Consider the following 52,970-nt stretch of genomic DNA (forward strand, 5'->3'; position numbering starts at 1 on the left):
TGCGGCGACGCCCTCTGCTCGGTTGACGGGCACTCGATTTCGGTGCACATCTGTACACTGAACTAGTGTGCCGCGTAGAGGCCATCGAGTTCAACCGGCAGTTCATGTGACCCACACGACATCTCTCGAATGGAACGAATGTGAACGAATGTATGCTCATCGACGTGAGCGAGCAGGCAGCAACCAGAGGTGAGCGCAAGGAACGCACCCGCGCGGCACTACTGGACGGCACCCTCGCATTGGCCGCCGACCGCGGCTTCGCCGCCCTGAGCCTGCGTGAGATCGCCCGCTCCGCCGGCATCGTCCCCACCGCGTTCTACCGGCACTTCACCTCACTCGACGAGCTCGGCACCACCCTCGTCGAGGAGGGTGTCCGCCAACTCCGGCTGGCCCTGCGCGAAATGCGCCGCACCCCCGATGCCCGCCTCGCCGATACCGTCCGCTTCGTCTTCGAACAGGTCGACAGCAACACCGACCTGTGGGGCTTCCTGATTCGCGAACGCCGCGGCGGCTCGGCCGCCCTGCGCGGCGCGATCGCCGTCGAAATGCAGCTCATAGTGCGCGAACTCGTGGTGGATCTGTCCCGCGTGCGCAACCTGGACCACTGGTCCCCGGAAGACCTCGAACTCGCCGCCGACCTCATAGTCGCCACAGTCACCGACCGCATCGCCGACTATGTCGTGACAGCACCACGCGAACGTCCGCGCATTGTCGATCGGGTGGTGTTGCATGTGCGCCTCATCGCGCTCGGCATGGCCGCCTGGGATCCGGACGCCGTCTCCTCCCGCTGAGCGCGGGTCAGCGTCCTCGAAGATCTTCCGCCCGCACCGGAATCAGCGCGGCCAGGCCCAGCGCCAGCACCAGGATGATGCCGACAATGCCCGCGCGCTCGGAGCCGAACGCCCATACGAAGAAGCCGAAAAGTATTGGGGCCAAGAATGATACGGCTCGCCCCGTGGTGGCGTAGAGACCGAACATCTGGCCCTCGCGACCTGGTTTGGTGAGCCGCACCAGGAAGGTACGCGCGGAAGACTGTGCGGGGCCGACGAATACGGTCAGCAGCAGCCCGAAGATCCAGAACATGAGCGGGCCGGAGACCACCAGCAGGGCCAGGCCGCACACGATCATCGAGGCCAGCGACACCACAATGACCGGCTTGGGACCGATGCGGTCGTCGAACCGGCCCGCGGTGATAGCGCCCAGCGCCGCAACGACATTCGCGGCGATACCGAAGAGCAGTACATCGGAGTCGGCTATCCCGTAGACACGCACGGCCAGCACCGCGCCGAAGGTGAAGACACCCGCGAGGCCGTCGCGGAAGATGGCGCTGGCGAACAGGAATCCGACCGCGCGGCGATCGTCCCGCCAGAGTTCACGCACATCGCGCCACAGGATCCGGTAGGCGTCGGTGAGTTTGCGGGTATCCGCGCCGGGATCGGCGTCGGTGCGCGGTAATTCGGGGACGAACAGGAACAGCGGGACCGCGAAGGCGGCGAACCAGACCGCCGCGACCAGCGCCACCAGGCGGATATTCAGGCCGTCATCGATGGGCACGCCGAGCAGACCACGGTAATCACCCTTACCGGAGATGAAACCGAAGTACACGATGAGCAGCAGGATGATGCCACCGAAATACCCCATGGCCCAACCGAATCCGGAGACCCGGCCCACCGTCGCGGGCGTCGATACCTGACGCAGCATCGAGTTGTACGGCACGTGGGAGAGCTCGAAGGTGGCCGAGCCGATACCCAGCAGCATCAGCCCGAACCACAGATAGTGGTAGTCCCGGTGCACGAAAAACATTGCCGCCATGAGCATTACCGTGATCGAGGTCAAAACCCCCAGCGACAGTTTGCGTTTCGCTGTCGCATCGAAGAACTGCCCGCTCACCGGCGCGGTCAATGCCACTACCAGCCCCGCCAACCCCAGCGCCCACCCCAGCCAGGCACTCGCCGACACTCCCCCGGGCAGCCCCTCCCCCACCTTGTCGGTCAGATACACCGAGAAGACAAAGGTCAGAATCACCGCATTGAACGCGGCCCCACCCCAATCCCACAGCCCCCAAGCCACAACGGGCCCGCGCCCGGCCGCCGACCCGATCGTCTCCCGCCCGGAAACCTCAGCCATCCGCGCAGCTTAAGCGGAGCGCACCCCCAGCCGGTGGATTCCCGCCGAAGCCGTGCTCAGGCCGGAGGTCTCGGATGCGATTCGGCGAAATGCTCCAGCCAGGGCCGCTCGCGCTCCTCCACACTCATGGCGAGCAGGGCACGCAGCGCGGTCCAGCCGTCCTCGTCCACCGGTGTCATGATCTGGACCCACGCGCCCGCGATGGACGGCAGCGACATGCTGGTCATGACCATCTCCACATCCTTGGTCACCAGGTTGCGAATCGCCCTGGTGCGCCCTACCGGGAATCCCACATCGTTGCGCGCCCACAATTCCGCGAACAATGGACTGTCGGAACACATTTGCTCGATATAGGCCGTCCACACCGGGTCATGCAGGTTCTTGACGTACGCGGCGCGCAGGTAACCGACCATCCGCCCCAGATACTCCCTGTTCGCGGCATACGGATTACAGCACGCGGGCGTGAGGAACACCTTCCGCAGAATGTTCTTGTTCCCGACGAGGAACCCGGGAAACAGCGCGGCATAGGCCGAATTGTGGGCGAGCACGTCGTAGCGCGCGGACAGCACCACGCCGGGCAGCGGATACAGATGATCCAGAATCACCTGTAGTTCCTCCAGCACCGGCTCTGCCACATGCAGCGTGGGAATCGCGGGCACATCGGCCAGCGCGTACAGGTGCGCCCGCTCCGCACCATCCAGACCCAGCGTGCGCGAAATGGCATCCAGCACCTGCACACTCACCTTGATATCGCGGCCCTGCTCCAGCCACGTGTACCAGGTGACCCCCACCCCCGACAGCTGTGCGACCTCCTCGCGCCGCAACCCGGGCGTGCGCCGCCGCGCCCCCACCGGCAGCCCCACCTCCTGCGGGGTGATCCGAGCTCGCCGCGACTTCAAGAACGCCGACAACTCCTCCCGCCGCGTCTTGCGCACCGCTCGCGTATCAGCCGCAACAGGATTCACCCCATGCTCGGGCGCTACAGCAGGAGACTCGGCGGTGAGCAACTCCGCCGCGCGGGACAACCCGCCCCACCGCGCCGCGATATCCGGCCCGAAAGCGATCGATCCGGACGGCTCGAGGCCGGCCGATCGCGCCTGCGGGGTAGCGCGGGCGGCCGGGATCGCACCCCTGCCCAGCGCGTCACCGATGATCGTCGCGGACGCGTCATTCCTGGCTGCGGAGTTCACTTCTCCATACTGGCGGTATTCGCCACCCGTATCCAGGTGGTGGCAGTACCCGTATAAGCAGACTCCTGTTACCGGGCTGCGGTCCGGCGCAGGCTCGATCACATGACACAGAGCCTGACTCAATCCCCGCCGGCGGTGGCGGCTCCGGCGGTGGCCGGGACCGGTCGCCGCTCGCTCGCCATTCTCGCCGTGATCCTGCTCGGGCAGTTCATGGCCGTGATCGATGCCTCCATTGTCAATGTCGCCATTCCCGCCATGCGAACCTCGTTGCACGCGTCCGGTTCCGGGCTGCAGTTGATCGTCTCCGGATATGTGATCGCCTACGCGGTGCTGCTGGTGACCGGTGCCCGGCTCGGCGATCGGTTCGGGCAGCGCACCATGTTCCTGGCCGGGCTCGCGCTGTTTACCATTGCCTCGCTGGCCTGCGGGCTGGCGTGGAATACACCGTCGCTCATAGTCTTCCGCTTCCTACAGGGCATCGGATCGGCGGCCATGATCCCGCAGGTCATGACCTTGATCCAGCGGACCTTCACGGGAACCACACGGGCGCGAGCACTTTCGGCCTACGCCGCCGTCATCTCCGGCGGCATGGTGGTCGGGCAGATTCTCGGCGGGCTCATCGTCAGCGCCGATATTGCCGGAACCTCCTGGCGCGGAGTGTTTCTGGTGAATGTGCCGATCGGACTGGTGCTGCTGGCCGTCGCGCCATCCACTCTGCCGGTCACCGTGCGCACCGAACGCAAGCTGGATCTGGCCGGGCTCGCGGTGCTCACCCCGGCGGTGCTGCTGCTCGTTGTGCCGCTGGTCCTCGGCCATGAGCAGGACTGGCCGGTGTGGACCTGGATCGCATTGGCCTCAGCCGCAGCGGGATTCATCGGATTCGCGCGGGTCGAACGCTGGGTGCACCGGCGCGGCGGAGCACCGCTCTTCGCCGACCAGGTACTGCGCGCACCCGGGCTGATACTCACCGCCGCAACGCTTTTCACGGTCATGTGCACCTTCGGCGGCTGGCTGTTCGTCATGGCCATCCACCTGCAGAGCACTCTCGGGTACACCGCTCTGCACGCCGGACTGTTGTTCCTGCCCATGGGCATCACCTTCGCGCTGGCCAGCCTGAACTGGCAGCGCGTACCGGAACGCTTGCACGCCACCATGATTCCAGCGGGCCTGGTACTGGCCGCCACAACCATGGTGATCATGGGCCTGCTGCTGCGGAACGGCGCGGACTTCGGACCGCTCGAGCTGACCGTCTTCGGCATTATGGGTATCGGATTCGGACTCTCCTTCAGCCCGCTGATGGCCCGCACCACCGCCAAGATCCCGGTCGCGCTGGCCGCCGACGCCAGCGGAATCCTGGTCACCAATGTGCAATTGGGGACCGTCGTCGGCATTGCGAGCTTCGGTTCGGTCTTCCTGACCCTGGCCGGAACCACCACTGTCTCGGCGTCGCACGCGGTCGGTGTCACCGCCATTGTGGAGGGGGTGACGGTGCTGGCAGCCTCCGCGCTGGCCGCCCGCGCCGCTCGGTGAACCGGGTTGCCGAGTCCGCTCGATGAGCCCGCTCGGCAGTGAGATCACCAGGCCTTGTGCGTGAATCGAGGGGCACCCCGCCCGGGGTGCCCCTCCTTCATAATTCCCCTATGCACTGAATTGCATAGTACGTCTAGTCTCAGTTATCCTGGCCGCATGGCCCTCGAACACGCGCTACTGGTGTCGCTGACCGAACGCGCGAGTTCGGGATACGACCTGGCCCGGCGCTTCGACAAATCCATCGGATTCTTCTGGAACGCCACCCACCAGCAGATCTACCGTGTGCTCAAGCGCATGGAAGAACAGAGCTGGGTCACCGCCGAGGCCGTCGCCCAGGAGGGCCGCCCCGATAAGAAGGTTTACACCGTCAGCGACGCGGGCCGCGCGGAACTCACCCGCTGGATCGCCGAACCCAGCGATATCGCCCCCATGCGCAATGAACTCGGCGTGAAACTGCGCGCCGCCTCGCTCGGCGACGTGCCCGCCCTCATCACCGAGGTGCAGCGGCATCGCGACGAGCACGCCCACCGCCTCGACCTGTATCTGACCTTCGAGAAGAAGGACTACCCCGCACCGGATCAGCTCTCCGGCCGCACCCTGCACCAGTACCTCGTGCTGCGCGGTGGCATCCGCGTCGAGGCGGGAATCGTCGACTGGTGCGACGAAGTACTCGACGGACTCCGTAGAGATAACCCCGAAAGCCACCGCGACTCAGCCCGGTCGCAGGCGTCCGACCCGAAAGGCACTCGGCGATGAGCGCTTACCCGCATCTCTTCGAACCCCTGGACCTGGGATTCACCACCCTGCGCAATCGCGTGGTCATGGGTTCCATGCACACCGGTCTCGAGGACCGGGCCTGGCACACCAACCGGCTCGCGGCCTACTTCGCCGAACGCGCCAAAGGCGGTGTGGGCCTTATCATCACCGGCGGTTACGCCCCCAACCGCACCGGCTGGCTGCTGCCGTTCGGCGCGAAGCTCACCAATAAGACCGAGGCGTACCGGCATCGCGCCATCACCAAGGCGGTGCACGCCGAGGGCGGCAAGATTGCACTGCAGATCCTGCACGCGGGCCGCTATTCCTATATGCCCGGCAGTGTTTCGGCGTCCTCGATCAAGGCCCCCATCAATCCGCTGCGCCCGCGCGCACTCTCGGGCAAGGGCGTCGAGCAGACCATCGACGATTACGCCCGCTGCGCCGAACTGGCCAAGTTCGCCGGCTACGACGGCGTCGAAATCATGGGCGGTGAAGGGTATTTCATCAACCAGTTCCTCGCGCCGCGCACCAATAAGCGCAAGGACAAGTGGGGCGGCTCGGCGGAGAACCGCCGCCGCATCGCGAGCGAGATCGTGCGCCGCGTACGCGAGGCCGTCGGCCCCGACTTCATCATCGTATTCCGTTTGTCCATGGCCGATTTCGTGGAGAACGGTCAGACCTGGGACGAGATCGCCGCTGTCGCACAGGATGTGGAGGCCGCCGGAGCGACCCTCATCAATACCGATATCGGCTGGCACGAGGCCCGCGTCCCCACCATCGTGACCTCGGTCCCGCGCGCGGCTTTCGTCGAGTGGACCGCCAAGGTCAAAGACATTGTCAGCATTCCGGTTTGCGCCTCCAATCGCATCAATATGCCCGAGACCGCCGAGGAGATCCTCACCCGCGGCGACTCCGACCTGGTGTCGCTGGCCCGCCCCCTGCTCGCCGATCCCGAGTGGGCGCGTAAGGCGCAAGAGGCCCGCGTCGACGAGATCAACACCTGCATCGCCTGCAACCAGGCGTGCCTGGACCACGCCTTCGGGATGAAAACCGTTTCCTGCCTGCTGAATCCGCGCGCAGCCCACGAAACCGAACTGAAACTGCTCCCCACCCGCCGCACCCGCAAATTCGCCGTCGTAGGCGCGGGCCCCGCCGGCCTCTCCGCCGCGGTGAGCCTGGCTCAGCGCGGCCACCACGTCGACCTCTTCGAATCCGACGACAAGATCGGCGGCCAATTCGACATCGCCCGCCGCATCCCCGGCAAGGAGGAGTTCAGCGAAACCGTCCGCTACTTCACCCGCCAACTCGAAATCACCGGCGTCCGAGTACATCTCAACACCCGCGCCACCGCCGACCAGCTCATCGCCGGCGGCTACGACGAGGTCATCCTCGCCACCGGCGTCAAACCCCGCATCCCCAATATCCCCGGCATCGACCACCCCAAGGTCCTCACCTACGCCGAATTGGTCCGCGAGGGTAAGCCCGTAGGCAAGAAGGTCGCCGTCATCGGCGCGGGCGGCATCGGCTTCGACGTGAGCGAATTCCTCACCGTAGAAGGCCATCCCAGCCTGAAGCTCGACGAGTGGAAGGAAGAATGGGGCGTCTCCGACGACCCGAACACCCGCGGCTTCCGCACCACCCCCAAGCCCTCCCCCGCCGCCCGCGAAGTAGTCCTGTTGCAGCGCAAGGCATCTTCGTTCGGCAAGGACCTGGGCAAAACTTCCGGCTGGGTGCACCGCGCCGCGGTCAAGGCCAAGGGCGTGGAACAGATCGGCGGCGTCAACTACGAACGCATCGACGACAAGGGCCTGCACATCAGCTTCGGCGAAAAGCGCCAACGCCCGACGATCATCGAATGCGACAACGTAATCCTCTGCGCCGGACAAGAATCCGTCCGAGACCTGGAGGAGCCGTTGAAATCGGCAGGCGTCCCAACCCACCTCATCGGCGGCGCCGACCTGGCTTCGGAACTCGATGCGAAGCGAGCCATCAACCAGGGCACCCGCCTGGCAGCGGCGCTGTGATGCCAACCCTCACCCGCCTCGGGCTTCCCGGAACCGAACAAGCTTGGACAGCACTGGGTTTCACCGTCACGGACGGCGTAATCCAAATCGGCCAGGTCACCTGCACCCTGGGCGAAGCGGCCTGGGGCTTCGACGAAACCCACTCCGCCCCGGAGATTCTCGGCGTCCCCTACCTGCCCGCCGATCCCGCCGAAAGCCCCGCGGCACCCAGCACGCCACACCCGAACGGCGTGACGACTATCGACCACGTGGTCTACTGGATGCCAACTCTGGATGAGGGTGCCACGAATCTGACTGCCGTACTTGGCATTCCCCCACGCCGCCGCTTCTTCCCGCGTGGCCCCGAAGGTCCCGAGATGGCCTTCTACCGAGTAGGCGAACCCTTCATCGAGGCAGTCGGCTCCGGCCTGCCACCCTCCCTGGCAGGAGTCGCCTTCCTAACCCCCGACCTGGATGCGGCAGTCGCCGCCGTCAAAGCGGCAGGCGGCCCCATCGGCGACCCCCGCCCCGCAGTCCAAGGCGGCCGCATAGCGCCCGTCTGGCAGGGTCATCTGAAATGGGGCATCGCATTCATGGAACCGAAACCCCGGGGCTGAAGCCCCGAAAAGACAAGAGATACAAAGACAAAAGACTCAAAGACAAAAGCCGCCAGGACAAGAAGAGCGAAGAACAAGACCAAAAGAAACAAGACGAGAAAAAACAGGACAAAAACCCCACCCTCGACCTGGACATGCGATCACCGGGAAATGAGCGTGGTGTCGTGCGGCGTGTCGCACCGTGAGTTCCCGGTGATCGATCGTCCAATACCGAGAGGGTCTGTTTTGGTGTCTTTGTCTTTGGTCTTTGGGCTCGAGAAGGTGACCACGGCCCGTCCTCCGGTCGAGAACGGGACGATCCGGGCATAGTCCGGTAGCTCGAGTCGGGTACGGCAGGCGACGCGCCCAGCGATGCCTGCTTTGCCACGGAAATCGCAGGCACAAAATGCAACCGTCGCCGCATTGGGCGGCCCCGAACCGCGATCCGATCCCAGGGCATACCCGTGATGCCCCAACCGATATGCCGCGTGTGCACCCACGGCGGTGTTTTGTCTTTTTCCCCGCCACAGCTGCACACTCGCCCGCCATACCTGCACACTCGGCGAGCACCCTGCCGACCGGTAGGCAACTCCAACGCGCCGTCGCCGCCGCGACTCACCAACGAGTGGGTAGGGTTTGTGATCGTGAGCTTGCCTGCGCCTACCGCTGATAATCGTGCCGTCGTGACCGGATCCTCTTCGGGGATCGGAGTCGCACTCGCTGAGGAGCTCGCCTCACGCGGGTATTCGCTGATCCTGGTCGCGCGCCGCGAGGATCTACTCAACGAGCTGGCGAAGAAGCTGAGCGACCGGTATGGGATCACGGCCGAGGTGCGGGCCGTGGATCTGTCCAACCGGGAGCAGCGCGCGCCGCTGGCGAAGGAGCTCGCCGAGCGCGATATCGCGATCCTGTGCAATAACGCCGGAGTCGCCACGTTCGGGTCGCTGGCGAAGCTGGATCTGAATTACGAGCGGGACATCATGGAGCTCAATGCCGTCGCCGTGCATGACCTGACGCTCGCGGTGCTGCCGAACATGGTGAAGCGGGGCAGCGGCGGAATCCTCGTGACCGGTTCGGCCGCAGGCAATATGCCGATTCCGAACAATGCCACCTATGCCGCGTCCAAGGCGTTCACCAACACCTGGGCCGAATCGCTGCGCGGGGAGATGAAGGAGCACGGCGTGCATGTCACGCTGCTGGCTCCCGGCCCCGTGCGCACCGACAATCCGGATCAGGACGAGGTCGGCAATAAGATTCCGGAGTTCATCTGGGTCACCGCCGCACACACCGCCAAGATCACCATCGATGCGCTCGCCCGCAATAAGATGCGCGTGGTTCCCGGCCTGATCAGCAAGGGCATGAGCCTGGCCGGGCAGTTCGGCCCGCGGTCCATCACCTCGCTCGTCGCGGGTGCGGCGTACAAGAAGCTCGGTAGCTGACCGCATTCCGTCAAGATCGAGCGCCCAGTCGTAAATGGCGTGTAGCCGGGCATACCCCGGCTACACGATCCGGCGTAGTCCTGAACTCGGCCCCGCATACGGAATAGCGGGGACGGACAACGGAGACATCGTGACGCTGCTCGACATCTTCCCGTCGCTGCGGTCCGGGGGCATGGTTCCGCGCCTCGACCCGTCGGTATGGCCGAGTGAAACGCATTACGACGCCGACGGCCGCATTACCGTCGGCGGAGTCGCACTGGCCGATATCGCCGACCGATACGGCACCCCCACCTATGTTCTCGACGAGACCGAAGTGCGCGCCCGCTGCCAGACGTACCGGCAGCGCTTCCCCGAAGCCGAAATCCTTTACGCGAGTAAGGCACTGCTCACTCGGGCCGTAGCCGAGTGGGTGACAGAGGAGGGTCTCTCCCTCGACGTATGCTCGGCCGGAGAACTCGCCGTCGCCCTGTCGTCCTGGGTGGACCCGCAGCGAATCATGCTGCACGGCAATGGAAAACCTTTCGCAGAGCTGGAGACCGCGATCAATTGCGGAGTGGGCCGCGTGGTCATCGACTCCCTCACCGAGATCACCCTTCTGTCAGCCCTGGCGAGCAAACCACAGCGGGTGCTACTGCGTGTGTGCCCCGACGTCGACGTACCCGGGCATCCGGCGGTGCGCACCGGCGTCGCCGACCAGAAGTTCGGCTTCACCATCGGCAGTCGCGCACTCGACGAAGCCGTGGAACGCACTGTGCGCCAACCCAATCTGAAATTCATCGGCCTGCACTGCCATATCGGTTCACAAATCCACGACGCCTTCCCCTACGGTGAGTCCGTGCGCCGCATGATCGGCGAAATGGCAAGAATTCGTGACGATTACGGCGTCACCCTCACCACTCTCGACCTCGGTGGCGGGCACGCGGTCGCCTACCGCCCCGGCGACGCCGAAATGAATCTGCCCGAACTCGCCGACATCATCGAGGACTCCCTCGACGCCGCATGCGCCCGATATGGCTTCCCGCGCCCCATGATTGCTCTCGAACCCGGCCGCGCCATCGTCGCCCGCGCCGGCATCACCCTCTACCGCGTACTGTCGATCAAGCACGTCGAAGGCGGCCACACCTACGTCACCGTCGACGGCGGCATGAGCGACAACCCGCGCGTAACCCTCTACGGCGCCCGCTACGAAGCCGTAGTGGCCAACCGCCACCCCACCGGCCCGCACATGACCGCCCATATCGCAGGCCGCCACTGCGAAGCCGGTGACATCCTCGCCACCGACATCCGCCTCCCCGCCGACCTACGCCCCGGCGAAGTCCTCGCCATGCCCTGCACCGGGGCCTACCACCACAGCCTGTCCTCGTCCTACAACGGCATCGGCCGCCCGCCGATTATCGCCGTCCGCGACGGCGGCACCCGAGAACTGGTGCGCCGCGAGACAATCGAGGATCTGATGCTCCGCGACATCGGCCGCTGAGAACCGCTCAGCGCTTGCGCGTGCCGAAGATGCTGCGACTGATCTCGCGACCGGCGACCGTGGCGGCCGAGCGCAGGAAGTTCTTGAAAGCGGTGTTGTTGACGATCTTCTCGGCCATGGACTCATCGACGGGTTCCGCTTTCGCGCGACCACGTGCGGGCGCTTGCTCGGGAGCCTCCGCGGCCGCCTTGGCCAGCTTCTCGGTCAGGATCTCGTAGGCCGAGTCGCGGTCGATGGTTTGACCGTACTTGCCGTACAGGGTGGATTGCTGTGCGCGGGAACGTATTCCGTCATCGCCGATGGTGTCCATGAGCGAGCGCGGCGGTTGCATGCGCGCCCATGCAACGGGGGTCGGTGCGCCCTTCTCCGACAGCACCGTGACCACGGCCTCACCGATACCCAGTGAGGTCAAAGCCTTTTCGAGATCATAGGTGGCGGTCTTCGGATAAGTGCGCACCGTCTTCGACAGTGCCGCTTGATCTTCCGGCGTGAAGGCGCGCAGCGCGTGCTGGATACGCGCACCCAGTTGGGAGAGAACGGCATTCGGGATATCCGTCGGCAACTGGGTGCAGAAGAATACGCCGACCCCCTTGGAGCGGATGAGCTTCACCGTCTGTTCGACCTGCTGCAGGAACGCCTTCGACGCTCCCGTGAAGAGCAGATGCGCCTCGTCGAAGATGAAGACCAGCTTCGGCTTCTCCATATCGCCGATCTCGGGCAGCGTCTGGAACAGATCCGCCAGCACCCACATCAGGAAGGTGGAGAACATCTGCGGGCGCGAAGCCTGCGCACCCAGTTCGAACAGCGTGATCACGCCCTGGCCACCGGCCGTGCGCATGAGATCGGCCGGATCCAGCTCCGGCTCACCGAAGAAGGTGTCACCACCGTCGGCCTCGAGATTGATCAGGGCACGCAGGATCACTCCGGCGGTGGTCGCCGAGACGCCGCCGATACCCTTCAATTCCTCCTTGCCCTCCGGGCTGGTGAGGAATTGGATGACCGACCGCAGATCCTTCAGATCCAGCAGCGCGAGGCCGTTCTGGTCGGACCAGTGGAAGATCAGTCCGAGCGTGGATTCCTGAGTCTCGTTGAGCCCCAGCACCTTCGACAGCAGAATCGGCCCGAACGAGGTGATGGTGGCGCGAATCGGCACCCCGATGCCCTCGGTGCCCAGTGACACGAACTCGACCGGGAATCCGCGCGGCGCCCAATCCGGGCAGCCGGTCTCCTGCGCGCGTGCGGTCAACTTGTCATTGGACTGCCCGGGCTGCGCCAAACCGGAGAGGTCACCCTTGATATCGGCCACCACCACCGGCACACCCGCCGCCGACAACTGCTCGGCAATCCCCTGCACCGTCTTGGTCTTACCGGTACCGGTCGCACCCGCGATGAGCCCGTGCCGGTTCATGGTCTTCATCGGAATCCGCACTCGCGCATCGGGATGCACCTTGCCGTCGACGATGACGGTGCCCAGCTCCAGCGCCAATCCCTCGAACGCGTACCCGGCCGCGATCTGTTGCGCCGCAACCTCATCCGGCGCTGCATCGCCACCCACAGCCGAATCGGATTCACTCGCAGTGGTTTTCGCCGCAGCACCGGTTTCAGCGGCGGCGGTGGGTGCCGCATCGCCCTTCGCGGCCTTGTCCGCAGCCTCCTGCTCCGCCGCTTCCTTCTCGGCCGCCTCCGCCGCCGCTACCGCCTCGGCCGCGATCCGCGCGGCCTCCTCCGCGGCCTTGCGTGCCGCCGCTGCCTTCTCCTGCGGGGTGGTCATCGCGCTTCCTCCGTCTGCTCTGCCAACTGCGACTGCTCCGGGAACTGTCCTGCCAACAAGCCGACCGCTTCGTACGCACGCGGATCCGCTGGGAACGATACTGCCCGGTCGGAACGCAAAGCGGCCCCGACGCGGCCGGGCGAAACGGCCGGTTACAACCAAACGTCTACTCTGACCACGGTGACCGATAAGTACGTGGTGTGGATGGATTGCGAGATGACCGGCCTACGCCTGGACAGCGACAAGCTGATCGAGGTAGCCGCACTCGTGACGGACAGTGATCTCAATATTCTCGGCGAGGGCGTGGATATCGTCATTCACGCCGATGACGACGCACTGGCCGCCATGCCGCCGGTCGTCACCGAGATGCACGCCCGCTCCGGGCTCACCGAAGAGGTCCGCCGCTCCACCGTCACCATGGCCGAGGCCGAGCAGCAGATTCTGGAGTACATCAAGCAGTACGTGCCCACCCCGCGCACGGTCCCGCTGGCCGGTAACTCCATTGCCACCGATCGCGGTTTCATCGCCCGCGATATGGCAGCCCTCGACGCACACCTGCACTACCGCATGATCGACGTCAGCTCCATCAAGGAATTGGCGCGCCGCTGGTACCCGCGCATCTACTTCGGCCAGCCGGAGAAGGGCCTCGCGCATCGCGCGCTCGCCGATATCAAGGAGTCCATCCGTGAACTCCAGTACTACCGCCGCACCGCTTTCGTCGCCCCGCCCGGACCCTCGACCGCGGAGATTGCCGCCGCCGCCGCCGAACTGAGCGAAAAACCGACCGGAAATACCGCATAACCAGCCGATTAGGTACTCAGCGGCGGATCGCGATACGATCTACCGCGCCGGAAACACACCGGCAATGGTGACCGTAGTTCAGTTGGTAGAGCACCAGGTTGTGATCCTGGCTGTCGCGGGTTCGAGTCCCGTCGGTCACCCCAACCAAGTCAGGCCCGAGGTTTTACACCTCGGGCCTGACTTGTATTTTGAGCACGACCCCGGGGGAAGTACCTTGCTGTTTTCGCGTCGCCGACTGTTGATCGCATCCGCTGTGGGGGCCGCGGCAAGCATGCTCCGCCTCCCACTCGCGCGGGCCACGGAACCGGCGGTCGTCCGCCCTGCCGATCCCGATTACGCGATGCTGACCCAGCGCGGCTACAACCGCCGCTGGACCGCGCACCCACAGCGCATCCATGTGCCGACCACCACCGAGGAGATTCGCGCCGCCGTCGAAACCTGCGTCCGCGACGGCCTGCGCATCGCGGTGCGGTCGGGTGGGCACGGCTTCGACGACTTCGTCGACAATGACCGGACACAGGCGATCATCGATCTGAATCGGATGGGCGCGGTCCATTGGGACGACACCCACCGCGCCTTCTCCGTGGACGCCGGTACCCCCCTCGGCGCGCTGTACGAGCGACTGAACGGTTTCGGAGTGACGATTCCGGCGGGCATCTGCAAAGGCGTCGGCGCGGGCGGGCATATCGCGGGCGGCGGTTACGGCCCGCTGTCCCGGCAACTCGGGCTCATGGTCGACCATCTGTACGGGGTCGAGGTGATCACCGTCGGTAAGGACGGCGCAGCCACCATCGTGCTCGCCACCAAGGACGGCCCGAATGCCGATCTACTGTGGGCGCACACCGGCGGGGGCGGCGGCAATTTCGGTGTGGTGAGCCGATTCCTGTTGCGCTCGCCCGGCTCCGATGGCAGCGATCCCACACGCGCACTGCCGAAATCGCCCGGCAGCATGTTGAATACGCGGCTCATCCTGCCCATGGCGAACGAGGAGTCGTTCGTTCGCCTGCTCGGCAACTATCTCGCCTTCTTCGAGCAGCACAGCGCGCCGGACGATCGATTCACCGCGCTGTACGCGCCGCTGATGATCAAACCGGGCATTGTGGACTCCGAGATACTGGTGCTGCTCGATGCGGATCGTCCGGACGCGCACGCCATGTTCGACGAATTCGTCACCGCCATCTCCGCGGGCGTCGACCCGGCGCTCGTCCAATTACCGCTGCAGCAGGCGTCATACGCCGATACCGTCGCCAATGTCTACTACGCGGCGGGCATGCCCGGCTTCCGGGTGAAGGCCAAGTCCGCGTACCTGCGCAAGTCGTACACCACCGAGCAGCTGCGAATCCTCTACCGCTACATCGCCGATCCGCGCTTCCTCGGCGAATCACAGTTGGAATTCATGCCTTTCGGCGGTGCGACCAATACCGTGGCCGCCGCTGCCACCGCCGCCCCGGCGCGGGACTCGTTCATGAAGATGCTGATTCACGCCGCCTGGCGGCTGCCCGGCGATGATGAACGATTCGTGACGTGGGCGCGCAAGATGTACCGCGATGTGTACGCCGAAACCGGTGGGGTGCCGGTACCGAACGCGGTCAATGGCGGCAGCTATATCAACTATCCGGATCCGGATCTGGCGGATGCGAGCTGGAATACCTCGGGTGTGCCGTGGCACGAGCTCTACTACGGTGCGAACTATGCGCGACTGTGCGCGGTCAAGGCGCAATGGGATCCGAATAATGTGTTCCAGCACAGTCTTTCGATCGGCTGGGCGCAGGGGTGAATCAGGTCAGCGCCAGCACCCGGCAGGGGCCGCCGGTACCGCCCGCATGCTTGGGCGCGCCCACGATCACGCGCGCACCGGCCGGCGGCAGCTGCGCCAGGTTCGCCAGCATCTCTACCCCGTAGCGGCCCGCGCCGAGAAACGCGGTGTGCGCACCGTAATCCCTGCTCGCGGCCTGATCCAGGCTGAGGGTGTCCACGCCCGCGCCGACGATATCGCGCTGTGCCACCAGGAATTCGGCGGCGGCCGGGGCGAATCCCGGTGCGTGCGTTCGGCCTTCGCCGTCAAGATTCAAGAACGCGCCCGGGGTTGCGAGCCGCCGCTCCCAGCCCGAATACATGGCGACAAAGGCGCGCCTTGGAATCCGCCCATGCGCCACCTCCCACGCCTCGATATCCGAAACAGTCAGTACCGCATCGGAATCCGTGGCAGCCCGCGCCGAAATATCGATGACAACCAGCGGCGCGACCAAATCCGCCGCCGCGATCCGATCGACGGAGACGCCGTTGCGATCCCGATGCAGCGGTGCGTCGATATGCGTCCCCGAGTGCTCCCAGTACGCCAACGCGTTCTGCCCGAACCCACCGTTGTCGTGCCAGGCCACCGGAACCGTCACGAACCCCGGATTCCCCGGCCACACCGGCAATTCCGCCGACAACGTGTGCGTGAGATCCACCACCGCCCCGGAGCCGACCGGAACCTCTTGCGCCACAGCGACTCCCGCACCAGAGGCCACGACTGCTCCGGTAGCGCCGGCGAGAGCTCCCAGCCAGGCGCGACGACTGACTCGCGGCGCCCCGGCCGCCTCATGCGCAACCTGAACGATCCTCGGCGAACACATCAGTCCCACACTCCCCCGAAAAATCCAGACCGGACCGCCGAATCATATGCCCTCCCGCCATCCCGGCATGTTCTCGGCCGGGATCCACACCTCCTGTGCTCCAGCGGGTTTGGTGGATGAAACCCGCCGGATGCCGGTTATGGATCGCAGGCGACATGACTCACATCCCTGAAATAACGGGTGGGGAGCGGATGCACGTTCGACCGCTCAACATACTTGTCCGCGTCGACTTCGATGATCCGTCGGGATTCCAACCGTCGCGCACAGAACACCGGATCGCAATCGCGGTGAATGATCCAGGCTTCCAGCGCCTCAGCAGGATTCATTCCAACGTCATCGTTACGAATATGACAGTCTTCCAATCTCTCCGAACGCGGCCCGTCGAATTCCATTTCCGTCACACCTCCTTCGTCACGACCCGACAAGTTCACTTCGGTGCCGACCACCTGGTTCTCGACCAATGAATGCTGTGATGCACTCTCCATCACGAATGTGAATACGTACTGTGCGGTCTTTCTTTTCGTGCACATAGCACCTCCTATCCCTGATGTCCTCGACTGCACAGAACAGCACAATGGCACCACAGCCGATAATGAGTGCCACCAAAACCCAAGCATCCCAAGACATCTACGCCTCCTAGTGCAATCGGATGAATCCTGGTGGCGGCCTTACCATTCCGTCATCGCCAGGTGCTATGCGTTAAGTAGACACCAAATTTTGTCGGAAAACTGCTCGGATAGAGCAGAACGTGAAATACGGTTGAGTGCATGTAGCGAGCAGTGCACGCGGCGGGACATGCCCGTCACGGGCACTGCTCGGGACGAGCAATTCATCAGATAGCGAGGGTAAGAAAATGACCGGATTGACGGTCTCTCGCATGGATTTCGGCAACTTCATGCGAGAGCTGAGGACACACGCACCCAGACCGTCCGTGCTGGCCGCCGCCACACACATCGGCGTATCCCGGCCCGCGGTCGATCGAATGGAGGATGGCTCTCCGACCAGGCTCGGCGACCTACACATCAACGCCCTGCTCGACTTCTACGAACCCGATGCCGAGACGCGGGCCAAGGCACTGGAATTGTGGAGGGAGGTCAAGGCCGAGGAGAAGACCGCCAAGGGGCAAGCCGCGGCCAGGGGGATATGGAAGGCGTACAAGGATCAGGTTGCGCCCAACACAAGAAAGTTCTTGCGCCTGGAGGGTATTGCCGATCATATGGTTGCCCACCACCCGGTGATCTTCCCGGCGCTCCTTCAGTCAGCCGACTACCGGCGTGCACTCGATCGCGTGAGCGAGTCGGACTTGTCGCCGGTGGATCTCGAACGGCGCATCGAACTCACTATGAAACGACAAGTGCGGCTTGACGATCCGAAGTTCAGGCTCGAGGCGTTCCTCAGTGAGGCGGTTCTCCGCAACTGGGTGGGTGACGGCCCGACGATGCAGAAGCAGTTGGACTGGCTGACCTCCGTTAGTGAGCGCGACAACGTCAACATTCATCTGGTCCCGTTTACGGCCGGGGTGTATCGGGGATTGACCATGCTGGCGTTCGTATGGCTCGGGTTTCCCCGGGGCACGAGCGGGAAGACGCTGCCAACGATGGTCTATGCCGAGGGCGCGATAGGTAGCGTCTTCCATGAGCACGATGAAGAGGTGAACCAATATCGGCAGGCGATCGACGGCCTACGCGCTGTAGCGTTGGGTGAACAAGGCACCAGAGATCTGGTTATGAAAATCGCGAAGGAGTACGCGGCGTGAAGAATCCGGTCAAGGGCGAGTGGTACAAGTCGAGCCGGAGCGGCAAGCAGTCCGATTGCGTGGAGGTCTTCCACAGCGAGGACATGACCAAGGTCCGCGACACGAAGGACAACGGCCGCGGCCCGGTCCTCGAGTTTCCTGCCGACACGTGGACGAAGTTCGTCGACAGCCGGGTCTGGGAGAGCTAGGTCCGGGCGATAGTTGACGGTTTCGAGGCACTTCCAAAGACTTCTGGAAGTCTTCCAGAAGTCTTCTGGAAGACTTACGCAGACCATCGAATTGGTTGCGGCGCAGGCGAAGAGCTCTGGCCCGGCGCTTGCACCAAGGTCAGTTGCCCGCGCTGGCGGAGGGTGAAGCCGAGGGTTTCGTAGAGGCTGATGGCGGTGGTGTTGTGGGCGACCGCGTGCAGGAATGGGGTTTCGCCGCGGGCGCGGATGACCGCGCCGACCGCGCGGACCAGGCGCGAAGCGAGGCCGCGGCCGCGGAATTCGGCATCGGTGCAGACCGCGCTGATCTCGGTCCAGCCGGGCGGGTGCATGCGCTCGCCGGCCATCGCGACCAGGCGGCCGTCCACTCGCAGTCCCAGATAGGTGCCCATCTCGATGGTTCGGGGCGCGAACGGTCCGGGTTCGGTGCGCGCGATCAGCGCCAGCATGTCCGGCACGTCCGCGGCGGTGAGCACCGTCAACTCCGGATCATGTTCGACGCGAAGGCCGGAGCCTTCCATCTGCACCGAGTCGAAGACCTGTAGCTCCGTCCAGCCGGGCGGCAGTTCATGGCCGAACCCGCGCAGCGCGGTACCGCCGCCCGGGCCGAGCAGCGTGGCGAGGTCGGTCCAGTCCTGGTCGTCGAGGACCGCCGGATGCCCGACGAATCGGGCTACTTCGGGGTCGTAGCGGCCGATTCGGCCTACCCAGGAGGCGAATTGGGCATGCGGCCCGCGCAGTGACGCCCGCACGGGGTCGTCGAGTGGATGCGCGGCGGTGTCGACTTCGATGGCTGTCCCGTTGGTGAGCTGCACATCGCCATTCAATTCGCCCCGCCCGCAGGATATTTCCCGGGGCTCGAGCTGATCGCAATTCTTGACTCCGCCGAACCCGCGCAAACCAGGTCGATGCGAACGGCGGCACGATCCTCGCCGGCGCCGCAATCGGCTGCCTGGTCGGCATAGTGATAGGAATCTGGTTCTTCCTGGTCGGTGCGATCGTCGGCTGCGCCATCGGCGCGGCAATCGGCGGCTTCATCGGCGCGGTCGCATCACCACGGGGCTGTAATCACCTGGCCCGGAATGGAATCGGGCCCGCGCAACCCACCCCACTGCGCGGCCCCGATTCCCTCGGCCAACCCGCCGCTCGGCCTTCCGATGATGCCGCCGAGCCGCCGCGCGTTGTGCGAAAATGCGGCATGACCATCAAGATCGATGCGCTCGATGCCACGCTGCTCAAGGCGTTGGCGGCGGATCCGCGAGCACCGATTCTGGAGTTGGCGCAGCGATTGCGGATCGCGCGCAATACGGTGCAGGCGCGGATGAAGCGGCTGGAGTCGTCGGGGGCGGTGCGGGGATATCCACCCTCGGTGGATCTGCAGGCGATCGGGTTCGCGGTGCACGCCTTCCTCGGGGTCGAACTCGATCAGAGCAGGATCGACGGGATTGTCGAGGCGCTGCGCGAATTCCCCAATGTGCTCGAGGTGCACGCGACCACCGGGCGATCGGATCTGCTGGTGCGGATCGCGGCGCAGTCGCAGCAGGATCTACTCGGCATCGTGCAGCGCGTGCACGCCATCCAGGGTGTCCGGCATACCGAAACCATGCTGGCCCTTGCCACCCCGATCGAGTACCGCTCACTCCCCCTGGTCGAGCATCTGACGAACCAGCCGCACCCGGCCTGACACTCCTATTACTCGAGCAGAATGCTGCGCACGCGGAAGTGTTCCAGATCACTTTTGAGCAGTCTGATCAACTTTCCGCCCATCTGTTGACACAGATCACCCCCTGACGGCAGATTCCGCTGCACCGATTGCTAATGCCTTTCGTTTGCAGCTCACGATCTGGGCTGTGGAAAGTGTGGTGACTGACCATGACCAGCGTTGTCTGCCCCTCCTCACAGCAGACCGAACCGGCCGCCCCGTACGACCTCGCCGACCGGTATCGCTCCGGCGCCGGACCGGTCCTGTTGACCGGAGTGCAGGCCATCGCACGGTTACTGGTCGAACAGCATGTGCGCGATATTCGCGCCGGGCGCCGCGTCGCCACCTTCGTCTCCGGATATCAGGGCAGCCCACTGGGCGGTGTCGACAAAATGCTGCTCGGCATGCCGAATGTATTGTCCGAGCACGACATCACCTTCGTTCCCGGTCTCAATGAGGAGCTCGCCGCCACCTCGGTATGGGGCAGTCAGGCCGATCTGCCCGCCGGGCGCGCGACCCATGACGGAGTCATCGGCGTCTGGTACGGCAAGGGCCCCGGCGTGGACCGCGCGACCGATGCCATTCGGCACGCGAATATGTACGGGGTCAATGCCCGCGGCGGAGTACTGCTGCTGGTCGGCGATGATCCGGCCTCGAAATCCTCGACCGTGCCCGCCGTGAGTGAGCGATCCCTGGCCGCCATGGGTGTGCCGGTGCTGTTCCCGCGCAATGCGCAGGAGATCATCACCATGGGCATGGCGGGGGTGGCGTTGTCCCGGGCGTCGGGGTGTGTGGTGGCCATGAAGATCGTCGCCGATGTAGCGGACGGCGCGTGGACGGTGGATGCCTCGATCGCGGATCTTCCGCTGGTCACTCCCGAATTGCTCTGGGAGGGAAAACCTTTCATATACCGGCAGCGGCCTATGGCCGCGCCGACCGACAGCGTGCTCGCCGAAGCCGATCTGTACGGGCCGCGCTGGGCGATGGTCCGCGAATTCGGCGCGCTGAACGATCTCGATGTCATCGAGGTGAATCCGGCCGACGCCAAGATCGGGATCGCCGCCACCGGAACGACCTTCGACGCGGTGCTGCAGGCATTGCTCGACCTCGGGGTCGACGAGACCGTCATGCACCGCGCCGGGATTCGACTATTGCGCATCGGCATGCCGTATCCCGTTGGGGCGCAGCAGGTCACCGAGTTCGCGCGGGGGCTCGAGCAAATCATCGTGGTGGAGGACAAGACCGCATTCATCGAAACCCAGATCCGCGAAATCCTGTACGGCACAGTCGATGCACCGCGCATCCTGGGCAAGCAGGACGGGCGCGGGGCACTGCTCATGCCCGCCGACGGCGAGCTGACGCCGGGGCGATTGCTCGGCCCGCTGCGGCGCGTACTGCGTGATCATGTCGAGCTGAAAAGGGCCGCGCCGCCCGCACTTTCGCTGGAGGTACTCTCCGCCAAGCGGACGCCGTACTTCTGCAGCGGGTGCCCGCACAATCGCTCCACCGCTCTGCCCGAGGGTTCGATCGGCGGTGGTGGCATCGGCTGCCACACTCTGGTGACGCTCTCCGGGCGCAGCGACAGCGCGGTCACCGGGCTCACCCAGATGGGCGGTGAGGGCAGCCAGTGGATCGGGCAGGCGCCGTTCACCGATGTGCCCCATCTGTTCCAGAACATCGGCGACGGAACGTTTTTCCACTCCGGGCAGCTGGCCGTGCAGGCCTGTGTGGCGGCGGGGGTGAACATTACCTACAAGCTGCTCTACAACGAGGTCGTCGCCATGACCGGTGCGCAGGACGCCATCGGCATCCTGTCCGTCGCGCAACTTACGCACAAGCTCAGCACCGAAGGCGTCAAGCAGATCATCATCTGCGCGGATGAGCCCAAACGGCATGACAAGCGGGCGCTGGCAAAGGGCACCGTGCTGTGGCATCGCGACCGGCTGGACGAGGCGCAGCGGACACTGCGCGAAATCAAGGGCGTCACCGTGCTGATCTACGACCAGCACTGTGCGGCCGACGCGCGGCGGCAACGCAAGCGCGGCACCCTGCCGGTGCGCAATACGCGGGTCGTGATCAATGAGGCGGTCTGCGAGGGCTGCGGCGACTGCGGTGTGAAGTCGAATTGCCTCTCCGTACAACCGGTCGAGACCGAGTTCGGGCGCAAGACTCGGATCGATCAGACCTCCTGCAATACCGATTACAGCTGCTTGGACGGCGACTGCCCGTCCTTCGTGACGGTCGAGGTGACACCGGATACCAAGGGCCGCAAGAAGTCCCGCAAGCAGGCCGAACCGCCGGCGGTGGCGGATCCCGGCCTCGGCGCACCGCGAGGTACCCAGAATGTGCTGCTCGCCGGAATCGGCGGCACCGGCATCGTGACGGTCAACCAGGTGCTGGCCACCGCTGCCCTGCGCGCCGGATACGAGGTCGAGAGCCTCGACCAGATCGGCCTGAGTCAGAAGGCCGGGCCGGTTGTCTCGCATCTGCGCTTCTCCACCACCGAACTGGAGCCGTCCAACCGGCTCACCCCGGGCAGCGCGGACTGCATTATCGCCATCGACCTGCTGACCGCAGCCGACCCCAAGAACATCCAGTACGGAAACCCCTCCGGCACAGTCGCGATCGCCTCCACCAGCCGCACACCCACCGGAGACATGGTGTACGACAAGTCGATCGCCTATCCGGAGACCGGATCACTGCTGGATCGCCTTGCCGCGGTGACGGATTCGCTCAACCACTTCGATGCCCTGGCGGCGGCCGAGAAGCTCTTCGGCAATACCGCCGCGGCGAACTTCCTGATGGTCGGCGCGGCCTTCCAGATGGGTGGACTCCGCCTGCCGGCAGCGGCGATCGAAGAGGCCATCGGCATCAATGGTGTTGCGGTCGCGGCGAATATCGCCGCCTTCCGCTGGGGACGCGTGGCCATCGCCGACCCGGCCGCGTTCGCCGCGGCCGTCGAATCGATTGCACCGCAACGCACCCGCGCCACGGTGCCTGCGGAGCTGCTGAGCGGAACCACCTTCGGCGGTGAGGTACGCCGACTGGTCGAACTGCGTGCCGCCGAACTGGTGCAGTACCAGAACACCAAGATCGCCCGGGGCTATATCGATGCGGTCCAATCCGTATGGACCACAGAGCGTTCGGTCACCGAGCGCACCGATTTCAGCAAGGCCGTAGCCCGTGGCCTGCACAAGTTCACCGCCTACAAGGACGAGTACGAGGTGGCCCGCCTACTGGTGGACCCCGCCTTCCTGGCCCAGGTCCGCGAACAGGTCCCCGGTGGCGAAAACCTCACCTACAAACTCCACCCGCCCGTCCTGCGCGCCCTGGGCCGCAAGAAGAAGATCGGCCTCACCCCGAAATCCCATCTGGCCCTGAAACTTCTCGCCAAGGGCAAGGCCCTGCGCGGCACCCGCCTGGACCCCTTCGGCTACGCCCACGTCCGAAAAGTGGAGCGCGAGCTGCTCGCCCACTACACGGCGATGGTGCGACACCTGGCCGCCACCCTGACCCTCGACAACTACGACATCGCTGTACAGGCCGCCGCGCTGCCCGACCTCGTTCGTGGCTACGAGGATGTGAAACTCGCCAACGTCGAGCAGTACTGGTCGGCGGTACACAGCCTCGGCCTCCGGCACAACTGAACTCCGACGAATACAGGCTTCACGCTGCGGTGTGGATCCCGGCCAAGAACATGCCGGGATGACGGGGCGGCAACACATCTCGTCATCCCGGCGAGCAACACATCTCGTCATCCCGGCGAGCAACACATCTCGTCATCCCGGCGCGTTTTTGGCCGGGATCCACACCGGTAACCATGCCGGTCCGGCGAAGAAAAGGCCGCCACAAGCGGCAATCAGAGAGGAATGGATTGTGACTGCAATGCGCACCGAGACAGGCGTTTTCGGCCGCTCGCACGAGGTGAGCTCGCGGGCTCATGAGCAGGTCGTGTTCTGCGAGGATGACAAGAGCGGGTTGAAGGCGATTATCGCGATTCACTCGACCGCCTTGGGTCCCGCGCTCGGTGGCACTCGTTTCTACCCGTATGCCGATGAGTCGGCTGCGCTGCAGGATGTGCTGCGACTGTCGTGGGGCATGACGTACAAGGCCGCCGCGGCCGGAGTCGATCTGGGTGGCGGTAAGGCCGTTATCATCGGCGACCCGGCGACCGCCAAGACCGAGGAGCTGCTCGCGGCGTACGCGCGATTCGTGAATACCCTTGGCGGGCGGTACATCACGGCGGGTGATGTCGGCACCAATACCGACGATCTCGACATCATCGGCAAGCACACACCCTTCGTGACCGGACGCAGCGCGGCCGCGGGCGGTTCCGGTGACAGTGCCCGGCTGACCGCTCTCGGTGTTTTCCACGCCATGCGCGCCGGTGCCGAATCCGTGTGGGGCACAGCCTCACTGGCTGATCGCACGGTGGGTGTGGAAGGCGCGGGCAAGGTGGGTAGTGAGCTCATCGGCATGCTGCTCGCCGATGGCGCGGAGGTGTGCGTCACCGACGTGAATGATGCTGCTCTACAGCGCATTTCCCAGGTCCACCCGTCGGTGCGACTGCTCAGCACCGTATCCACCGCTCCCGTCGACGTGTACGCCCCCTGCGCCCTCGGCGGCACGCTCACCGCGTCCAGCGCCGAGGCCATCGAGGCGAAAGTCGTGTGCGGCGCGGCCAACAACCAGCTCGCGACCCCGGATATCGAGCACGCGCTGAATGAGCGCGGCATAACCTGGGTCCCCGATTTCGTCGCCAATGCCGGCGGCCTCATGCAGGTGGCGGGCGAATTGCGCACCGCCGACCCCGCAGCCATCGAAGCCGATGTAGCGGCCATCTACAACCGTTGCCGCGACATCATAACGGCGGCAAAGGCTTCCGGTATCGGTACGGGCGCGGCGGCGAATCGTTTCGCCGAGCGCCGGCTCGATGCCATCCCGCGGTCGATCTGACCGCGAACGCCCGAGTTTCAAGGAGGAGACCAGAAGTGGCGATCACCAGCGGATTATTCCGCACCAAATCAGTCGAACAGTCGATCCGGGACACCGATGACCCGGATTCCAAGCTACGCAAGGATCTGACGGCCAAGGACCTCACGGTCTTCGGTGTCGCGGTGGTCATCGGCGCGGGCATTTTCACCCTCACCGCGCGAACGGCGGGAACCGTTGCGGGGCCGTCGGTTTCGCTCGCCTTCGTCTTCGCGGCGATCGCGTGCGGTTTGACCGCGCTCTGCTATGCCGAATTCGCCTCGACCGTACCGGTGGCGGGCAGCGCGTACACCTTCGCGTACGCCACCTTCGGCGAGATCATCGCGTGGATCATCGGCTGGGATCTGATTCTGGAGTTCGCGCTCGCGGTCTCGGTGGTGGCCAAGGGGTGGTCGCAGTACCTCGGTGAGGTACTCGGCTCCCGGCCGCCCATCCTCGAATTGGGTTCGATCCACTTCGATTGGGGCGCAGTACTTATCATCGCCGCGGTCGGTCTGCTGCTGGCCACCGGAACCAAACTGTCGTCGCAAGTCTCGGCGGTTGCCGTCGCCATCAAACTGGCCGTGATCGCACTGGTGCTGGTGGTAGGCGCGACCTACTTCAAGGCGTCGAACCTCACGCCCTTCATTCCGCCGGCGCAGCCGTCGGAGCAAGCGGGCGGGGTGCATCAGTCACTGTTCAGCTTCCTCACCGGCTCCGGCGGTACGAGTTTCGGCTGGTACGGCCTGCTGGCCGCCGCCAGCCTGGTGTTCTTCGCCTTCATCGGCTTCGATGTCGTGGCCACCACCGCCGAGGAGGTGAAGAATCCGCAGCGCAATGTGCCGCGCGGCATCTTCGGCTCACTGGCCATTGTGACCGTGCTCTACGTCGCGGTGTCGATCGTGCTGACCGGCATGGTCCCCTACACCGCGCTCTCGAACGGAAATGCCACCCTGGCAACGGCTTTCGCACTGCACGGCGATATGTGGGTGAAGAACATCATCTCCGTCGGCGCGCTGGCCGGCCTGTCCACCGTGGTCATGGTCATGTTCCTGGGCCAGACCCGGGTGCTGTTCGCCATGTCCCGCGACGGCCTGCTCCCCCGCAGCCTCGCCCACACCGGTAAGCACGGCACCCCGGTCCGCCTGACCGTGATCGTCGGCATCGTCTGCGCCCTACTCGCCGGGTTCGTCGACTTCGGCACCCTCGAAGAGATGGTCAATATCGGCACCCTGGTCGCCTTCGTGCTGGTATCGATCGGCGTCCCGATCCTCCGCCGCACCCGCCCCGACCTGAAGCGCGGCTTCCGCGTCCCACTCGTGCCGTTCATCCCGATCCTGGCCGCCCTGTCCTGCTTCTGGCTCATGCTCAATCTCTCCATCGAGACCTGGCTGCGTTTCGTGATCTGGATGGCGGTCGGCGTCATCGTCTACTTCGCCTACAGCCGAAAGCATTCCGTCCTGCGCAAGCAGCCGGCGGTCGCCGAGCAGGAGTCCATACCGGTCCGATAAGCGAACGTCCCCGGGTCCGGTCCATGAGGACCGGACCCTCAGTCTTTCCAATCCGGTCGGTTTTCCAACACATGCGCCAGTACCCGTGAGCTGATTTCGTCAATGCCCAAATCGCTGGTATCGAATGCCGCCACGCCTGATTGCGGGCACAGGAAATCGCTGACTACCGCGTCGGCCGCGTCGCGCGCTGCCGCTTCGGCTTCCCCCTCACCGGCACTGACGCGGCTTGCCCGTGCGGCCGGGTTGGCCACGAGCAGTACCTTCACGTCCGCATTCGGCACGACTACGGTCGTCGCATCACGGCCGTCGATGACAACACCGTTGAACGTCGATACGGCTTGCTCCACGATTTCCCGCTGGCGGGTATTCATCACTTCTCGGACCTCAGGATGCCGAGACACCCGAGACACGGCAGCGGTAATCTCTGCGAGCTCGAGCTGATCGGAAACATCGCGGTCTGCCAGAGAAACTGCGGTGCACCCGTTGTCGAGAGACACCAAGATCGGAAAGCTCTGCGCTGCAATCGCTGTCGCATTGTCAGCATTATCGAGCGTGAGGTGCTCGTCGAGGCACCATAAAGCAAGGGCCCGATACAGAAGTCCAGCATTGAAGTACGGCACCCGAAGTCGCTGCGCCAGGACGGAACACACGGACGATTTTCCTGTTGCGACACCCCCGTCGACCGCGACGACAAGACAGGCCCGGGTAGGCCGTGGTTGAATTTCCACGGGTGAAGTGTAGTTGCATCGAGCGTATACGCTTCAGCCTTCGCCGAGACCCCGACGGCAGGACGCCAACCATGTCGAGTAGCGATGGAGCAGTTATCGTGAATCCGATCGGATCGCAACAGTTGCTGCTACCGCTCGACTGGCCGAATGAATCCGTCCAGTTGGATTCCACAACGCACCGAGACAGTCCAACCAGCCCGGATCCGGCGTGTATCTTCTGCCGCCACTCAGATCCCTCCGTGAACACTGTCGTTCGCCGTCGCGGCACAATGTATGCCCGCTTGGACAACTATCCGGCGAGCAAGGGACATATCGAGATTGTCCCGTTTCGACATATTCTGTCGTTTTTCGATATGACTGAACGCGAAACGCGGGATCTGCACATTTTGGCACAGACGATGCGGGATACGCTGGACGTCAAATACCGCCCAGACGGATTCACTATCGGCGTCAACGACGGGTCAGCCGCAGGACGTACCGTGCCACACCTGCACCTGCACATTATTCCTCGCTGGCATGGCGACGTTCCGGATCCGCGTGGTGGGATTCGGCGGGTATTCTCCGAATGCGACCCGGATTCATGGAGTTAGGGCATTTGCGGTTTGATCGCCATGGCAAGTAACCAATCATTTCGCGATGGTCCGGATATTAGAATGCGTTCGAACCCCGCATTCAATAACCAACCCTGTAGTTCCTGAGTACAGGTGTAGGTGAAGAACCGTCCATCGCCCCGGCGCTCGCTACCATGCCCTTCCTTCATACTCAGACCGATCGGGGCGCCTGGCTGAAGTATCTCGAAACATCGACGCACAACCGCGGGAATCTCATGCCGGTGTAGATGCAGCAGACTGCCACACGCCCATAGGCCACCAATCGAACCATGCGTGAATGGCAGAGCCAGCAGATCGGCATTTACTCCGCGGATTCGTCGCATCGGTCCGGCGGCGCCGAGGCATCGCCGCAGCAAAGCCATGCTCGCGTCGACCGCGATGACCTTGTGCCCCAGTTCTGCAAGGAGCCGAGCGTCTCGACCACCCCCAGAGCCCAGATCGACAACGATCGAATCACTTCGCAAAAACTTGGCGAACATCAGCAAGTCCTGTTCGAGCCCATTGAACAGCTCGAAGGAATCAGTTCGCTCGATGTAGCGAGCTGAATGGGTCTCATACCAGGAGAGGGTGTCTCGATCCATATCACATCTCGTCGAATCCGTGCGCCTGCATTCGAAGTGCCAGTTCATTCAGTAATTCCGGAACGCGGGACGCCGCGAGGGCGGCGTATCCACTCTTGGTGTCGAGGCTCAAGCAACCACGGAAGTTATGGTTACCGTCCCGGATAGGGGAGGCGAAAACCGCGCCCCGATGACGAACCCGCTCGAACTCTTTCCAGGTCAAACCCATCACCGCAGGTTCGCCTTTTGCAGCTCGCTCGGCGTTGAATCCCGCTTCCGTAGTTGCGGCAATTGCCAAAGCTTCGACATTGAAGGCAGCTTCCGCATCGCGATCCCAGCACATACCCACGACTCCCTCGCCACATCGTGGCTCGAACCGACGGAGGACAACATTGCCGCCAAGCCGATAGGTGGCAACGCGCCGGAGTCGCGACTTTCCGAGCGGCCACCATGACCGCTTCACCTGCCAGGCATGCAAGCCGAGATCTTCGAACTCGAACCCGTTGATCACGCGATCCGCCTCCCGGATCATTTTGCCGAATTGGACAAAAACTTCCCGCTCGAGTTGAGTGCGTCGGCTGACCAAGCTGCGCTGCGCCCGGGCAGCGAAAGGACCGAGAGTGAATACCGCCGCAATGACCAGTAGCGCGGGTACAAGGAACGGCAGCCGGTCCGTGATGTCAGTCCACAGTCGCTGGTCAGGAAAGCCTTGGCTCTTCGCGGCCAGCGCGGCGAGTGCCGCAGTCGCGATCCCTTTATCCCAAGCAGCTGCGGCGTTCGATCTCATCCCCAGATACCTGCCAATGTCGTTAGCGCCCAGCAACTTTTATCCGCGCACGGGCGCGAATCTACCCCAGCGCGTTCGGAGACGCTACAATACGACCGGACTGTTTTTTTGGTCAACGTGAAACATTCGTTTCGAATCCGTCAATCCCGGTATCGCGCAACACTTTTCGTGCGCATCGGGTTCGTTCGAGTGTTACCCTTGTCGCGTGCGGCCGACTGGATTGTGTGACAGGTCGGATCTATGCGCGGAATTTTCCGGAACGGCCGAAACCGAGTTCACTCGCACATATTTTCCGATGACCACGCGGTACCTCGCGAAGACCGCCGATAGCGTTGCGGTTGCGGACCTTTCGCCGCTGCTTGTCGGTCACGTCCTGGTTTGTCCACGTTCTCACTATTTCAGTGCAGCCCAAGCGATCTCGGACCCCAAAAGTGACTTCGAGACTTTTTTAGGCAGCTTCCTCCGAAGGTACACACAAATTTTCGGTGCATTCACACTACTCGAGCATGGCTCTACGTCAGCAATGCGGGCCGCCTGTATCAGTCATGCACATCTTCACGTACTACCAATCGCTATTGGACCCGTAATCGGTCGAATGTCCGGCGATGGGCTATCGCTTGCAGTACTGGACAGTTGGCAGAATGTTGCCGATTTGTGTATCGGGAAGTCGCCGTACTATCTTGCCGCAGACGGGGATCGATTCTTTGTCGCCCGGCCGCAGCAGCGCATGATCAGCCAGTATCTCAGGATGGTAGCTGGGGCGAGCATCGCAATTCCGCCCGAGGAATGCGACTGGGCGGTAGTGGTAAGACGCGATATCTTCCATCAGACTATGCAGCGATGGGCGGTTGGGGCCGCCACCGAAGGAGTCATGCTGTGACCGTGCACGCACTGGCCACCGATCCACCCTTGGACGAGCCGTCCAAGATCGCGAAAATTATCGTCCCTGCCACAGGCAGCGAGGAATCGAGCACGATCCTGGCAAACGGCGCAACTGCCGAACTGCTGCTGGGCGTTGTCGCGCAAGACGACTGCGCGGCATTCAGTTTGAGCGGCGATCAAATTCTGGTCGCCGGCAGCGATTACGTCCGGGGACCAAAGTTCAGCCTGTACGAAAAGGGGTTTCTTTCCAACTACGACATCGGCTGGTACCTGGCCGGTGCAAACATCAGCGACGTCGTGGCAATGGGCGCGATCCCACTTGGTGTGCTGTCTGTCGTCCGCTATCCGAAGGATCTTCGGGATGACGACTTCGCCGAATTGATCGAGGGGATTCGCGACGGCGCTCGCGCGGCCGGAGCGCTCAACGTCGGCGGTGACATCGGCAGTGCCGAGCGAATAATCCTGTCCGCCAGTGCATTCGGCATCGTCGAGCCCGGAAACCTGCTCACTCGTACCGCTGCGCGTCCCGGGCAGGTACTTTGCGTCTCCGGACCCACCGGGTTAGCCGGCAGCGCCATGAAACTTGCGAACGACGGCGTGGATGTTTCCGGCGCGGAGTATGCGGCATTGCTGGCAAAGTGGCAGCGAGTCACCCCGAGAACACGACACAGCCGAGCATTTGCATGCAACCCGGCGGTGACCGCCTGCATCGATACGTCCGATGGACTCAAAGGCGCTGTCGAGACGATTGCCCACGCCAGCGAAGTCTCCGTAGTCGTCGACGAAAGCCTGTTGCCTATCGACGAATCAGTTCGACTCGCTGCCGGACACTTGAACTGTGACGTACTGGAACTGGTGTTCGGCGACTCCGTCGATTTCGAATTAGTCGTAACGGTCGACGCGGACGCAATAGACTCCGTATCCTCCGAGTTTGCCCGGTCCTGCCTCCCGCTCTACGTCATAGGCCGTGTGGAATCCGGATCCGGCGCCACTCTCCGCCGAGGCTTGACGACAACCGATATACCCGGCGCGTCCTGGCGCCACACATGATCCTTCACTTGCCGTGAGTACGAGGTGACCGAGGTGCTCAGTGATGTCTCCCGACTCATCGTGCCAGGCCACACCTAGGGTCGCCGAGGACCTGCGCCAACTGCTCCGCGCTCAGGTAGTCGCCGGTGCGCTCGAAGTCGCCGATGGTGTGCGGGGCGCCGTCCGAGATGCCGAGGCGGACGAAATCGTCGCCGGCGACGCTGTGTAGCGCCCAGTTCAGGGCGATGCGGGAGCGGGCGGCGAAGGTGCGGGTGGCGAGCAGGTGGTAGCCGCGGGTTACCAATTGTGCTGGGGCGCCGCGTAATCCGATGCCCATCGGTCGCGCGAGGGCGTCCCAGCCACCCAGGTCGACCACCATGCCGAGGTCGCGGTGCCGATACGGTTTGCGGGGTTTGCCGCGTAGGGTCGCCAGCAGGTTCACTCCGGCCGCGCGGCCTTGACGGCTGGCGTGCTGGGCGGTGGGCGCGCAGGTCTTGCCGGGTTGGGTGGTATCGGGTACGGCGGCGACATCGCCGCAGGCCCAGACATTGTGAAGGCTCGGTACGCGCAGTTCGGTATCGGTGATGATGCGGCCGTGATCGGTTTCCGCACCGAGATGGTCCGCCAGTGGGCTGGAGGTCACGCCCGCGGTCCAGACCACGGTGCGGGTCGGAATCACCTGTCCCGTGGTCAAAGTCAGCGATCGGGCGGTGACCTCGGTCGCGGACGCCCCGGAGATGAATTCGATTCCGCGTTGCGCCATAAGCTTTTTCGCGTCCGCCCCGAGGCGCTCCCCCAGCTCCGGCATCACCCGTTCGCTGCGATTGATCAGATACCAGCGCACCAGGCTCGGATCCAGGCGCGGAAAGTATTGCCGGGCAGCGGCTTGGGTGAGTTTCGCGAGCACGGCCGCGGTCTCGGTGCCCGCATAACCCGATCCCACGGTGACGAAGGTCAGCCGTTCGCGCTGTTCCACCGGATCGTCGGCGATGGCGGCCATATCGAGCTGACGCAGTACGTGATCGCGCAGATAGACGGCCTCCGCGAGCGTCTTCATCCCGAAGCCGTGTTCGGGCAGGCCCGGAATATCGAGAATGCGGGTGATACTCCCCGAGGCCAGCACCAAATGGTCATAGCCCAGGACGTATTCCGCACCCGAGGGCCGCCGCACCACACACTGCCCGCGCGCCGCGTCCGCACCCACCACCGTGCCCGGCATCAATTCGGTGCGATGCAGTACCCGGCGCAGCGAAACCGCCACCGCCTGCGAGGGCAGCACACCGGAGGCAACCTGCGGGAGCAATGGCACGTACAGCTGACCCGCGCCCACCGACCCGACCAGTCGAATACTCGCCTCTCCGGGGCGTAATCGCCGTTCCAGATATCGAGCGCACTCCACACCGGCGAAACCGCCGCCGACAATCACAATCCGCGCGGTAGTCACGTTTACGACCGTAACCCAATGAATCCGCCTGTGGCGACACCGAAGAACAAGTTTGGCAAACTTTCAGCAGCCGCTCAGTCGGTGGCGGATCCCGCCTCCGGCCCGGCGGCGGCGAGGGCCACGACACCGGCGAGGATGGCTCGCAATCCGTGCTCATACTCCGCGTCATTGTCGGCCCGGGCGAAGTCCGCGACCATGCGCGCGGTCCGAGGGTAGCGGCCGGAGTCCACGACCACGCCGAGATGGTCTGCGTCATAAGGGTTTTCGCTGTACTCCACCCCGGTGCGCGCCTGCTCCTCGATGACGAATCCGGTCGTGTAATGCAGCAGGATCGGGAAGACGTGTTCGGCCGAGGTCCGGTCCAGGCCCGCGTCCTCGAGCGTGCGCAGCGTCAATTCCACTGTGCGCCACATGGCTTCATCGCTGATGAAGGTTCCGGCGGCGACCCGCGCGCCATCGCGATAGTGCAGCATGGACCGGCGCAGCCGAGAGGCGAGGTGGATCAGCCAGTCTCGCCAATCCTCTCCCCGCCGAGGCGCTTCCAGCCCGTGCACAGCGGCGACGAAGATGTGCTGCGCCATGACATCGAGCAGTTCGCGCTTGTTCTTGACGTGCCAATACAGCGCGGGCGCTTGCACATTCAGCGCGGCGGCGACCTTGCGCATGGTCAGCCCGTCCAGCCCGGTCTCGTCGAGCAGAGCCAGGGCGGCCTGGGCAATGGCGTTGGTATCGAGCTTCACGACCGGTTTCTCGCTCACGGTTGACACTTTAACAGTGTTCTGGTTTCTTTAACATCATTAAGGGCTTAACGTTGTTAAGGAGAAGGTCATGGCGACCACGGACGTAGTCATCGCAGGTAGCGGCCCCACCGGACTCATGCTCGCCACCGAGCTGCGACTGGCCGGAGTACAGGTAACCCTGGTCGACGGGCTCCCCGCCCGCACCGGTGAATCCCGCGCCGGCGGCATCCACGCCCGCAGCATGGAGATCCTCGATCAGCGCGGGCTGCTGGATCGACTGCTGCCGCAGGGCCGGCAGATGCAGGCCGGGCACTTCGGCGGAGTGTCACTGAACTTCGCCGACTTCGACACCGACCACCCGTACATGCTCGCCATCCTGCAATCGATCATCGAGCGCGAACTCGAAGGCCGCGCAGGCGAATTGGACGTCACCACACAGTGGGACTCCCCCGTCACCGGCTTCCGGCAGGACGGCGCGGGCGTCGAGGTCGAGATCGGCGGCGCCCACCCGCGCACCATCCGGGCGGCATACCTGGTCGGCTGCGATGGCGGCCGCAGCGCGGTCCGCCAGCTCGCCGGCATCGACTTCGTCGGGACCGACGCCACCGTCACCGGCATGATCGCCGATGTCGAACTGGCCGCTCCGCCCGCCGAACTCTTCTTCGCCCGCCGTGCCGCCGCGGGTGACTACTCCGTCGTACAGCTCCAGCCCGGCTGGTACCGCCTGGTCGTCCAGCGCCACGACCTGGTGCTGCCACGCGGCACCGAACTGAGCTTCGAGGACTTCCGCGCCCACTTCACCGAGCTCGCGGGCACCGATTACGGCATGCACAGCCCGCGCTGGGTGACCCACTACGGTGACGCCGCTCGCCAAGCCACCCGGTACCGCGACGGCCGCGTCTTCCTCGCGGGCGATGCCGCGCACATCCACTACCCGGCGGGCGGCCAGGGCCAGAACCTCGGCATCCAGGACGCGGTGAACCTGGGCTGGAAACTCGCCGCCGCGGTACACGGCACCGCACCCGAAACCCTCTTGGACACATACGAATCCGAGCGCCACCCGATCGCCGAGCGCGTGTTGCACAACACCCGCGCCCAGACCGCCCTAATGCGCCCCGGCGCGCATACCGACGCCCTGCGCGATGTGATGAGCGATCTCGTCGACCTCCCCGAGGTCCGGCACCGCCTCGGCCTGATGATCACCGCCCTGGACATCGGCTACGACACCAAATGCGAGCACCCCCTCGCGGGGCGGCGCATGCCCGACACCACCATCACCACCACCCGCGTCTACGAACTCCTGCGCCCCGCTCACCCAATCCTGTTGCTGCTCAACGGAACCCCCGCTCCCACCCTTCCGGAGTGGGCCGCCCACATCGAGATCGTCAGTGCCGAAACCCCGGCCGGCGCCTGGGCCATCCCCGCCGTCGGCCCGATCCCCACCCCCGCCGCCGTACTGATCCGCCCCGACGGCTACGTCGCCTGGGCCACCGACGAACCCGGCACGGAAGGGCTCACCGAAGCCCTCACCACCTGGTTCGGAGCGACCGACTGAGGTTCGGGCTCTAGGCTGGGCATGTGCGCATCATCGACCTGTCGGTCCCGTTGCGGACCGGAATGCCCGTCTATCCCGGCGACCCCGAAGTGAGCATCCACCCGGCGCTGACCGTCGGCGTCGACGAGGTGAATGTGCTGCATGTGCATATGGGGTCGCAGACCGGGACGCATGTGGACGCGCCTTTCCATATCGATGATGGGCTGCCCACGCTGGACGCCCTGCCGCTGGAGCGATTCGTGGGGCCGGCGGTGGTGATCGATGCACGGGGGCTGGGGCCGCGCACGGCCATCGGGCGGGAGTACTTCGAGGGGAAAGTCCGGGCGGGGCAGATCGTGCTGGTCGCCACAGGCTGGTCGGAGCATTGGGGGACGCCGGATTATCTGGCTCACCCGTATCTGGCTCCCGAGGCCGCCGCATACCTCGTCGAGGCCGGGATCAGGACCATCGGGATCGATACCCTGAGTGTGGATCCGACGCCCGCGCAAGACATTCCGTCGCATAGGATCCTGTGCGGCGCGCACGCTGTGATCGCCGAGAACCTCACCGCGCTGGACGAGGTGCTGACCGAACAGCACCTGGGCCATCGCGTGGAGGCCTCCCTACTTCCCCTCAATCTGCCCGGCGCGGACGGAGCACCCGTACGAGCCATCGCTCGCATCGGGTTGTGACGGACACAGCACCGTTTCGGATTATGTGGCGCGGCCCACTTGATCTTCGTAGACTGCATGTCAACACGGGGGAGGCCGGGGCCCCCGATCCGAGCTCGATCAAGGAAGACCTTTACGTGAAGCGTTGCACCGTAACAACTTTGCTGGCCACGGCGGCCATTCTCAGCGCCGCCCCCGCAGTCGCCTCCGCGGAGATCACACTCACCGACACCTCCACCACGACCGATACCGATCCCATGACCGCCTCGGTCACCGGATCCGCCTCCGGTTCGGCCAAGACCGGCAGCTCGGGTGGGCTCGCGACCACCGGATCCACCGGCACCGGATCATTCGGGCTGCCCAATCTCGACAAGATGCTGCTCGGTAACTACACGACACTGTGCGCGGTCACCGGTAGCGCCTCCACCGTGCTGGGCACCGCCGGATTCGGCTGCGACAGTTTGAACGGTAAGGGCAGTCTGGGGCTGCCGACCCTGTAGGACAACCGGGCAAGACCAGCAGATCGAGCAACAAGAAAGGGGCACCGGCTGCGAGCCGGTGCCCCTTCTTCGCGTCTACGGTCAGCGGTTGTCGTCGGCGTTGCCGGCTTTCCACTGTGCCCACGGGATATTCCAGTCACCCAGTCCGTCCGTACCGGGCAGGATGGGGCCCACGGTGTTCTGCACAATCGTGATGTCACCGCGCTTGGAATTCTCGTACACCCAGCGCGCGTCCGCCGGGCTCAGGTTCAGGCAGCCGTGGCTGGTATTGCTGTAACCCTGCTGGCCGACCGACCACGGTGCGGAGTGGAAGAAGATGCCGGAGTAGGAGATTCGCGTCGCCCAATCCACCGGCGTCTTGTAGCCCTGCGGCGAGTTCACCGCCACACCGTAGGTGGAGGAATCCATGATGATCTTCTCGAAGCGGTCACCGACGATATAGACGCCATTGTTGGTGGGACTGGAGTCCTTACCCATCGAGGTCGGCATGGTCTTGACGACCTGACCGTTCTTCTCGACGGTCACCATCTTGGTGTTGTCGTCGGCGGAGAAGATGGTGGCCTCACCGATGGTGAAGTTGGAGGTGATATCCGTATCACCGACCAGGCCATTGCCCAGATCCTTGCCGTACACGTTCACCGCGATATCGACCTTGGTGCCCGGAGCCCAGTAATGCTCGGGCCGCCAACGGACTTCGCGATTGCTCACCCAGTAGAAGGCGCCCTCGACCGCGGGGGTCGTTGTGATTTTGATCGCATTCTGGGCGGCCTTGCGGTCCGGAATGTTCTCGTCGAACTGCACCGCCACCGGCTGGCCGATACCGACCACCTCGTTCTCGGCGGGCAGCAGATACGGATGCGTGCGATTGTTCGGTGAAATTGTGGTGAACGTCATGGTCGAGCTGCTCGCGCCGCCCAGTCCGATGGCATCCACCGACAGCTTGTAGCTGCGCGCGAAGCCCAACTGCTCGGTCAGCTTCCACGACAGGCCGTCCTTGGCGAGCTCACCATCGACCGTCTTGCCCTCCTGATTGGTGAGCGTCACATTGGTCAGCTTGCCGTCCTGCACCTGCAGCACCAGCGGGTCACCGGGCGAAACACCCTTCTGACCATCCTTGATCGGCGACACCAACTTCGGCTTCACCAACTCGCTGAGCGGGTTGGAATCGATTGCGACAGTTGAGGAATCCTTCGACGAATTCCCCGAGGAGCATCCCACCAGCGCCAACGCCAGCACGGACAGAACGGCAACGGATCCCCGCCACTGCTTCATAAACAACCCCACTCCATGTTTCGGTACGTGGCCGGCCCCGAGGGCTTCGACCCCGACCACGCCTGCTCGACCACCACGCCCACGGGGATCGGTCGAGACCACGCCTCGACCATTCTGCCAGGCACCACGGCCCCGTCACACGCCAATACCGCCCGCCCCCGCAGGGCTCGACCGGTTCATCCGTACCAACCCCCAATTCGTTAACACCCATCGGCAAGTTCACCGAAGTCCGAAAAAACCCAGCTCAGAGGGGCGATTTCACATTTCGCGACAGACCCTGTTAATGTTCTTTCCGCACCGCAGAGAGGCCAACACCGACAGGGAGAGGCCAGGACGCAAAGCATGCGCCATTAGCTCAATTGGCAGAGCAGCTGACTCTTAATCAGCGGGTTCGGGGTTCAAGTCCCTGATGGCGCACCAAAAAATGGCCCTGACCAGTAATTGCTGATCAGGGCCATTTTCGTTTCACTCGTTCCTAGGCACGAATCCCCAAAAATATCCCAAGAATTCAGCGGCCTACCGTGTCAGCCGGCCCCGCCGAATCCCGTTGCAGCACGGCTGAGGAATCCGGCGCTTGCGCGGGCGACGCCATGTAATGCCGCTCTGTGATCCCCTCACGGGAGGACCCCAACTGGCGTGCGGCCGTCTTGGAATCCGACGCCTCCGAGATCAGGGTCGCGACCGTTTTGAGGAAGGTGTACTGGGTGACATCGTGATAAAGCGTGCCGCGGGCGTCGCGCCAGGTCCGATTGAAATTGTGCGGATCACACAGCACCCCGCCCCGCCCAGCCTCGGTTTTCGCCCACTCCTGCCGAAATAGGCCGCCCTTCCCGGCCAGCCGCACGACCGTCGCCGACACCGTGAACATCGCTGGTGTCGCGGCGAGGTCGAACTGATCCCACACCGCCGCCGCCGCTTCACCGGGCCGCACGCCAGAACCGAGGTTCAGGTCGGCGACGTCAAGCACGAGCCGGTCCCGTAGCGGGCCGTGCGTGTAGCCAGGTGTCCCTGGGATCGCGTTCCCCGCCAACCACTCCCGATACTGAGACCGCAACCCGTCCAGGCGTTCGCGATCGGTGGTGTGGGGTTACATGTAACCTTGCCAGCCGATCTCTTCACCGAGATAGAGAGGCAGCGAAATCATCGCCGACAACGGCATAGCCAGCAGCGACCACGTCGACTGCGGCCATGTCGGCCGATACAGGCATGTCGGCCGATACAGGCCGAACAGCGCCGCCGGTATCAGTCCCACGAGAGTGATTGCCAGGAAAACTGTGCTCGCCCACAGGCATTGGACTGCCACACGTCGCCGCGTGCGAGGCAGTGCCAGCGATGGGATTGCAGGCAAGTCGCGCCACGGATGACGCCATCGGGTCAGCAGGATCGCTACCGCGGCAGGAACGACCATCATGGCGAACAGGCAGGCCGCCACCAACGGTCCCGCGTGCTGCGAGGGCGCTGCGCGCCGAAATCCCGTCAGCCACAACGGTGTTGCCACCAGCCATGCGCCGAGGTAGGCCGTCGGCCCTGACGCACCCCTGGCCGGAGCCACGCGTTTTCTGCGAATCGAGAGCGAGGGTACAGGTCAGCGGGGTCAGGGCACGCATCGGACCCTGCCCAAGCGCCCGTGTCGAGGGGGTATCGTCGACGACCGACGGGACGTCAAGCGTCACTTGATAACAGATGGTCAAGGATGTCCAGAGCAGCCCTCACAGCGACAAACCGACGCGTCGATGGTCTACGCCTATGCCTGCGCACAGCCCGCACGATGATCAGGCCCGCCAGAGAGACCACGCCGCGTTGTTTCGGTGCTGGCGTGCCCGAGTCTCTTGCGTCGGAGCACGACGAGGTATCGGTGCTCGACGGCTACACCTACCAGGCACTGACCACCGGCACAGTCACGCTGCCGGGCCGGCGCGTGCACGCGGGGGTGTAGTTCCGGCTGCTGCGCTGTGTGCTCGAAGAACTCAACGTTTCCCTCCTGTCCAGTGCCCGTTCGCGCGTCATCCTCGAAACCGTCTGGCAGACAATCGATCTTCCGCGTCGCAGCCACGTCTCGCTCGTCGAACCCTACGAATGCCTGGGGCGTACTCAGGCCTTGGGCTCAGGCATGGTGTGCGGCAGCACGAGATCGAGCACGTGGCGCGGAGCATCGCCACGGATCTGCGCGGCCGCCGTCTCGCCAGTGGTGACGGTACCGATGGACAGGCTCGGTGCAGGGGTACCGGTCAGTGCCGTCAGTGCCATGTACAGGGTTTTGGCGATGCCCAGCACGCCCAGGATGACCGCGACCACGGCCGCCGCCGCATGCCATTGTTGCTGCACTGTGAGCAGCAGGGTTGTTGCCGCGGTGCCGAAGGTGATCGCCTCGCCGAGGACGGTCACGATCGCCTTCTGGTGTTTACCGAGGTTCATGGGTGGTGGCTCCCTTCAGTGTTTGCACGTCGGCGGCGAGGCCGTTGACGGTCGTGATGAGCCCGGCGAGAGCGTCGACGGGCGTGAGGTTGTGGCCTTCGCTGTTGTGGCCGAGCTGCGGCCAGCCCTGACCGTTCGGGCCGCGTAACTGGTCCCAGATGTCCTGCAGTTGCTGGGCTTGCTGTGGTGTCATGTCGTCTCCGATCAATGCGGTGAGTTCGTCGATGTCGCCGCGGAATGCGTTGGCGTCCACGCTCATCCCGGCGACGGACGCTTGATTGCTGAACTGCCAGATGAGCGGCTGCGCGTTGCCGTAGGGTGTCCATCCCTCGCCGGAATCGCCACCGGCAGCGGCATACAGGTCGCAGGCGTCGCCGCTCCCGTCCGGGTACGCCAACGCGACAAGTCCCGGCACCTGCGACAGGTCCGGAGACCCGATCTGTTCCCAATACCATTGCGGCAGATAGGAAAGCACGACGTTCACCCCGGCATCGTTGAAAGCCTGCACCAGTGCCCAGAAGTCGCCGATGGCGCCGCCGCCGCCCTCGAAGTCGATCATCGCGTTCGCGCCGCCGTTGCCGGCCAGCCACGTCCGCACCTGCGCGGCCGGGGCACAGTCGGCCATGGCGTAGTGGTAACCGATGATCGGCAGGTCGATCGCCTGCGCAGATGCCAGGAATCCGAGCCACGTCGGGTCCTGTAGGTAATCGCCCTCGGACACCTTCGCCTCGACCCACGAGAAGCCCTCTGCGGCGATCTCGGAGATGCTGATGCCGGCCTGCCAGTTCGAGATGTCCACCCCGTACAAAGTCATCGAGCTCGACCGCCTATCGCCTTCGCGTTGTTGGCCAGCATCTGAGCCGCCCTTTCTGCTTGTGTGAGTTCGTTACGTCGCAGGGCCCGGCCCATCACGATCACCCCAAGGGCTGGAAACCAGTCAGGTCCCGCGACACGACCTGACCAGTCCCGGAGGCCGGATCAGATGGTGGGTGGGGCGACTCGGGTGTAGGTCGCTGCTGTGCTGGTACCGCCTGGGGTGGTGACGGTGAGGTTGGCCGGTCCGGCAGCTCCCGCGGGGGCGATAGTGACGATCTGGCTGTTGGAGACGACGGTGAACGCTGCGGGTGTGGTGCCGAACAGCACTGTGGTGGTCTGGGCGAGGTTGGTGCCGGTGATGGTGACAGTGTTGCCGGCGGTGACAGGCCCTTGGTTCGGGCTCAGTCCCGTGATGGCCGGTGCCATCAGGTAGGTGTAGGAGACTGCGTTGCTGACCCCGCCCGGGGTGGTGACGGTGATCTGCACGGTGCCTGTTCCGGCGGGGGCTGTGGCGGTGATCTGGGTGGCCGAGACCACGGTGAACGACGCTGTGGTGGTGCCGAAGGTGACCGCGGTGGCAGCGGCGAGGTTCGTGCCGGTCAGGGTGACCGTGTTCCCGCCCGCGAGGGGACCCGAGCCGGGGGCGGCGCCGGTGAGGACGGGGACGTTGAGGTAGAAGTAGCAGCTGGGCAGAGTGCTGGCACCACCCGGGGTGACGACGGTGACGCCGACGGCCCCGGCGCCCCCCACCGGGACCACCACCGTGATCTGGGTGGCCGAAACCACGATGAACGACGCCGCCGTGGTGGTGCCGAAGGTGACCGCGGTGGCGCCGGTGAGATTCGTGCCGGTCAGGGTGACCGTGTTCCCACCTGAGGTGGGTCCTTGATTCGGGCTCACACCGGTCAAGGACGGCACTGCGGCGTAGGTGTAGGAGACTGCGTTGCTGACCCCGCTCGGGGTGGTGACGGTGATCTGCACCGCGCCTGTCCCGGCGGGCGCTGTGGCGGTGATCTGGGTGGCCGAAACCACGGTGAACGACGCTGTGGTGGTGCCGAAGGTGACCGCTGTGGCAGCGGCGAGGTTCGTGCCGGTCAACGTGACCGTCGTGCCGCCGGCTGCCGGTCCCGAATTCGGGCTCACGCCGGTCAAGGACGGAGCCGCGATGTAGGTGTAGGAGACTGCGTTGCTGACCCCGCTCGGGGTGGTGACGGTGATCTGCACCGCGCCTGTCCCGGCGGGCGCTGTGGCGGTGATCTGGGTGGCCGAAACCACGGTGAACGACGCCGTGGCAGTGGTGCCGAAGGTGACCGCTGTGGCAGCGGCGAGGTTCGTGCCGGTCAACGTGACCGTCGTGCCGCCGGCTGCCGGTCCCGAATTCGGGCTCACGCCGGTCAAGGACGGAGCCGCGATGTAGGTATAGGCGACACCGTTGCTGACCCCGCTCGGGGTGGTGACGGTGATCTGCACCGCGCCTGTCCCGGCGGGCGCTGTGGCGGTGATCTGGGTGGCCGAAACCACGGTGAACGACGCCGTGGCAGTGGTGCCGAAGGTGACGGCTGTGGCACCGGCAAGGTTCGTGCCGGTCAGGGTGACCGTGCTTCCGCCCGACACCGGTCCATGGTTCGGGCTCACAGCGGTCAGGGACGGTGTTCCGGAGTAGGTGTAGGCGACACCGTTGCTGACACCCGCCGGGGTGGTGACGGTGACCTGTACCGCACCGGTGCCGGCAGGAGCGATGGCGGTGATCTGAGTGGTGGAGTCGATGGTGAAAGTGGTTGCGGTGCCGCCGAACCGTACCGTTGCCGGTCCGGTGAACCCGGTGCCTGTGATGGTGACGCTGTTACCCCCTGCGGTGGGGCCTGCGGTCGGGGATATGGAAGTGATGGTCGGGGACATGAACAGCTCCTTGGACAGCGGGCCACAACCCGATCTGGTTGGGGGACCGAGTGTTCGGCGCAGGGGGATGGTTATGGGGACGAGCATCCGGCCTCGGGCAGAAAGCAGGTAGCTTGCCTGCCCGAGGCCGGCGGGCGTCATCCGAGGCCGCGTCGGTCCACGGCCCCGGACGACGTCAGATACCCGGCCCGGCGACGTAGGTGAAGGCGCCGGTATCGGTCACACTGCCCCCGCTGGTCGCGACCACGACATCGACAGCGCCAGCGGTCCCCGCCGGGGTGACCGCGGAGATCTCAGTGTTGGAGATGACCGAGAACGGCGCCGTGCCACCATCAACAGTGACCGATTGTGTGGTTGTGAGGTTGGTGCCGGTGATGGTCACCGCGGTACCGCCGGACGTCGGACCAGAAGCCGGGGACACCGCGGTGACGGTGGGCGCATCGACATAGGTGTAGGACAGGCCGTTGTTGGTTCCGCCCGCAGTGGTGACAGTGACACCCACCGGCCCGGCCGCCGTGCCTGCGGGCACGACCACGGTCAATATGTTGTCGCTGACCACGGCCGGGGTCGCAGAGTTGGCGCCGAAGCTCACCGAGGTGGCGGTCGACAGACCGGTTCCGGTGATAGTCACTGTGTTAAGGCCTGCGGTGGCACCGGAGACCGGAGACAGGGAGGCCTTGAACGGTGCCCCGACGTAGAAGAACGACAACGGATTGCTGGTTCCTCCCGCGGTGGTCACGGTCACACCGACCGTGCCCGCCCCCGACGGGGAGGTCACGGTGACCGATGTGGCCGTATTGGCGGTGATCGTGGCCAACTTGGAACCGAAGTGCACCGCGGTAGCGCCGCCGAGATTCGTCCCGGTGATGGTGACGGTGGTCCCGCCTCCGGTTGACCCCTGATTGGGTGAAATAGGCATGATAAAGCCTCCTGCTCGAATGCTCTATCCGGGTGATGACCCCGGATTTCTTTGGCGGCCCGCTGCTTCCATTAACGCCCCCGAACCGGTTGCCCAGCAATGCCTTTGCTGGTCCGCTTTCGTCCGTTTCCAGATCCCGTGCCGGAAGTGGTTGTCGCGCAGGCCGACCGCCGCGGCGCTGCGGTAGAGGTGGGTCTATTCGACGACGGCCCGCAACTCGCGCCGGGCGTGGGCAATTCACACCACAACCGGAAACTCGAGCCGACACCCTACCCGGACGACACAGCTGACCAGTTACGTAAATGGTTGTGGGCCATGGGCTCGGAGTCTTCACCTTCCTCGACACGCGCGGGAATCTGAAACCGAACGAAAACGGACCAGCAAAGGCATTGCTGGGCAGCCGGTTCGGGGTCATCAATGGAATAAGCGAGCCACAACCCAAGTCCGGCAACCAAGTGTCAGCAGCCGCAACGATCGGCACAGGAGTAAAGAGAGATCACCATGCCTACTATCACGTCCCTGTCTCCCACCTCGGGGCCCACGACGGGGGGTACGAGTGTCACGATCACAGGCACCGGGTTCAGCGGTCCGGCGACTGTCCTGTTCGGCGGCACCGCAACCACTTTCACCATCGACTCCACCACTCAGATCACCGCCATCGCTCCTGCCGGCACCGGTCCGGTGCAGGTCACTGTCACCACCCCGGCCGGCGTCAGCAACGGGTTCTCCTATACCTACCTCGCGGTTCCCGCGTTGAGCAGCATCAACCCCGGTCAAGGGTCCACCGCCGGAGGGACGACAGTCACGCTCACCGGGTCGGGCCTGACAGGAGCCACCGCAGTCGATTTCGGTACTGCACCGGCGACATCATTCACAGTCGACTCCGACACGCAGATCACGGCTGTCAGTCCCGCGGGGACGGGGATCGTGTCGGTTGTCGTTACCGGCCCCGGTGGCACCAGCGGCGGAGTCTCGTTCATCTATGTGGCGGTTCCCACGATCACCACCATTTCCCCGACCTCCGGTTCCACCACGGGTGGCAACAGTGTCACGATCAGCGGCACAAGGTTCATTGGTCCGTTGACCGTACAGTTCGGCTCTACCGCAACAACATTCACCATCGACTCGGCGACCCAGATCACGGCGGTAGCCCCTGTCAAGTCGGCCGGTACGGTACAGGTCACCGTGACCGGCTCGGGTGGTACCAGTAACGGCGTGGCGTACACCTACGTCTGACGGCTGACGCTTGCCCCGACAATGGTTTGAGCCCCGATAATGGTTTGAGCTGTGGGCGCTGCCGCGGAGAGATATTGTCAAGTCCCTGATGGCGCACAAGATAATCGCCCTGACAGTCCAACTGTCAGGGCGTTTTTCATTTCACGAGTCCCTCCCCGTGAGCTCAGATTCCGGCATTACGACGAACGATGGCGGTGAACCGGGAATAGCCCGCGGGTCCGATGAACGCGCCACGCCACCCGCCTCGATCGATGTTCGAAACGAGCAGGGCGAGAGCGGCGACCGCATCTCTACGTGCCCCGGTGAGCGGCTTGTCGGTCAGCCGCCAGGTTCGGATCCCGGCACGATGCTGGTGAACGATTTCGAACAGCGTAGCCAGGTCTACGACATCCTTGTCGGCCAACCGATTTCGCCAAGCCAGAGCTTTGAGCACTACCGCGGATTCGACATCCGGTACGGGCACGGTGAATTCGATGGTGCCGCCCGCGAACAGATCCACACCGGCGCTTGCCACGACCGCGTCACCGGCCACGGCCAGATGCAGACCGGGCGCCGAGTCGAACGCACGACCTGCGATCTCGCTGGGACCGGCGCTGCCGTACGTCGCGACGAGGATATCCACGTCAAGCCGTCCGTTGTCGCCGACCTTGGTGTAGCGATTGCCCGATTCGAGTTCATACCCGAAAGCCAGCATCTGCTCGTGGAGCTGCCGTTCGGCGGCGACGAGAGCCTTCTTATCCATACCGGCGTCCGCGTCGGCCGTGCCGCGCAACCGCCAACCTTCCAGCGGATAGATGTGTTGCAGGAGCTGCACCATGTGGCCACCGATGACTCGGTAGCAAGCCTCCGGAAGGTCTGCGGCGGCGGCCGCGAGATCAGCGAGAGCCAAGAAACCGCGATCGGCCGCGTTGGATGTGGAGACCATATGCAGTTGGAACGCGATGATGATCAGACACCGAACCCCCCACCGCTGATCGCGTCGCGCAACCGATCGGCCGCTTCGCCTGCGGTGGGCGCGGTGCTGGTATTAAGCAAGTCCCACAAAGTGATCGCGGCGTCAGCGAGCAGGTGACCACCGGCGGAGCGGGCTCCGAGGGCGGCGGCAACAAGCGCGACAGTGGGATCTTCAGGAACGACAGTGGTCATCGTCGCGTCTCCCGGCTCGGCTGGAGAGAAGCCAGCAACAGTGAAATCAATGATCTCGGGCAAGTACATGCGCACGGTGGCGGGTAACTGCCAGGGCGCGTAGCTGTCTGCGGCGAGATCGCCGGACACCACGGCCTTCAGCTCCAGTTCGTCCAGCAACCGCAAAGCGGTATTCGCCTGTGTCGCAGGATCATCCAGGCCGTACCAGTAACCGACGGTCCCGCCAGGGCCGGGATACTCGCGCATCCAGGACTCGAGTGCGCCATCGAGTGCGATCCAGCCATGCTCGTCACGAGTCACGGTCGACGAAAGCTTTTTCAGGGCAAGGGAAACGGTTTGCTGACTGACGCTGATCGCTGCGGCCAGATCGGACTGTTGCAAGGGGCGGGCAGTCAAGGCCAGCACACGCAATACCGCGCTTCGGCTCCACGCGGGCCTGCCGCTGATGTGACGACGCATCGGTTCTTCAGACCGCAGCAACATCTCTCCGCCTACGATCACCAGTTCGGGATCTTCGGTGACGAGATCGAAACGCCCGGCGATCGCGGCCGCAACGACATCGGGCGTTGCCGAGGGCGCCGCATAGAGCATCCGGGCAACCGCTGCGTCACGGTTTGCCAAACTCCGCGAGAGCCGCTGCCGCACCACCTTCAAATCCACTTGGCTGGCAGAACCACTCGCCGACACCTTCAACACCAGATTCTTCTGTGTTCCAGCCACCACGGTAACCCCAGCTCGCCGCAGCAACGGCAACAACCGCGCAAGCACGTCACGCTCCACCACGGCCATCTGATCCCCTTCCTGAGAAGCAGTGTCAAACAAGCTTACAAGGACTTTCCCAAACATACTTGTTTGACATCGAAACTGTAACATGATATAAGCCGATAAGTATCGCGATTGCGCTGATTGCGGTTTCACCGCCCACCCCTGTTAGCGTTCCTCCGCACCGCAGAGCGGCCGAAGCGAAAGCCCAACCTTCGCGGACAAGCATGCGCCATTAGCTCAATTGGCAGAGCAGCCGACTCTTAATCAGCGGGTTCGGGGCAAGTCCCTGATGGCGCACAAGAAAATGCCCCTGACCATGCAAAACTGGTCAGGGGCATTTTGGTTTCACCTGGTGGATGGGCAAAATCCAAAAGTACTACAAGAATTCAGCACCACCACCGCCTTGGCGTCAGCCAGCCTCGCCGAAACCCGACTCCAGCACAGCCGAAGAGTCCGGTGCCCGCTCGGGCGAGGCGATGTAATGCCGCTCCGTGACCCCCTCCCGGGAGTGCCCCAACTGCTTCGCGGCCGTCTTCGAATCCGATGCCTCGGCGATCAACGTCGCGACCGTCTTCCGGAATGTGTACTGAGTCACATCCTTGTACAGCATGCCTCGGGCGTCCCGCCAGGTCCGGTTGAAGTTGTGCGGATCGCGAAGCACTCCGCCGCGGCCGGGAGGAACGAGCAGAACCTTGTCCTCGACCTCCACGACGCCGCCACCCATTTCACGAAGCGCCTTCACCTCACACATCCCCACCTGTTTCGGGTCGTCGCGCAACCGCTTCAACATGCGGGTCGTGAAGTCGGGGAGCGCGACAATCCGGTACCCCGCATCGGATTTCGCCCACTCCTGCCGAAACAGCCCCTTCGCGGCAAGTCTGACGACGGTCGCCGATACCGTGAACGTCGCCGGTTTCACATCGAGGTCGAACTGATCCCAGGACGCCGCCAGCGCTTCTCCCGGCCGCACTCCAGAGCCGAGAATCAAATCGGCGACGTCGAGCACGAGCCGATCACGCTTCGGACCGAGCGTGTACGCGGGTGTTCCCGGGATCTCGTTCCCGGCCAGCCACTCTCGAAGTTGAGAACGCAAGCCGTCCAAGCGTTCCCGCTCAATAGGCTGCGGCTTGATCTTGCGTCTGCGCAGGCGACAGGTGTCTCGTACGGGATTCTCCGCGAGGGCACCATATCGGACCGCGACCCCCATGATGCCGGTCAAGATGACCTTGTGCAGCCGGGCCTTCGACTTCAGTCCGGCAGCCGCGATCGACTGGATATGTTCGTCGAGCCGACCTGTATCCGCTTCCCACACACGAAGATTGCCGAGAGCGGGACGCAGCTTGATCGCGTCCTTTTTGGCGCGCTTGTCGTCGCTCGCGTCGATCTCCCCCTTGTATCGGTCATACGACTGCTGACCGACGCCTTCGTCACTCTTCACTTCGTCGAGCCACATATCCATCAACAGCGTGAGGCGGGTATCGCGAGTGATTTTGCCGCGCGTGCGGCCCTTGTACTGCCGCTGGCGAGCCGTGAGCTTCCTTCGCAACTCTGCCTTCGCACTGCTCTCTGTCAGCCCGGTGGCCTCCACGAGGCGCCCCTTGCCGTCGTAGTCACGGAACGTGGCCCAAACCCTGACCCGCCCGTCCTTCTGCTCTTTGGCCCCGATGTCGCCGTAGCTGCCGAGCTCAGTTGCTGGCCTTGGCATTTGCGTTACTCCGTCCTTTGGAGGCTATTCATGCTGCTTCCGGCTGCTCCTCGGTGTGCACCATGTGCGCTTCGAGGTACGCGTCCAAATCAGCCACCCGATACATGCACGAGTTGCCCGACGGCTTCGAGTAGCGGGGCCCCTGCCCTTTGGCAGCCCAGTTCGCGAGGGTGCGGGGGTGGACGCCCAGATATCCGCCCGCTTCCTCACGAGTGAGCCACCGCTTGCCAGGCAGATCATCTCCCGCGCCACACTTGCTGCCCCCGGGCTTCACAGCCGCTTTCCCGACTGTTCGGCCGATACGGATCCGGACGCGGCACGATCAACCCTCGATAGGACCCGAATCGTCAAGTCGCTCCCGGCTGAACGGTCTTCGCGAGAATCTGCGCCGCCCTGGGGAGACCATAGGCCCGGTTGCGACCCAGGATCTGTACGGCCGAAGCGCCGATAAGCGGCCCATGCGACTTACACGACGCCCACGCCGAGTGACGGCGGGGATTGTCTATTACCGGGCTCGCGTGAGGGTAGTTGGCTGAGCGTAGGAGTAGGTGCAGAGTCCTGGACATAGCGGCGGCCTTTGGATCGACGGAGGGACGTGCACCCAAGTACTGGCACCCCAGACCCCAAAAATCGCATAACGCCCCCGGAAACTTCGTCGACGTGCGCCTCCCGGACAAGTGGAAGTGCTTGCCGCAGACGAGGCTCTCCCAATCGGAGTCACATCGTCGTATGCCTTTGCGACTTCGGCGTGGTGGTCGCGGATTCCTACTGCTTCCCACCGCTGCCCAGATACCGACAGCTGGGACATGTGAACGGGAAGAAGATTCCTACCCCAGCGTCGCCATTCCAACGCCGGATGCGCTATTGGTGATCGGTTGCGGGGCAACGTAATTCGGTGGCGTACAGCCCGCCTGCATTGCATGCACTACTTTCTCCAATTGCTGTAACGGATAGCTGCTATTAGTCAGTTCGGTACATAAAGCTTGCTCTTATCCAGAAGGCGACTTGCCTCGCCAAGCTCATCCTCCAACCCCTTTCGCTCTGCGGGATCCAATTTTGGCCACCCAAGCCGATTCTTGATGGATTCTATTCTGGACTGCAGACCACGCTGGGAATTTCTTACACGCCGGGTCAGGCGGGTGACAGTCCGCAGATGACGGCGGTGCTGGACGGGATCGAGGTGCCCAAAACCGAGGGTGGGTGGCCGCGGGTGCGGCCGGTGCGGGTTTTGGCCGACAAGGCGTATTCCAGCCGGGGTAACCGGGAATGGTTGCGGCACCGCGGTATCCGGGTGACCATCCCGGTTCCCGCTGATTAGGCCGCACACCGCCGCAACCGAGGCCGCGCCGGTGGCCGTCCACCGGCGTTCGACTCGGTGATCTACCGCGACCGCAACGCGGTCGAACGGGGCATCAACCAGCTCAAACAGCATCGGGCTGTGGCCACTCGCTATGACAAACTCGCCATCCGTTACCTGGCCACCATCCACATCGCCGCGATCAACCAATGGCTACGACACCAGTGAGGGCGGGCCGGTCCACCCGCCCTCACCACTTCGAAACACTCCCTAGGCGTTGGGGTGGCAGTCGAGGTGGGTGCGGGCACGGTCGTAACGCATTGTGGTGTACGCGCTCGCGAGTCCGGCACTACCGGACGGTGCCACTCAGTAGCACCGTATGGCACATCGCGCTACGATTGCTTCATGCCCGCACAGCCTGAGATCACCCAACGCGACCTACGGAATCGGTCGAAGGAGATCATGGATGCCGTCCAGCAGGGACAAGCGTTCACCGTCACCCGGGATGGGCATCAGATCGGAGAGTTGATTCCCTTGCGTCGGCGCAGGAGGTTCGTTTCCCGCGCCGAGTTCGCCGCGATGTCACGCAGCGCACCCGACATCTCGATCGACGCCTTCCGCGCCGATCAGGACGTCACCGCCGATCAGGAGATGGACGATCCGTATGCCCGCTGACCACGAACAGGGCCTGCTCGACACCAACATCATGATCCTGCGCCGATGGATCGATCCGGAGCAGTTGCCGTCGGCTATGGCCATCTGTGCGATCACGCTCGCGGAGCTGTCGGCAGGTCCACATGAGGTGCGCCGCAACGACGAACAATCCGAGTACGACGAGCACATCGAGCGCGCCCGCCGCCTGGACGTGCTCCAACGTGCGGAGAACGAATTCGATCCGATCCCATTCGGCGTGGAAGCCGCGCGGATCTACGGCAGAGTGTGCGCCGGCGTCATCAGTGTCGGGCGCAAGCCGCGCCGCCGCATCGCGGATCTGATGATCGCTGCCGTGGCCATCGCTGAAGATCTGCCGCTGTTCACCACCAACCCGGACGACTTCCGCGGCTTGGATGAACTGCTGACCCTGGTTCCCGTGATACGACCCGACGTACCGAGATCCCGGTAGAGGTTTGCTTGCGGCGAATGAGCGCGCAGACTCGATCCGCCCCGGGATAGCCCCAAACCTTCGGGGTCACTGCGCACATTTCCCGCGCGCAGGCATGCGGGGCGTACCCACCCGACCCCAGAACTTCACACCTCACACCAATTTCTAGAGCACCACCAGCAAATTGACCGGAACTCGCCATCAGCGGGTTCGGGGTTCAAGTCCCTGATGGCGCAAAAACTCAGGTGAGGGCCTTACATAGGCTCTCACCTGAGTCGTTTTCGGGGTTGGCTCGAACAGGGGTGTCGGATGCTGGGTTTATCTATCCGGCGGTCGCCTGGGTTCGGATGATTTGCTCGCGCTCGGCGTAGCGTTCGGCTGTGGTCTCGGAGATCTTGTTCAGGTAGGCGTCGAAGAATTCGAACAATCGTAGGAATTGGGCGAAGGCGCGGTCTACCAATGCGATGCTGCGGGTGCGGGCGGCTTCGTCGAGGACGATTGCCTCCAGGGTTTCCTGGATGGTGTCGCCGATGATCGCGTGATTGGCCTCGATTTCGAGGTGTTCGGCTCCGATGAAACGGAATTCGGCGTCGACGCCCATGCGCTGTACGTAGCTCAGGGCATGCGGCAGGGCGGCGCGGAACGCCGCCTCCATGACCAGCAGGAGGACGATCCGTTCGATGTCTTCCTCGGCGCGATAGATTTCGGAGATCAGCGCGTAGGTGACATCACGGGTGGTCTCGTGGGTCCGGCCGAACAGAGTGCGCACGTCCGGCACCGCGCCGTCGATAGTGCCCAGGTCCTGCAGGAACCACACCTGATGGCCGGCGTCCTCCTTGCGATGCTGCTCGGCAAGGACTTTCAGCTGCGGATCCTCGATGATCTCGGCGGTGAGCCGGACCGCGTCCTGGAAACCCATGACCCAGAAGGTCGCCACCGACATGAACGGCAGAATGGTGGCGAGTGCCTCATCCCGGTCGAAGCGCTCGAAGGCCGGGTGCGCGGTGAGTTCCGCCTCCCGCGCCGTGATGTAGTCCTGCATCGATTTCATTCTCAGTCGCCTTTCGTGGGGTTGATCGGACCGGCCGAGTAGCCCTCGACCGACAGATAAAGCGTCAGATTGTCCGGGTCACCGCTGGCGAGTTTCCTTGCTGCCCAAGCGATCAGGCCGGTCCCGGCGGCCAGGTCGCGACGGGCGATGGCGGCGACCGCGGTGGCGAACTCGGCCGATTGCCCGGCGGGCAGCAGCCGTTGCACCCGGCGCAGCGCGGCGGCGTCGTCGCGGACGTAGCAGCGGATCGGCAGGTACAGCGTCGCCTCGGTGGGGTGGGCCGGAGTCGCCGAGGTGAAGCTCCAACAGACCATCGGCGGGCGCCGGTCGAATCGAATATCCGGCCCCAGCAGGTCCGCGCAGAACCGGGCTGCCCGGCCTGGGACGCACCCCGGCAACGGCGAGGTGAGTGCTTCGACGGTGGGGACATCGGCGAAATCGCCGGTGGTGTAGATCTTGACCCGGGCGTGCTCACCACCATTCAAATCCAGTGCGAATACCGAGAAACCGGTCTCCACACGATCAAGCACGTTGTCGCTCAGCCACTCCCAGCCCTCGGTGAGGCCGAGGCGAGCCATGGCTTCGGCGATCAGCGCCCGACTGTGGCCGGGCCCGGCGGCCGTCGGATCGAAATACACCTTGATCAGTGGCGGGCCGCCCCGCCGTAGCGCCGCCGCCAAACCCATTCCATACATGGCGCTTTCAGCACGCGGTTCGAATACTTCGCGGACCCGCTGCGCCGCGGTCAGGTCGGCAAGCCCGATACCCTGCAGATCCTGCAGGGTCCGCCATCCCGCTACCCAGCTGCTCGAGGGATCGGTAGGCCGGACCGACCCTTGCGGCTGGCAACCGACCCGGACCTCCCGGCGGCCCTCGCCGAAGACCACGGAGTACTCGAAAGGCGAATTGTCATCTGTCACATCCGCTTTCGACGTCGTCGGCGGGGTATCCCCAAACGTGCCGTCCCCCCAGCCGCCGAACAGCGCAGTCACCAGACCCGCCACGTCCGCGCCACTGTCACCGAGCGCCGCGCTGATTCCGTGCAGATCAGTGATCGCCACATCTGCGAATGTTCGTTCAGGCAAAGGTTTTTCATCGATACGGTTGTCCGAGGCCAGGTCAGGGCTGATCATGGATGCTCCATCGCCATCGTGCACGCGTCTCCCCGTACGCGAATTCACCACTGCGACAGTAAATTACGACGACGCTTACCGCAGAGCGCAGACACATGACAGCGGTATTGAGCGTCAAGCATCACACTTCGAAATCATGTTCAGCTCAGTGCCTGTCCGGGTTCTGATCGTTTAGGGAACAGACCGTGCGGGAGGTTGCCGGAAGTGGCCCGATGGAACGGAACCTCCTGGTAGCAACAGGAATTACCACATCCACTGTTGCCCAGAAGGTTCC

The 52,970-nt window shown here is 64.2% G+C and carries 50 protein-coding genes and 3 tRNA genes; 29 read left to right on the forward strand and 24 right to left on the reverse strand.

Translation table 11 applies throughout. The features are described from left to right. Positions 1-152: 152 nt before the first annotated feature. Complete coding sequence (locus tag GFY24_RS17915) at positions 153-791, forward strand: TetR family transcriptional regulator (RefSeq protein ID WP_153806267.1); 639 nt, start codon at positions 153-155, stop codon at positions 789-791. Between the two features lie 7 nt (positions 792-798). On the opposite strand, the gene GFY24_RS17920 is transcribed toward GFY24_RS17915, so the two are convergent. Together GFY24_RS17920 and GFY24_RS17925 are read right to left on the reverse strand one after the other, a co-directional pair. Beyond that, positions 799-2,127 (reverse strand): MFS transporter, encoded by a 1,329-nt coding sequence (locus GFY24_RS17920; RefSeq protein WP_153806156.1) that lies wholly within the window; start codon positions 2,125-2,127, stop codon positions 799-801. 56 nt (positions 2,128-2,183) lie between these two features. Beyond that, positions 2,184-3,317 (reverse strand): helix-turn-helix transcriptional regulator, encoded by a 1,134-nt coding sequence (locus GFY24_RS17925; protein ID WP_309230989.1) that lies wholly within the window; start codon positions 3,315-3,317, stop codon positions 2,184-2,186. A gap of 102 nt (positions 3,318-3,419) precedes the next feature. Here GFY24_RS17925 and GFY24_RS17930 point away from each other — a divergent pair, with 102 nt between their 5' ends. From GFY24_RS17930 to lysA, 6 genes are all read left to right on the forward strand, one after another. After that, positions 3,420-4,847: an MFS transporter gene (locus GFY24_RS17930; protein WP_153806157.1), complete on the forward strand. Its 1,428-nt coding sequence runs from the start codon at positions 3,420-3,422 to the stop codon at positions 4,845-4,847. A gap of 156 nt (positions 4,848-5,003) precedes the next feature. Continuing rightward, positions 5,004-5,603 (forward strand): PadR family transcriptional regulator, encoded by a 600-nt coding sequence (locus tag GFY24_RS17935; RefSeq protein ID WP_153806158.1) that lies wholly within the window; start codon positions 5,004-5,006, stop codon positions 5,601-5,603. Then, positions 5,600-7,627, forward strand: coding sequence for an NADPH-dependent 2,4-dienoyl-CoA reductase (locus GFY24_RS17940; protein WP_153806159.1), 2,028 nt, complete (start codon positions 5,600-5,602; stop codon positions 7,625-7,627). The genes GFY24_RS17935 and GFY24_RS17940 overlap by 4 nt, the downstream gene beginning before the upstream one ends. After that, positions 7,627-8,223 carry a hypothetical protein gene (locus tag GFY24_RS17945; RefSeq protein ID WP_153806160.1) on the forward strand — a complete coding sequence of 199 codons (597 nt, stop codon included), beginning with the start codon at positions 7,627-7,629 and terminating at the stop codon, positions 8,221-8,223. Before GFY24_RS17940 ends, GFY24_RS17945 begins: the two co-directional genes overlap by 1 nt. 623 nt (positions 8,224-8,846) lie before the next feature. Beyond that, positions 8,847-9,641, forward strand: coding sequence for a mycolate reductase (gene cmrA, locus GFY24_RS17950; protein WP_309230990.1), 795 nt, complete (start codon positions 8,847-8,849; stop codon positions 9,639-9,641). A gap of 130 nt (positions 9,642-9,771) precedes the next feature. Further along, positions 9,772-11,118, forward strand: coding sequence for a diaminopimelate decarboxylase (gene lysA / locus GFY24_RS17955; protein WP_309230991.1), 1,347 nt, complete (start codon positions 9,772-9,774; stop codon positions 11,116-11,118). Positions 11,119-11,125: 7 nt separating this feature from the next. On the opposite strand, the gene GFY24_RS17960 is transcribed toward lysA, so the two are convergent. Then, positions 11,126-12,889, reverse strand: a complete 1,764-nt coding sequence (locus GFY24_RS17960) for a helicase HerA-like domain-containing protein (protein ID WP_153806163.1) — start codon at positions 12,887-12,889, stop codon at positions 11,126-11,128. A 180-nt stretch (positions 12,890-13,069) separates the two neighbouring features. Between GFY24_RS17960 and orn the strand changes: the two genes are divergently transcribed. The 3 genes from orn (at position 13,070) to GFY24_RS17975 (ending at position 15,467) form a co-directional block, all read left to right on the forward strand. Next, entirely contained in the window at positions 13,070-13,690 is a 621-nt protein-coding gene (orn, locus tag GFY24_RS17965) for an oligoribonuclease (protein ID WP_309230992.1), read from the forward strand. Between the two features lie 67 nt (positions 13,691-13,757). Beyond that, a tRNA-His gene (locus GFY24_RS17970) sits at positions 13,758-13,833 on the forward strand. A gap of 71 nt (positions 13,834-13,904) precedes the next feature. After that, complete coding sequence (locus tag GFY24_RS17975; protein ID WP_228566394.1) at positions 13,905-15,467, forward strand: FAD-binding oxidoreductase; 1,563 nt, start codon at positions 13,905-13,907, stop codon at positions 15,465-15,467. A 1-nt stretch (position 15,468) separates the two neighbouring features. Here the strand turns inward: GFY24_RS17975 and GFY24_RS17980 are convergent, their stop codons facing one another. Both GFY24_RS17980 and GFY24_RS17985 read right to left on the reverse strand, forming a co-directional pair. Continuing rightward, on the reverse strand, positions 15,469-16,308 hold the full coding sequence (locus GFY24_RS17980) for a cyclase family protein (protein ID WP_153806164.1): 840 nt from the start codon (positions 16,306-16,308) through the stop codon (positions 15,469-15,471). 137 nt (positions 16,309-16,445) lie between these two features. Next, positions 16,446-16,838 (reverse strand): hypothetical protein, encoded by a 393-nt coding sequence (locus GFY24_RS17985; RefSeq protein ID WP_153806165.1) that lies wholly within the window; start codon positions 16,836-16,838, stop codon positions 16,446-16,448. Between the two features lie 323 nt (positions 16,839-17,161). Between GFY24_RS17985 and GFY24_RS17990 the strand changes: the two genes are divergently transcribed. Together GFY24_RS17990 and GFY24_RS17995 are read left to right on the forward strand one after the other, a co-directional pair. Continuing rightward, positions 17,162-18,064, forward strand: coding sequence for a DUF5753 domain-containing protein (locus tag GFY24_RS17990; protein ID WP_153806166.1), 903 nt, complete (start codon positions 17,162-17,164; stop codon positions 18,062-18,064). Then, entirely contained in the window at positions 18,061-18,252 is a 192-nt protein-coding gene (locus tag GFY24_RS17995; RefSeq protein ID WP_309230993.1) for a DUF397 domain-containing protein, read from the forward strand. Before GFY24_RS17990 ends, GFY24_RS17995 begins: the two co-directional genes overlap by 4 nt. Before the next feature lie 74 nt (positions 18,253-18,326). Here GFY24_RS17995 and GFY24_RS18000 read toward each other — a convergent pair whose 3' ends face one another. Beyond that, a complete protein-coding gene (locus tag GFY24_RS18000; RefSeq protein ID WP_309230994.1) occupies positions 18,327-19,085 on the reverse strand; it encodes a GNAT family N-acetyltransferase in 759 nt (252 codons plus the stop codon). 383 nt (positions 19,086-19,468) lie between these two features. Between GFY24_RS18000 and GFY24_RS18005 the strand changes: the two genes are divergently transcribed. The 4 genes from GFY24_RS18005 to GFY24_RS18020 all read left to right on the forward strand — a co-directional run bounded on the left by GFY24_RS18005 (position 19,469) and on the right by GFY24_RS18020 (position 26,454). Further along, positions 19,469-19,954: an Lrp/AsnC family transcriptional regulator gene (locus GFY24_RS18005; protein ID WP_153806271.1), complete on the forward strand. Its 486-nt coding sequence runs from the start codon at positions 19,469-19,471 to the stop codon at positions 19,952-19,954. A gap of 188 nt (positions 19,955-20,142) precedes the next feature. Continuing rightward, positions 20,143-23,619, forward strand: coding sequence for an indolepyruvate ferredoxin oxidoreductase family protein (locus tag GFY24_RS18010; RefSeq protein ID WP_153806168.1), 3,477 nt, complete (start codon positions 20,143-20,145; stop codon positions 23,617-23,619). A gap of 238 nt (positions 23,620-23,857) precedes the next feature. Continuing rightward, positions 23,858-24,928 (forward strand): Glu/Leu/Phe/Val dehydrogenase, encoded by a 1,071-nt coding sequence (locus GFY24_RS18015; protein ID WP_153806169.1) that lies wholly within the window; start codon positions 23,858-23,860, stop codon positions 24,926-24,928. Between the two features lie 35 nt (positions 24,929-24,963). Continuing rightward, positions 24,964-26,454 (forward strand): amino acid permease, encoded by a 1,491-nt coding sequence (locus GFY24_RS18020; protein ID WP_309230995.1) that lies wholly within the window; start codon positions 24,964-24,966, stop codon positions 26,452-26,454. Positions 26,455-26,492: 38 nt separating this feature from the next. On the opposite strand, the gene GFY24_RS18025 is transcribed toward GFY24_RS18020, so the two are convergent. Further along, complete coding sequence (locus GFY24_RS18025) at positions 26,493-27,182, reverse strand: (d)CMP kinase (RefSeq protein WP_153806170.1); 690 nt, start codon at positions 27,180-27,182, stop codon at positions 26,493-26,495. A gap of 71 nt (positions 27,183-27,253) precedes the next feature. On the opposite strand from GFY24_RS18025, the gene GFY24_RS18030 reads away from it, so the two are divergent. Then, positions 27,254-27,772 (forward strand): HIT family protein, encoded by a 519-nt coding sequence (locus GFY24_RS18030; RefSeq protein ID WP_153806171.1) that lies wholly within the window; start codon positions 27,254-27,256, stop codon positions 27,770-27,772. On the opposite strand, the gene GFY24_RS43745 is transcribed toward GFY24_RS18030, so the two are convergent. Together GFY24_RS43745 and GFY24_RS18040 are read right to left on the reverse strand one after the other, a co-directional pair. Continuing rightward, positions 27,769-28,422 carry a class I SAM-dependent methyltransferase gene (locus GFY24_RS43745; protein ID WP_153806172.1) on the reverse strand — a complete coding sequence of 218 codons (654 nt, stop codon included), beginning with the start codon at positions 28,420-28,422 and terminating at the stop codon, positions 27,769-27,771. The genes GFY24_RS18030 and GFY24_RS43745 overlap by 4 nt on opposite strands. Beyond that, positions 28,376-29,140, reverse strand: coding sequence for a hypothetical protein (locus tag GFY24_RS18040; protein WP_153806173.1), 765 nt, complete (start codon positions 29,138-29,140; stop codon positions 28,376-28,378). Before GFY24_RS18040 ends, GFY24_RS43745 begins: the two co-directional genes overlap by 47 nt. Before the next feature lie 876 nt (positions 29,141-30,016). Here GFY24_RS18040 and GFY24_RS18045 point away from each other — a divergent pair. Beyond that, a complete protein-coding gene (locus GFY24_RS18045) occupies positions 30,017-31,072 on the forward strand; it encodes a thiamine-monophosphate kinase (protein WP_194852914.1) in 1,056 nt (351 codons plus the stop codon). Between the two features lie 55 nt (positions 31,073-31,127). Here the strand turns inward: GFY24_RS18045 and GFY24_RS18050 are convergent, their stop codons facing one another. Both GFY24_RS18050 and GFY24_RS18055 read right to left on the reverse strand, forming a co-directional pair. Next, on the reverse strand, positions 31,128-32,495 hold the full coding sequence (locus GFY24_RS18050; RefSeq protein ID WP_309230996.1) for an FAD-dependent oxidoreductase: 1,368 nt from the start codon (positions 32,493-32,495) through the stop codon (positions 31,128-31,130). Positions 32,496-32,569: 74 nt separating this feature from the next. After that, on the reverse strand, positions 32,570-33,253 hold the full coding sequence (locus tag GFY24_RS18055; RefSeq protein ID WP_309230997.1) for a TetR/AcrR family transcriptional regulator C-terminal domain-containing protein: 684 nt from the start codon (positions 33,251-33,253) through the stop codon (positions 32,570-32,572). Between the two features lie 70 nt (positions 33,254-33,323). Here GFY24_RS18055 and GFY24_RS18060 point away from each other — a divergent pair, with 70 nt between their 5' ends. From GFY24_RS18060 to GFY24_RS18070, 3 genes are all read left to right on the forward strand, one after another. Further along, positions 33,324-34,790 (forward strand): FAD-dependent monooxygenase, encoded by a 1,467-nt coding sequence (locus tag GFY24_RS18060; protein WP_153806175.1) that lies wholly within the window; start codon positions 33,324-33,326, stop codon positions 34,788-34,790. 23 nt (positions 34,791-34,813) lie between these two features. Then, on the forward strand, positions 34,814-35,461 hold the full coding sequence (locus GFY24_RS18065; protein WP_309230998.1) for a cyclase family protein: 648 nt from the start codon (positions 34,814-34,816) through the stop codon (positions 35,459-35,461). Positions 35,462-35,577: 116 nt separating this feature from the next. After that, the gene (locus GFY24_RS18070; RefSeq protein WP_153806176.1) at positions 35,578-35,940 is read left to right on the forward strand and encodes a hypothetical protein; all 363 of its coding nucleotides are present in this window, start codon (positions 35,578-35,580) and stop codon (positions 35,938-35,940) included. Positions 35,941-36,021: 81 nt separating this feature from the next. Here GFY24_RS18070 and GFY24_RS18075 read toward each other — a convergent pair whose 3' ends face one another. Next, complete coding sequence (locus tag GFY24_RS18075; RefSeq protein ID WP_153806177.1) at positions 36,022-37,212, reverse strand: Ig-like domain-containing protein; 1,191 nt, start codon at positions 37,210-37,212, stop codon at positions 36,022-36,024. 344 nt (positions 37,213-37,556) lie between these two features. Here GFY24_RS18075 and GFY24_RS18080 point away from each other — a divergent pair. Continuing rightward, positions 37,557-37,632, forward strand: a tRNA-Lys gene (locus GFY24_RS18080). A gap of 88 nt (positions 37,633-37,720) precedes the next feature. Here the strand turns inward: GFY24_RS18080 and GFY24_RS18085 are convergent. The 6 genes from GFY24_RS18085 to GFY24_RS18110 form a co-directional block, all read right to left on the reverse strand. Then, positions 37,721-38,179, reverse strand: a complete 459-nt coding sequence (locus tag GFY24_RS18085) for a hypothetical protein (RefSeq protein ID WP_153806178.1) — start codon at positions 38,177-38,179, stop codon at positions 37,721-37,723. A 120-nt stretch (positions 38,180-38,299) separates the two neighbouring features. Continuing rightward, complete coding sequence (locus tag GFY24_RS18090; RefSeq protein WP_153806179.1) at positions 38,300-38,710, reverse strand: hypothetical protein; 411 nt, start codon at positions 38,708-38,710, stop codon at positions 38,300-38,302. A 593-nt stretch (positions 38,711-39,303) separates the two neighbouring features. Continuing rightward, complete coding sequence (locus GFY24_RS18095) at positions 39,304-39,627, reverse strand: hypothetical protein (protein ID WP_153806180.1); 324 nt, start codon at positions 39,625-39,627, stop codon at positions 39,304-39,306. Further along, positions 39,614-40,426 carry a GH25 family lysozyme gene (locus tag GFY24_RS18100; RefSeq protein WP_194852915.1) on the reverse strand — a complete coding sequence of 271 codons (813 nt, stop codon included), beginning with the start codon at positions 40,424-40,426 and terminating at the stop codon, positions 39,614-39,616. Before GFY24_RS18100 ends, GFY24_RS18095 begins: the two co-directional genes overlap by 14 nt. Positions 40,427-40,605: 179 nt before the next feature. Continuing rightward, complete coding sequence (locus GFY24_RS18105; protein ID WP_153806182.1) at positions 40,606-42,342, reverse strand: S-layer family protein; 1,737 nt, start codon at positions 42,340-42,342, stop codon at positions 40,606-40,608. 175 nt (positions 42,343-42,517) lie between these two features. Then, positions 42,518-43,261 carry an IPT/TIG domain-containing protein gene (locus tag GFY24_RS18110; RefSeq protein WP_153806183.1) on the reverse strand — a complete coding sequence of 248 codons (744 nt, stop codon included), beginning with the start codon at positions 43,259-43,261 and terminating at the stop codon, positions 42,518-42,520. Between the two features lie 99 nt (positions 43,262-43,360). On the opposite strand from GFY24_RS18110, the gene GFY24_RS18115 reads away from it, so the two are divergent. Together GFY24_RS18115 and GFY24_RS18120 are read left to right on the forward strand one after the other, a co-directional pair. Beyond that, on the forward strand, positions 43,361-43,621 hold the full coding sequence (locus GFY24_RS18115) for a hypothetical protein (RefSeq protein WP_153806184.1): 261 nt from the start codon (positions 43,361-43,363) through the stop codon (positions 43,619-43,621). Positions 43,622-43,762: 141 nt separating this feature from the next. Further along, positions 43,763-44,497, forward strand: coding sequence for an IPT/TIG domain-containing protein (locus GFY24_RS18120; protein ID WP_153806185.1), 735 nt, complete (start codon positions 43,763-43,765; stop codon positions 44,495-44,497). 163 nt (positions 44,498-44,660) lie between these two features. Here the strand turns inward: GFY24_RS18120 and GFY24_RS18125 are convergent, their stop codons facing one another. Then, positions 44,661-45,422, reverse strand: a complete 762-nt coding sequence (locus GFY24_RS18125) for a hypothetical protein (protein ID WP_153806186.1) — start codon at positions 45,420-45,422, stop codon at positions 44,661-44,663. A 23-nt stretch (positions 45,423-45,445) separates the two neighbouring features. Then, entirely contained in the window at positions 45,446-46,432 is a 987-nt protein-coding gene (locus GFY24_RS18130; protein ID WP_153806187.1) for a hypothetical protein, read from the reverse strand. Between the two features lie 202 nt (positions 46,433-46,634). Here GFY24_RS18130 and GFY24_RS18135 point away from each other — a divergent pair. Next, positions 46,635-46,705, forward strand: a tRNA-Lys gene (locus tag GFY24_RS18135). Between the two features lie 112 nt (positions 46,706-46,817). Here the strand turns inward: GFY24_RS18135 and GFY24_RS18140 are convergent. Together GFY24_RS18140 and GFY24_RS18145 are read right to left on the reverse strand one after the other, a co-directional pair. After that, positions 46,818-48,113: a tyrosine-type recombinase/integrase gene (locus GFY24_RS18140; protein WP_153806188.1), complete on the reverse strand. Its 1,296-nt coding sequence runs from the start codon at positions 48,111-48,113 to the stop codon at positions 46,818-46,820. A gap of 28 nt (positions 48,114-48,141) precedes the next feature. Further along, complete coding sequence (locus GFY24_RS18145) at positions 48,142-48,387, reverse strand: helix-turn-helix domain-containing protein (RefSeq protein ID WP_309230999.1); 246 nt, start codon at positions 48,385-48,387, stop codon at positions 48,142-48,144. 840 nt (positions 48,388-49,227) lie between these two features. Here GFY24_RS18145 and GFY24_RS43750 point away from each other — a divergent pair. The 4 genes from GFY24_RS43750 to GFY24_RS18165 all read left to right on the forward strand — a co-directional run bounded on the left by GFY24_RS43750 (position 49,228) and on the right by GFY24_RS18165 (position 50,533). Next, the gene (locus GFY24_RS43750; protein ID WP_375336062.1) at positions 49,228-49,431 is read left to right on the forward strand and encodes a transposase; all 204 of its coding nucleotides are present in this window, start codon (positions 49,228-49,230) and stop codon (positions 49,429-49,431) included. 57 nt (positions 49,432-49,488) lie between these two features. Then, entirely contained in the window at positions 49,489-49,638 is a 150-nt protein-coding gene (locus GFY24_RS43755) for a hypothetical protein (protein ID WP_375336057.1), read from the forward strand. A 177-nt stretch (positions 49,639-49,815) separates the two neighbouring features. Continuing rightward, entirely contained in the window at positions 49,816-50,085 is a 270-nt protein-coding gene (locus GFY24_RS18160) for a type II toxin-antitoxin system Phd/YefM family antitoxin (RefSeq protein ID WP_153806189.1), read from the forward strand. Beyond that, positions 50,075-50,533: a type II toxin-antitoxin system VapC family toxin gene (locus tag GFY24_RS18165; protein ID WP_153806190.1), complete on the forward strand. Its 459-nt coding sequence runs from the start codon at positions 50,075-50,077 to the stop codon at positions 50,531-50,533. The genes GFY24_RS18160 and GFY24_RS18165 overlap by 11 nt, the downstream gene beginning before the upstream one ends. Positions 50,534-50,834: 301 nt before the next feature. Here the strand turns inward: GFY24_RS18165 and GFY24_RS18170 are convergent, their stop codons facing one another. Next, positions 50,835-51,563: a hypothetical protein gene (locus GFY24_RS18170; protein WP_153806191.1), complete on the reverse strand. Its 729-nt coding sequence runs from the start codon at positions 51,561-51,563 to the stop codon at positions 50,835-50,837. A 2-nt stretch (positions 51,564-51,565) separates the two neighbouring features. Continuing rightward, entirely contained in the window at positions 51,566-52,624 is a 1,059-nt protein-coding gene (locus GFY24_RS18175; RefSeq protein ID WP_194852916.1) for a tryptophan dimethylallyltransferase family protein, read from the reverse strand. Between the last annotated feature and the right edge of the window lie 346 nt (positions 52,625-52,970).

It is taken from the genome of Nocardia sp. SYP-A9097 (genome assembly GCF_009649815.1).
In the GTDB taxonomy this organism is placed as follows: Bacteria; Actinomycetota; Actinomycetes; order Mycobacteriales; family Mycobacteriaceae; genus Nocardia.

Bases quoted from the DNA above. Each gene is read 5' to 3' on its own strand.
- GFY24_RS17915 (WP_153806267.1), top strand. From the start codon at position 153: ATGCTCATCGACGTGAGCGAGCAGGCAGCAACCAGAGGTGAGCGCAAG.
- GFY24_RS17920 (WP_153806156.1), bottom strand. From the start codon at position 2,127: ATGGCTGAGGTTTCCGGGCGGGAGACGATCGGGTCGGCGGCCGGGCGC.
- GFY24_RS17930 (WP_153806157.1), top strand. From the start codon at position 3,420: ATGACACAGAGCCTGACTCAATCCCCGCCGGCGGTGGCGGCTCCGGCG.
- GFY24_RS17935 (WP_153806158.1), top strand. From the start codon at position 5,004: ATGGCCCTCGAACACGCGCTACTGGTGTCGCTGACCGAACGCGCGAGT.
- GFY24_RS17940 (WP_153806159.1), top strand. From the start codon at position 5,600: ATGAGCGCTTACCCGCATCTCTTCGAACCCCTGGACCTGGGATTCACC.
- GFY24_RS17945 (WP_153806160.1), top strand. From the start codon at position 7,627: ATGCCAACCCTCACCCGCCTCGGGCTTCCCGGAACCGAACAAGCTTGG.
- GFY24_RS17960 (WP_153806163.1), bottom strand. From the start codon at position 12,889: ATGACCACCCCGCAGGAGAAGGCAGCGGCGGCACGCAAGGCCGCGGAG.
- GFY24_RS17980 (WP_153806164.1), bottom strand. From the start codon at position 16,308: ATGTGTTCGCCGAGGATCGTTCAGGTTGCGCATGAGGCGGCCGGGGCG.
- GFY24_RS17985 (WP_153806165.1), bottom strand. From the start codon at position 16,838: ATGTGCACGAAAAGAAAGACCGCACAGTACGTATTCACATTCGTGATG.
- GFY24_RS17990 (WP_153806166.1), top strand. From the start codon at position 17,162: ATGACCGGATTGACGGTCTCTCGCATGGATTTCGGCAACTTCATGCGA.
- GFY24_RS18005 (WP_153806271.1), top strand. From the start codon at position 19,469: ATGACCATCAAGATCGATGCGCTCGATGCCACGCTGCTCAAGGCGTTG.
- GFY24_RS18010 (WP_153806168.1), top strand. From the start codon at position 20,143: ATGACCAGCGTTGTCTGCCCCTCCTCACAGCAGACCGAACCGGCCGCC.
- GFY24_RS18015 (WP_153806169.1), top strand. From the start codon at position 23,858: ATGCGCACCGAGACAGGCGTTTTCGGCCGCTCGCACGAGGTGAGCTCG.
- GFY24_RS18030 (WP_153806171.1), top strand. From the start codon at position 27,254: ATGTCGAGTAGCGATGGAGCAGTTATCGTGAATCCGATCGGATCGCAA.
- GFY24_RS43745 (WP_153806172.1), bottom strand. From the start codon at position 28,422: ATGAACTGGCACTTCGAATGCAGGCGCACGGATTCGACGAGATGTGAT.
- GFY24_RS18040 (WP_153806173.1), bottom strand. From the start codon at position 29,140: ATGAGATCGAACGCCGCAGCTGCTTGGGATAAAGGGATCGCGACTGCG.
- GFY24_RS18060 (WP_153806175.1), top strand. From the start codon at position 33,324: ATGGCGACCACGGACGTAGTCATCGCAGGTAGCGGCCCCACCGGACTC.
- GFY24_RS18075 (WP_153806177.1), bottom strand. From the start codon at position 37,212: ATGAAGCAGTGGCGGGGATCCGTTGCCGTTCTGTCCGTGCTGGCGTTG.
- GFY24_RS18095 (WP_153806180.1), bottom strand. From the start codon at position 39,627: ATGAACCTCGGTAAACACCAGAAGGCGATCGTGACCGTCCTCGGCGAG.
- GFY24_RS18105 (WP_153806182.1), bottom strand. From the start codon at position 42,342: ATGTCCCCGACCATCACTTCCATATCCCCGACCGCAGGCCCCACCGCA.
- GFY24_RS18110 (WP_153806183.1), bottom strand. From the start codon at position 43,261: ATGCCTATTTCACCCAATCAGGGGTCAACCGGAGGCGGGACCACCGTC.
- GFY24_RS18115 (WP_153806184.1), top strand. From the start codon at position 43,361: ATGCCTTTGCTGGTCCGCTTTCGTCCGTTTCCAGATCCCGTGCCGGAA.
- GFY24_RS18120 (WP_153806185.1), top strand. From the start codon at position 43,763: ATGCCTACTATCACGTCCCTGTCTCCCACCTCGGGGCCCACGACGGGG.
- GFY24_RS18125 (WP_153806186.1), bottom strand. From the start codon at position 45,422: ATGGTCTCCACATCCAACGCGGCCGATCGCGGTTTCTTGGCTCTCGCT.
- GFY24_RS18130 (WP_153806187.1), bottom strand. From the start codon at position 46,432: ATGGCCGTGGTGGAGCGTGACGTGCTTGCGCGGTTGTTGCCGTTGCTG.
- GFY24_RS18140 (WP_153806188.1), bottom strand. From the start codon at position 48,113: ATGCCAAGGCCAGCAACTGAGCTCGGCAGCTACGGCGACATCGGGGCC.
- GFY24_RS18160 (WP_153806189.1), top strand. From the start codon at position 49,816: ATGCCCGCACAGCCTGAGATCACCCAACGCGACCTACGGAATCGGTCG.
- GFY24_RS18165 (WP_153806190.1), top strand. From the start codon at position 50,075: ATGCCCGCTGACCACGAACAGGGCCTGCTCGACACCAACATCATGATC.
- GFY24_RS18170 (WP_153806191.1), bottom strand. From the start codon at position 51,563: ATGAAATCGATGCAGGACTACATCACGGCGCGGGAGGCGGAACTCACC.